Here is a 57,671-nt window from a genome sequence, read left to right as displayed (position 1 = left end):
GATGGAGATGATCGAACCCCAGTCGAACTCGGGCTTGAACGGCATGAGCTGCGGCACGGAGACGATGGCGAGGTCCTGGAAGCCGGAGAAATCGACCTTGCCCATGCAGATGGCCACCACGTAGCCCACCACGAGACCGAACAGCACGGACAGCTGCTTGGCGGTGCCCTTCATGAGCAGCTGGAAGGCCAGGCATGCCACCAGGGAGATGAGGCCGAGCGTGAGGTTCTGCCAGGAGCCGAAGTCCTTCGCCCCGGAGCCGCCGCCGAAGCTCGTGGCGCCAACGTTGAGCAGCGAGAAACCGATGGAGGTCACCACGATGGCGGAGACGATCGGCGGCACGAAGCGACGCCAGTACTTGGCGGTCAGGCCCAGCACCAGCTCCAGCACGCCGCCGACCAGGACCGCGCCCACCACGGCGCCGTAGCCCTTATCCGCGCAGATGGCCACCGCGGCGGCCACGTAGGTGAAGGAGATGCCGGTGACCATCGGGAGTCTGGAGCCGATGCGCCACGCGCCGTACAGCTGCAGGCAGGTGCCGAGGCCCGCCACCAGCAGACCGGCCTGGATCACCGCGGCGGACTGGGCCGGGGTCATCTTGGCGGCGGACGCCACGATGAAGATCGGGGCCAGGTTCGCCACGAACATGGCCATGACGTGCTGCAGGCCGAACGGGATGCCCTTCCAGAAGGAGACGGGCGCGTCCAACGAGCTCAGCGCCTCGAAGGACACCGAGGCGGATTGCTTCTTCTCAGACAATGTTGTTTCCTCTCTTTTTCTCTCTTTGCGAATCGTCGCTGCGAATGGCCGCTATGGACTGCCCGCTCAGTGGCGGAATTCAATCTTGCCGGTCTCGGGATCCATGGACTCCACGATTGCCAACGAATCCACGTCATAGCCCTCGGCGCGCAGGCTGTCGCCGCCGCCCTGGAAGCCCTTCTCCACCGCGATGCCGATGCCCTCGACCGTGGCGCCGGCCTTCCCGCACAGCTCGATGAGGCCGCGCAAGGCCTTGCCGTTGGCCAGGAAATCATCGATGAGCAGCACATGGTCGCCGGGGTTCAGGTACTTCTTGGAGACGATCACCGGGAACTCCTTCTGCTTGGTGAAGGAATAGACGGTGGTGGTGTACTGGTCGCCGTCCAGGTTGATGGACTGGGCCTTCTTGGCGAACACCACCGGCACGTCGCCGAAGTGGCGGGCCGCGCAGCAGGCGATGCCGATGCCGGAGGCCTCGATGGTCAGGATCTTGGTGATGGTCTTGCCCGCGAAATGCTCGGCCCAGGCCGCGCCCATGTGGTCGAACAGACGCACGTCGCACTGGTGGTTCAGGAATGCGTCCACCTTCAGCACGTCACCGGCCTTGACGGTGCCCTCGGCCTGGATTCGCTCCTCGAGTTCCTGCAATGGAATACCTCCTTGACATCGGAATGGCATAGCTACGGTTCGGTAACTATGGGGATATGGCAAACCAGCTTACGCTGACCGGCGCATATGGGCGGCGCGTATGGTAGATATGAATGTCGCATTATGCAGGGGAGCCGAAAAACGGAGGAACATACAGTGTTCGAGGAGCCGGAAGTCATCGCACGCAGCGCCCAGGAACTCGTGGGCGACCTCAACCCCCAGCAGTCCGAGGCCGTGCAGTACCGCGGCCAGGCGCTGCTCATCGGCGCGGGCGCGGGCTCCGGCAAGACCCGCGTGCTCACCCGGCGCATCGCGTGGATCCTGAGCCAGTTCGGCGCATGGCCCAGCCAGGTGCTCGCCATCACCTTCACCAACAAGGCCGCCGCCGAGATGCGCGAACGTCTCGGCTCGCTCATCGGCCCGGTGGCCCAGCGCATGTGGGTTTCCACCTTCCACTCCGCCTGCGTGAGGATCCTCAGGCGCGACGGCAAGTCCATCGGACTGAAGTCCGGCTTCTCCATCTACGATTCCGCCGACTCCGAACGACTCGTCAAGATCATCGCCACCGAATTCAACCTGGACATCAAGCGATACACCCCGCGTTCGATCCTGGGCCACATCTCCGACCTCAAGAACAACCTGACCGGCTGGAAGGAATACCTGGCCCTGCACGCCCCGGACTTCACCCCCGGCCAGCGCGGCTACCAGTTCGGCACCGTGGGCGACCTCGAAGCCATCTACGCGGTGATCTACGCCGAATACGAACACCGCCTCGCGCTCGCCAACGCCGTGGACTTCGACGACCTCATCGGCCGCACCGTGGAACTGCTGAGAAGCGACCCGGCCGTGGCCGAGTACTACCATCACCGCTTCCGCTACATCCTGGTGGACGAGTATCAGGACACGAACCACGCCCAGTATGTGCTCGTGCGTGAGCTGGCGGGCGTGGACGCCGGTGCGCAGGCCGTGCCGGGCGCACCGAACGCCGGCAAGAGCGGCCCGGCTTGGATCACCGTGGTGGGCGACTCCGACCAGTCCATCTACGCTTTCCGCGGCGCCGACATCCGCAACATCCAGGACTTCGAACAGGATTTCCCCGCCGCCAAGACCATCATGCTGGAACAGAACTACCGTTCCACGCAGACCATCCTCGACGCGGCCAACGCCGTGATCAGCCACAACGAGGGCCGCAAACCCAAGAAACTGTGGACCGCGCTCGGCAAGGGCGAGCCGATTGTGGGCTACGCGGCGGACAACGCGCAGCAGGAGGCTCAGTGGGTGGCCGGCGAGATCGCGCGCCTGCACGCCGAGGAAAGCATCGCCTACTCGGACATGGCCATCATGTACCGCGCCAACGCGCAGTCGCGCTCGCTGGAGGAGGCGCTCATCAACGCGGGGCTCCCGTATCAGCTCGTCGGTGGCACCAAGTTCTACGAACGCCGCGAGATCAAGGACGCGCTGGCCTACCTGCAGGCGCTCGTCAACCCGGACGACGACGTGAACCTGAGGCGCATCCTCAACGTGCCCAAGCGCGGACTGGGGGAGCGGGCCGAAGGTGTGCTGCTGGCCTACGCCCGCGAACAGGGCTCGAGCTTCTTCTACGCGCTCATGCACGTGGACGAGATTCCCAACGTACCCACCCGCACCGCCACGCAGCTCAAGGCCTTCCGCGAGCTCATGGGCGCGCTCTCGCAGTTCACACGCTCGCATGACTCCAAGCCCAGCGAGATCGTGGCCGAAGTGCTGGAGAAGACCGGATTGCGTGCCGAACTGGAGAAGTCCGTGGATCCGCAGGACGCCTCCCGTCTGGAGAACCTGTCCCAGCTGCAGTCCACCGCCGCCGAATTCGAGCAGAACACGCCGGACGCCACGCTCTCCGCGTTCCTGGAGACCACCGCGCTCGTGGCCGACTCCGACCAGCTGCCCGGCGAGACCGAGGACTCCGGCAAGGTGACGTTGATGACCCTGCATACCGCCAAGGGCCTCGAATACCCGGTGGTGTTCCTCACGGGCATGGAGCAGGGCACGTTCCCGCACTCGCGTTCCATGGAGGACGTAACCGAGTTGCAGGAGGAACGCCGTCTGGCGTACGTGGGCATCACCCGCGCCAAGCGCCGCCTGTATGTGACGCGCGCCGCCGTACGCTCCCAGTGGGGGCAGGCCGCGGACATGATGCCCAGCCAGTTCCTCGACGAGATCCCGGCCGAACTCATCGACTGGAAACGCCGCGAAGCCGGCGTGGAACGCATGCGAGGCGAGTGGACCGACGGATTCGCCGACGACATGGGCGGTTGGGATGATGACGATTTCGGCGGCACCACGTTCGGTGGGTCGTCCACGTTCGGCTCGCGTGGTTCCGGCTCCTCGTACGGGTCACGATCCCGGTACGGCTCATCGTCCTATGGGTCGGGTTCCTCATACGGTTCGTATGGGTCCCGCTCCGGCTCGACCTACGGCGGATCCGGTTCGACGTACGGTTCGCGATCCCGTTCCGGCTCGTCCTACTATGGCTCACGGTCGGGATCGTCTGACTCCTACGGCCGCACCCGCGGCGGCAAGGTCACGACGCGACGCACTGCGCCCAAGTCGTCCGCATCCGGCGGCAAGGCCGTGCCCAGCTCGTCCCTGACCAAGGACAACGGCCTCAACATCGCGGACTTCGCCGTCGGCGACATGGTCAGCCACGACCAGTACGGCCTCGGCAAGGTCACGGACGCGCAGGACAAGGGCCGCAACTCCGTAATCACGGTCGATTTCGGTTCCGCCGGCGTCAAACGCCTGATGCTGCGCGTGGCTCCTATCGAGAAGCTCTGAGAGTCTCTCAATAGGAGCCCTTCACGGCATGGCCGCTCACTTCGCCTACGGGCAGTCCACTGGACTGTCCGCTTTACGGCTCAGCCATTGAGAAGCTCTGAGAGCCTCTCAATAGTTGAGCCGATATTTCCGGCTCCCCTTTCTGAGGGGAGCTGTCAGTGAAGCCGACTGAGGGGAGCACCCGGTCCAAGCCGTCAATCCTTTCAGCCTCACTTTATTCAGCGGCTTCCTTCAAGGAGAGAGTAGCTGGGAAAAGCCTTGCCGTAGCATAAGAAGCCGGTAAATACAAGACTTGTTTTTCCGATTCCTTCATGGGCATAATGCGGAACGTTGTGTTTGTCGCCCGCAAAGGGCCTACCGGAAGAGACCATGAAGAACAAGCTGTTTGCTTCACTGCCCAACATCGTGCTAGGCGCGCTGACCGCCATCGCACCCCAGACCTTCGCCCACGCCTGCGGCGCCCACGACGGCATGATGCCGGCCTGCCATTATTCGCAGCAGGCCGCCACCGGCATCGGCGTGGTGATCCTCGCGCTCGGCATCGTGGCGCTGTTCGCTGAGCCCAAGGTCCGCGTGGGCCTCAACATCGCGGCCATCGCCGACGTCCTGCTGCTGTTCGCCGTGCCCACCGTACTCATCGGCATCTGCAAGGGCGCGATGATGCACTGCCGCATGGTGATGCTGCCCACCCTCATCGTGCTCGGCGTGCTCACCATCGTGTTCGCAGCCGTGTCCATCTGGCTGGACACCCGTGCCCCCAAGCGTGCCTGACGTGACCGTACGCACATCCCCGCGCACCGCACTGCGCGCACTGGCCGCCCGCAACCTTGCAGGGCGGCCCATGCGTACCGGAGCCCTGCTCGCCGTGGTGACCATCCTGGCGTTGGCCTTCTTCGGCGGCACCATGCTCACCATGAACCTCAACACCGGCATGACCAGCATGGAACGCCGCCTTGGCGCCGACCTCATGGTGGTGCCCCAGAACACGACCCAGAAGGCCGAAGCGCTTCTGACCGACGGCAGCCCCAGCACGTTCTACTTCACCAAGGACATCGCCGCCAAGGTCGAACAGGCGGACGGCATCGAACAGGCCAGCGAGCAGACCTACATAGCCTCGCTCGCCGCCGCCTGCTGCGATGAAAAAATGCAGATCATCGGCTACGACCCCGCCACCGATTTCGTCATCGAGCCATGGGTGGCCTCCCAGTTCGACGGCACGCTGGAAGACGGGCAGATGATCGCCGGCGCGAACGTCAACGTCTCCGTCGACGGCACCGTGGAACTCTACGGCCGCACATGGCCGGTCGTGGCCCAGCTCGCCAACACCGGCACCAGCCTCGACAACTCCGTATTCATCAACCTCGACACCGTGCCCGACATGGTGGATGCCTCGGCCAAAGTCGCCAAGCGAGTCATGCCCGCCGAATACGCGGACAAGGCCGTCTCCACCGTGCTCGTCAAGGTGGCTGAGGGATACGACGCGCAGACCGTAGCCATGAACATCCAGCGTCTCGACCCGACCTTCTCCGATTTGGGCTACGTGTACCCGGGCGGCATCACCGCCACCACCAAAACCGCGCTCAACGCGCTGGTGACCTACCTGGCCGTGTTCGTGGCGGCCATCTGGGTGATGGGCGTGATCGTGCTGCTGGCAGTGTTCGCCTCCTCGGTCAACGAACGCAAGCGCGAATTCGCCTCGCTGCGCATCCTAGGCGCCACGCGCGGCATGCTGGCCGGCATCCTCCTGCGCGAATCGGCGCTGATCGGCCTTGGCGGAGGCATCCTCGGCGTGGGCCTGGCCTCGCTGGCCATCTTCCCCTTCAGCGCGCTGATCGGCCGCCAGCTCCAGCTGCCATACCTGCAGGCCCCGTGGCCGGCTGTGCTCGCCGTCATGGGACTGGCCGTGATCTGCTCGGTGGCGATCGGCGTCATCGGCTCGCTGTCCGTGCTCGCCCGCATCGGCCGTCCCGAAGCGTATCTGACCTTGCGGGAGGGGGAGTGACATGACCGGATCCATCGAAGCCATGAACGGAACCGTGACCGGAGCCATGGATGACGACATGGCCGATTCCGTTGCCGGCGCCGTTGCCCATGAGTCCCGGACCGCAGCCGCGCAACCGGCACCGCTGGTCGAACTCAAGGACCTGACCCGCACCTTCACCCGTCGCGGTGCGCCGTTCGACGCCGTGAGCCATGTGAACCTCGCCGTCGCGCCCGGCGAATTCGTCGCCATCGTGGGCCGATCAGGCAACGGCAAAAGCACGCTCATCAACATGGTCGCCGGCCTCGTACGTCCCACGTCGGGCGTTGCGGTCGTCGACGGGCGAAACGTGGCCGGACTGGGGGACAGGGAACTGTCGCTGCTGCGCAACCGGACCATCGGATTCGTCACCCAAAGCCAGACCCTGCTCGCCAATCTGACGGTGCTGGACAACGTGATGCTGCCGTCCACCCTGTACGGCAACACGCCGTCGGGCTCCGGGGACGTTGCCGCGGAACAGGCGGAACAACGCGCCCGCACGTTGCTCGAACGCCTCGATGTGGCCGACCTTGCGGACAGCTATCCGCGCGAACTGTCCGGCGGCGAAATGCGCCGCGTCTCCATCGCCCGCGCGTTGATGAACACGCCGAAGCTGCTCATCGCGGACGAACCGACGGGCGACCTTGACCAGACCAGCACGGACCTTGTCATGCGCCTGCTGCGCGAACGGGCGGACGCCGGCACCGCGGTGCTCATGGTCACCCACGATCCCGACGCCCTCGCCTGGGCGGACACGGTGTACCGCATGGACGCCGGTGTGCTGTCCATGGCCTGAGTGTAAAATAGCTCGCTGGTGTCTGCCGCATGGCAGAGGCCATCTGGAGCCCTAGCCCATCAACGGGTCGGCGGCAGGCGATCGCAAGGACGCCGGCCGTTCGTGAGCGATCACGAGGAAGCGTTGGAGAGGCCCGGCTCAGCGTCTGGAATCCATTCGGAAACCGGGCGTTCCGTTCAGATAACGACAGAAGGAACAATCCAAATGACGAACGTTCAGCGTTCCCGCCGTCAGGTGCGCCTTTCCCGCGCCCTCGGCATCGCACTGACCCCCAAGGCTCAGCGCATCTTCGAAAAGCGTCCGTACGCTCCTGGTGAGCACGGCCGTACCCGCCGTCGCACCGAGTCCGATTACGCCGTGCGTCTGCGCGAGAAGCAGCGTCTGCGCGCCCAGTACGGCGTGTCCGAGAAGCAGCTGCGTCGCGCCTACGATCAGGCCACCCGCACCGCCGGCCAGACCGGTAACGCCATGCTGGCCGATCTCGAGGTCCGCCTCGACAACCTGGTGCTGCGTTCCGGCTTCGCCCGTACCACCGCCCAGGCCCGCCAGTTCGTGGTGCACCGTCACATCCTCGTTGACGGCAACATCGTGGACCGCCCGTCCTACCGCGTCAAGCCCGGCCAGACCATCCAGGTGAAGGCCAAGAGCCAGACCATGGTTCCGTTCCAGATCGCCGCCGAGGGCGTGCACCGTGACGTGCTGCCCGCGGTTCCCGGCTACCTCGACGTGAACCTTGCCTCCCTGAAGGCCACCCTGACCCGCAAGCCCGAGGTCGAAGAGATCCCGGTGCAGGTCAACATCCAGTACGTGGTCGAATTCTACGCCCGCTGATCCGGGCCCCTCTGGTCAATATACAATTCCAGGACATACCGCTCGAACCCCGCGCTCCCTTCATGGGTCGCGGGGTTCCTGCGTTGTGGAGGCATGAGGCGGTGCAGGGCGCGCAGGCGGCCAACTCCATGTAGCATGGAACGCATGATCCTGCATCTTCATCTGGTCCGCCACGGGCAGACCACATTCAACAAGTACAACCGGCTTCAGGGATGGTGCAACGCGCCGCTGACCGAATCCGGCCTCGCCGACGCGGACAAGGCCGGGCACAAGCTCGAAACATTCGACTTCGCCGCGGCCTACTGCTCGGACACCTCCCGTGCCGAAATCACCGCAAAACGAATCCTCGACATCAATGAAGCCGCGGGGCACCGCCGTCCCGAACTCGTCGCGGACATGCACTTCCGCGAGCAGTGCTACGGCTACTTCGAAGGCCAGGACATGTCCCTGGCTTGGACCGCTGCGGGCGGCCCCCACGGCGCGAAGAACTACAACGACATCGTCGCCAAGTTCGGTCTCGCCGCCACCCGCGATTTCCTCAAGGAAGCCGATCCGTTCCACGATGCGGAATCGGACGCTGAATACTGGACGCGCGTCGAAGGGGCGTTCCGTCTCATCGCATCCAATCCCGCACTCAAGGATGGCGATGATGTGCTCCAGATTTCCCACGGCAATACCCTGCTGAGTCTCGGCCACCGGTTCGGCAATTCCGATCTGGATCTGAGCGAACGACCTGCCAACGGATCGGTGACCGTGATCGACTTCGACACGGACAAGCCGTTCGACCAGGCCGTCACCATCGTCTCCTACGGTCGCTGAGCGGGTCCGCGGCACCGGGGAATTCCCGAGTTTTCTCGGCTGCATAGGCGGGGCAACATGAGAAATAGGCCCGGAGTGCTACCCTTGTCCGAGTAAATGTGACCTCAAGGAGGCAAAATGGGAGTCGGAGAGATCGCTGGCCTGATCGCGGCCATCGCGTTCGCAGTGTTGGCCGGGTTCATGATCTATCCGCTGATCCGGTTGGGCAAGATGTTCGACCAGATCTCGCAGACCGTCAAGGAGTCCGGCGAGCACGCCATCCCCGCGCTGGACGAGGGCGTGACCACCGTCAAGCAGGTCAACAAGTCGCTTGAGGACGTCAACCGCATCTCCGCCGCGGCCTCGACCACCGCCAACAACGTGGGCGCCCTGACCGACCTGTACGGCTCCTTCCTCGGTAAGCCCGTCATCAAGATCGCCTCCGCGGCGTACGCGCTCAAGTCCACCGCCCAGTCCTTCGTCGCCGGCAAGGCGGCGGGTGAGGCGGCCGACGGCGCCGCCAAGAAGGGGGAGTGATGTTCAAACGCATCTTCTGGATCGGTGTCGGCGTGGCCATCGGCGTCGCCGCCGTCACCAAGGCCCAGGCCTACGTCAAGGCCAACACCCCGGACAAGGCGCGGCAGTTCCTGCTCGGCCCGGACCAGGACAACGTGCCTCTGAAAACCCTCGAAGGTCTGGTCAACGAGTTCAACGCCACGCGCCGAGCCCGCGAGGCTGAGCTCAACCGTCAGTACATCGAGCGCGCCAACTGACACGCGCACGGCCCCGCCGCGGGAACCGAAGCGGCGAGGCGAATCGCATCCCATAACAGAACCGGACTTTTCCCGTTTATCTTTCTTTCCATCAGACAGGGGCGTTCCCGCGCCCGAAACACCAACAAGGAGTTCATCCGCCCATGCGCACTGCGGACATCGCCAAGCGATATCTCGACTATTTCGCCAAGCATGACCACCTGGTCGTGCCTTCGGCATCCCTGATTTCCCCGAACCCCACCACGCTGTTCACCATCGCCGGCATGGTGCCGTTCATCCCGTACCTCATGGGCGAGCAGACCCCGCCGAAGCACCGCATGGCCTCCAACCAGAAGTGCGTGCGTACGCTCGACATCGACGAGGTCGGCAAGACCACCCGTCACGGCACCTTCTTCCAGATGCTCGGCAACTTCTCCTTCGGCGACTACTTCAAGGAGGAGGCCATCCACTACGCTTGGGAGCTGCTGACCACCCCGCAGAGCGAGGGCGGCTACGGCTTCGACCCGGAGAAGCTGTGGATGACCACCTTCACCGACGACGATGAGGCCCGTTCCCTGTGGATCAACGAGGGCGTGGATCCCGAGCACATCCAGAAGATGGGCATGGAGGACAACTTCTGGACCACCGGCGGCCCCGGCCCCGGCGGCCCCTGCTCCGAGATCTACGTCGACCGTGGCCCCGAGTTCGGCAAGGAAGGCGGCCCGATCGCCGACGAGAACCGCTACATCGAGATCTGGGACCTCGTGTTCGAGAACTACGAGGTGGACAACGTCAAGTCCAAGACCGACCTGCACATCGTGGGCGAGCTCGAGAACAAGAACATCGATACCGGTGCCGGCCTGGAGCGTCTCGCCTACCTGATGCAGGGCAAGAACAACATCTACGAGACCGATGAGGTCTTCCCGGTCATCGAGGCCGCCGAGAAGCTCTCCGGCCTCAAGTACGGCGAGAACGAGGACGCCGACGTGCGCTTCCGCGTGGTGGCCGACCACGTGCGCTCCGCCCTGATGATCATGTCCGACGGCGTGCGTCCCTCCAACGTGGGCCGCGGCTACGTGCTGCGCCGCCTGCTGCGCCGCACCGTGCGCTCCATGCGCATGCTCGGCGTGACCGATCCGGTGCTGCCCACCCTGTTCCCGACCTCCAAGGCCGCGATGGAGCCCAGCTACCCGGAGCTCAACGACACCTTCCACGAGGTGTCCGAGTCCGCGTACGGCGAGGAGGACGCCTTCCGCCGCACGCTGGAGACCGGCACCACGATCCTCGACGTGGCCGTGAACAAGGCCAAGGCCGATTCCGCCGAGCCCACCGTGACCGGCGAGGACGCCTTCAAGCTGCACGACACCTACGGCTTCCCGATCGAGCTCACTCTCGAGATGGCCGCCGAGCAGGGCGTGAAGGTGGACGAGGCCAAGTTCCGCGAGCTCATGGCCGAGCAGAAGTCCCGCGCCCGCGCCGACGCCCTGAAGAAGCGCCACAACGTGGACCTGTCCGTCTACGACGACTTCAAGAAGACCCTCGCCAAGCCGATCGACTTCCTGGGCTACACGGACATGTCCGCCCGCGCCAAGGTCATCGGCATCATGCAGGAGGGCAAGGGCTCCGTGCCGGCCGTCACCGGCCCGGCCAACATCGAGGTCATCCTCGACCGCACCCCGTTCTACGCGGAGGCCGGCGGCCAGCTCGCCGACCAGGGCGAGATCCTGTCCGACGACGGCGCCGTGCTCGAAGTGGACGACGTGCAGAAGCCCATCAAGGACCTCATCGTCCACCAGTGCCGTCTGACCGAGGGCACGCTGGTCGTCGGCGCCGAGGTCAACGCCAACATCGACCTGAACCGCCGTGGCGCCATCGCCCGCTCCCACACCGCCACGCACATGGTGCACAAGGCGCTGCGCGAGGAGCTCGGCCCGCAGGCCACCCAGCGCGGTTCCGAGGACGCCCCGAACCGTCTGCGCTTCGACTTCCAGTGGTCCAAGGCCCCGGCCAAGTCTGTGATCTCCGCCGTGGAGGAGCGCGTCAACGACAAGCTGCGCGACAACCTGGCCGTGACCACCAAGGAGATGAAGTTCGACGACGCCATCGCCCTGGGTGCCATGCACCTGTTCGGCGAAAAGTACGGCGACATCGTGCGCGTGGTCTCCATCGGCGAGGACGGCTGGAGCCGCGAGCTGTGCGGCGGCACCCACGTTGACCACGTCGGCAAGATCGGCATGGTCAACATCCTGTCCGAGGCCTCCATCGGCCAGGGCGTGCGTCGTGTGGACGCCGTCGTGGGCCAGGGCGCCTACGACTTCAACGCGCGTGAGCACGCGCTGGTCTCCCAGCTGTCCGACAAGCTCAACGCCCGTCCGGACGAGCTCGCCGAGCGCATCAACACGCTGCTCGCCAAGCTCAAGGAATCCGACCGTCGCCTGGCCGCCATGTACGAGAGCCAGCTCGCCGCCACCGTGCCGGCGCTGGTGGCTTCCGCCAAGGACTCCGCCGCCCCGGTCAAGACCGCCGTCAAGAACGTGGGCCACTTCGGCTCCTTCGACGCCCTGCGCAAGACCGTGCTCGACGTGCGCGGCCAGCTCGGCGAGGACGCCCCCGTGGTGGTGGCCCTTGCCGGTGTGTCCGAGGACGACAAGCCGATGGTCGCCGTGGCCACCAACGAGGCCGCCCGCAAGGCCGGCATCAAGGCCGGCGACCTGGTCCGTGGAGCCTCCAAGATCCTCGGCGGTGGTGGCGGCGGCAAGCCGGACTTCGCCCAGGGCGGCGGCGCCGATGCCTCCAAGATCGACGAGGCGCTCGAAGCGCTGAAGCACGAGGCGATCAAGGCCTGAGAGAAGCCCATTGGTTTGGCTAGGCGTTGATTTGGGTAATGCCCGGGTCGGACTCGCATTGTCCGACCCGGAGCTTACCTTCGCACACCCCGCCGGGAACATTCACGTTGCCGGCGACTACTTCTTTGCCATCGACGAAGTACTGGACGTCATCGAGGACGAACAGGTGACCCACATCGTGGTCGGATTGCCGTTGCAGATGGACGGCACCGAAGGCAAAAGCGCCAAGAAGGCGCGTCGATGGGCGGCCAATCTGGAGAAGAGGCTGCTCGCGCAGGCAGAGGATGAGGAAGAAGAGCACCAGATTCCGCAGGTATCATTGGTGGACGAGAGGCTGACGACGGTCAGCGCGCATCGTCAGTTGTTCGAGGCGAATCGCGCATCGAACAGGCATAGGCCGGTGGTTGACCAGCAGTCGGCAGTGGTGATTTTGCAGACGGCGCTCGACCGAGCAAAGGGACAGTGAGGTACCGGTTCCATGTCCGATGATTTCCATGATTTCTTTGACGAGAACACCCACTGGGTCGAACAGGGCGCGGCGGCGCCGGCAGGCAACGCCTCCGAACCGCCCAAGCCGCCGAAGTCACGCAAGGAGATGCGCAAGCGGCGCGCCCAGCGCAGGCGCAAGCGTGTCAGCGGCATCATCGCCGCGCTGGTCGTCATCGCCGTGATCGTCGGGGCCGGGTACTTTGGCGTCACCAAACTGATGTCCTGGCGCGACAGCCGTTCCCAGAACACCGCCGTGGCCGCCGACTATCCGGGTCCCGGTTACGGCGAGGTCGATTTCACGGTGGATGACGGGCAGGGTGCGGCCGAGATCGCGCAGAACCTGGTCGAGGCGGACGTCATCAAATCCGCGGCCGCCTTCACCTCACTGGTCAGCGCCAACGGCACCACGCTCTACCCGGGCACCTTCACGTTGAAGAAGCACATGTCCGCCTCCTCCGTGGTCGATATCCTGTCCGATTCCAAGCAGGCGGCCGGCTTCCTCGAGGTGCGGCCGGGCGAACGTTCCGCTGACGTGATCGAGGCGGCGGCATCGCTCACCGGCATCGACCAGAGCGAGTTCGACGCCATCGTCAAGAACAAGGGCAAGGACATCCTGCCCGCGGAGGCGAACGGCAGTTTCGAAGGCTGGTTCGAGCCGGGCACGTACAACGTCAAATCCATGAAGAGCGCGTCCGCCGTGCTCAAGGCCATGGTCGACAAGCGCATCGCCAAACTGGATGATCTGGGCGTGCCGACCGGCAAGGACCGCGAACGGGTGATGATCATCGCCTCCATCGCCGAGGCGGAGGTCAACAAGTCCAATTACTACGCCAAAGTGACGCGCGTGATCGAGAACCGACTCGAACAGGGCATGAACCTCGGCATGGATTCCACCGTGGCCTACGGCAACAACGTGAAGCCCTCGCAGGTGACCACCGCCATGACGCAGGACGACTCCAACCCGTACAACACGTACCAGATCGCGGGACTGCCGCCCACGCCGATCAGCAACCCCGGCGACACGGCCATCAAGGCCGCCATGAACCCGGAGGAAGGCGACTGGCTGTACTTCTGCACGGTCAACCTCGACACCGGCGAGACCAAATTCGCCACCACCGCCGAGGAACACGACAAGAACGTCGCCCAACTACGCCAGTGGCAGGCCGATAACCAATAAATGACTCGTTGGGCGACAAGGGCCCTGCGACGGCGGAGCCGTCAGCGAAGTTGACCGAGGGGAGCATCGCGGATTGTCGCGGTGCTCCCCTCAGCCGTAATGACGTCGCTTTCCGGGGAGGAGCCAGAGGAACCGTCACCCAAGAGCCGTCAACGCAATCGCGATAATCGCACCCATCAATATCGCCGGCACATACGGCACCTTGCCGGCGTACCCTGTACCGCGTTGCGGATCGAACCTGGTCCACAGCGCGATCCATATCAGCCCGGCGACGCCCATCGCCACCCACCAGACGACCACCGCAACCAAGCCCAGCAGCCCCACGGCCAGTCCCATCGGCACCATGGCCGTCACATCGCCGAATCCCAGCGACTTCGGCACGATCAGCGCCAGCGCGAACTGAACCAGACAGCACAGCACGGTGAACAGCAGCGCCTGCAACAGCGCGAACAGGTCATTGGCGACCACCCCGTACGCGAAATCGGCGATGATCTGCGCCAACGCGCCCACCGCCACCCACGGCAGAGGCACACGACGGCGGCGCACATCCTCGAAGGACAGCGCGAGCCCACATAGCAGACCGGGCAGCGTGAACAGGTATGGCATGGCTTAACATTAACCCCTAGTATCCGAAACGAAGAAACGAGGGAAAGCTATGTTGCGCTGGCAGACGGCAGGGGAGTCGCACGGAGAGGCCCTGGTGGCCATGATCGAGGGACTGCCCGCCGGCATCCGCATCAGCACGGACGACATCGTCTCGGCACTGGCCCGTCGCCGTCTGGGATACGGCCGTGGCGCGCGCATGAAGTTCGAGCAGGACAAGGTGCGTCTGCTCACCGGCGTCCGTCACGGTCTGACGCTCGGCTCCCCGGTGGCCATCGAGATCGCCAACACCGAATGGCCCAAGTGGACCGAAGTGATGAGCGCCGACGCGCTCGACCACGACCTACCGCGCGAAGGCCGTAACGCCCCGCTGTCCCGTCCGCGTCCGGGCCATGCCGACCTGACCGGTATGCGCAAGTACGGTTTCGACGACGCCCGCCCGGTGCTCGAGCGTTCCAGCGCCCGTGAGACCGCATCCCGCGTGGCCCTGGGCGAAGTCGCTCGACAGTTCCTGGAGCAGGTGTTCGGCATCCGCACCGTATCCCATGTGGTGGCGCTCGGCGGCGTGCAGACGAACCCCGACCTGCCGCTGCCCACCCCGGACGACCTTGAGGCGCTGGACGCCTCCCCGGTGCGCACGCTGGACAAGGAAGGCGAGCAGCGCATCATCGAACGCATCGACGAGGCCAAGAAGGCCGCCGACACGCTTGGTGGCGTGGTCGAGGTACTGGCCTACGGCGTGCCCGCCGGCATCGGCACCTACGTGGAATCCGACCGCCGCCTGGACGCGGCGCTGGCCTCCGCCATCATGGGCATCCAGGCGTTCAAGGGTGTGGAGATCGGCGACGGCTTCCTGGAGGCCGCTCGCCCCGGCTCCCAGGCGCATGACGAGATCGTTGTCAACCCTGACGGCCGCATCGACCGTCTGTCCAACCGCGCCGGCGGCATCGAAGGCGGCATGTCCAACGGTCAGGTGATCCGCGTGCGCGGTGCCATGAAGCCGATTCCCTCCATTCCGAAGGCCCTGCGCACGGTGGACGTCCTGACCGGCGAGGCCGCGCAGGCCATCAACCAGCGTTCGGATTCGACCGCCGTGCCCGCCGCCGCCGTGGTGGCCGAGGCCATGGTGCGCCTCACCCTCGCCAAGTATGCGCTGGACAAGTTCGGCGGCGACAGCGTGGAGGAGACCCACCGCAACCTCGAGGCGTACCTCGCCTCCTGGCCGGAGCACATGCGCTGAACATGGCAGCACGTAAGACGACGCATCGCAACCGCCGACCGCACGCCGTCATCATCGGCATGATGGGTGCCGGCAAGACCCGTGTGGGCAAGGAGATCGCCCACATGATCAGGATCCCGTTCGCCGACGCCGACATCGAGATCGAGCGCGAGGTGGGCATGAAGATCCCCGCCTACTTCGAGAAGTACGGCGAACGCGCATTCCGTAAGGTCGAGGCGGAGCTTATCGCCGACTACCTCGAGGACTTCGAAGGCATCTTCTCCCTCGGCGGCGGCGCCCCGATGACGCCCTCCACCCAGGACGCGCTGGCCCGGTACATCGACCAGGGCGGGCGCGTGGTGTATCTGGACGCCGACCCGGCCGAGGCCATGGAACGTGCGAACCGCGGTGGCGGCCGGCCTATGCTCAACGGCGACGGCAACGCCCGCTGGAAGAAACTGTTCAAGGAACGCGACCCCGTATTCCGCAGGGTCGCCAACGTCCATGTGCGCACCCGCGGCCTCACGCCGCAGGGCGCCGCCAAGAAAGTGATTGATATGGTTGCAGAGAGAACGGTCCACGTCACCGGTGCCGCCATCGAACCCTACGATGTGGCCATCGGCGAAGGCGCCATGAACCATCTGGCCGAGGTGCTGGGCAACAAGCCCCACAAGATTGCGCTGATCCACACGCAGTCCGTGCAGCGTCACTCCGACCGTGCCCGCGCGCTGCTGCGCCAGGGCGGCTATGAGGTCTCCGAAATCGTGATTCCGGACGCCGAGGCCGGCAAGACCATCACCGTGGCCAACGGCATCTGGGAACGACTCGGCAACGAGGGCTTCACCCGTTCCGACGCCGTGGTGGGACTGGGCGGCGGCGCGGCCACCGACCTGGCCGGATTCGTGGCCGCCACATGGATGCGCGGCGTGCGCTACGTGAACTGCCCCACCTCGCTGCTGGCCATGGTGGACGCCTCCACCGGCGGCAAGACCGGCATCAACACCCCGCAGGGCAAGAACCTGGTCGGCTCGTTCTACACGCCGGCCGGCGTGCTGGCGGACACCAAGACGCTGGCCACGCTGCCCAACGACATCTTCATCGAGGGCTTGGGCGAAGTGGCGAAGTCCGGCTTCATCGGCGACCCGGAGATTCTGGCGATCCTGGAGTCCCATGCCGACGAACTGCGCGGCTTCGACGGCTCTTCGTTCCTGGGCTCGCCTTTGGAGGACGTGGTCTCCGAACTCATCGAGCGCACGGTCACCGTCAAGGCGCATCACGTTTCCTCCGATTTGAAGGAGAAGGGCCTGCGCGAGTTCCTCAACTACGGGCACACGCTGGGCCACGCCATCGAAAAGCTCGAGCACTTCCGCTGGCGCCACGGCAACGCGGTGGCCGTGGGCATGGTGTACGCGGCCGAACTGGCCCATATCCTGGGCTACATCGATCAGGATCTGGTTGATTACCACCGTTCGCTGCTGTCCTCCCTGGGACTGCCGACCTCGTGGAACGGCGGCTCGTTCGAGGACGTACTGGCGCTCATGCACCGCGACAAGAAGGCTCGAGGCAACCAGCTGCGCTTCGTGGTCCTCGACTCGATCGGCCATGTGGTGCATCTCGACAACCCGCCCGCCGACGCCGTGGAAGAGGCGTTCCGCCGCATCCAGCACTAGTACGAAATCTCATCGGGTAAAGGAGCGATCATGACCAAAGTAATCGTTGTCAACGGACCGAATCTCGGCCGCCTCGGCGTGCGTCAGCCCGACGTCTACGGTCGTCAGGACCTGGAGGAGCTGCGCCGCCTGTGCACTGGATGGGGTGCCGAGCTCGGCCTTGACGTCGAGGTCCGCCAGACCGACGACGAGGCCGAAATGGTGCGTTGGATGCATCAGGCCGCCGACGAGAAGACCCCCGTGGTGATGAACCCGGCCGCGTTCACCCACTACTCGTACGCGCTGGCCGACGCCGCCCACATGGTCGGCGATGCAGGCCTGCCGCTCATGGAGGTCCACATCTCCAACCCCTCCGCGCGTGACGAGTTCCGCAAGCGCTCCGTGATCTCCCCGGTCGCCACCGGCACCATCACCGGCATGGGCTTCTACGGCTACAAGCTGGCCATTGAGGCCGTCGCCCATATCGTCAACGGCTGATAGGTCGTCAGCTGGTACTGCAACGGATTTGTGACTTGACGGTCGGCTTAGAATGGAGCCGACCGTCAAGTCATATGAGGGGGGATTCCGATGAAGCAGTACAAGGCAGTGGTGTTGAATTACGCGCCGAGGGCCACAAGCATGGCCGAGCAGCTGGAGAAGACCGCCAATGAAATGGCGCAGCAGGGATATGAGTTGGTGACCTTCTCCGTCACCAACTCAGCCAAGGCAATCGCCGTGTTCGGCATCGGCAAGGCCGACTGATACCGGTGGGCCGAATACCCGAATATCATCGAACACGCCGCGTCATAGACCGGTGATAGGATGAAATCCCATGGTTAGAAGAACACATGGCAATTCGCAAGAACACGTCACCAAGCATATTTTCGTCACCGGTGGCGTTGTTTCCTCTCTCGGCAAGGGCCTGACCGCCTCGTCTCTGGGCCGTCTGCTGCGTTCGCGTGGCCTGCACGTGCTTCAGCAGAAGCTCGACCCGTACATCAACGTGGACCCGGGCACCATGAACCCGTTCCAGCACGGCGAGGTCTACGTGACCGAGGACGGTGCCGAGACCGATCTCGACATCGGCCACTACGAGCGTTTCCTCGACGTCTTCCTGAGCCAGAAGGCGAACGTCACCACCGGCCAGATCTACCAGGAAGTGCTGCGCAAGGAGCGCGCCGGCGAATACCTCGGCCAGTGCGTGCAGGTCATCCCGCACATCACCAACGAGATCAAGTCCCGTATGCGTGCCCAGGCCTCGGACGACGTCGACGTGATCATCACCGAGATCGGCGGCACCGTGGGCGACATCGAATCCCAGCCGTTCCTGGAGGCGGCCCGTGAGGTGCGACGCGACCTCGGTTCCGACAACTGCATGTTCGTGCACGTCTCCCTGGTGCCGTACATCTCCGCCGCGCACGAGCTCAAGACCAAGCCCACCCAGCACTCCGTGATGATGCTGCGTCAGCTGGGCATCTCCCCGGACGCCCTGGTGCTGCGTTCCGATCGCCCGCTCAACCAGTCCATCAAGGACAAGATCTCCCTGATGTGCGACGTGGATGCCGAGGGCGTGGTCAACTGCGTGGATGCCAACAGCATCTACGACGTGCCGAAGATCCTGTTCAACGAGGGTCTTGACGCCTATGTGGTGCGCGAGCTCGGCCTGCCATTCCATGACGTGGATTGGGACGAGTGGGAGGACCTGCTGGAGCGCGTCCACCACCCGAAGCATGAGGTCAACGTCGCCATCGTCGGCAAGTACATCGACCTGCCGGACGCCTACCTGTCCGTCACCGAGGCCATCAAGGCCGGCGGCTTCGCCAACTGGGCCAAGGTCAACGTCAAGTGGGTCGCGGCCGATCGTTGCGAGACCACCGAAGGCGCGGCCGCCGCGCTCGACAACATCGACGGCATCGTGATCCCCGGCGGTTTCGGCATCCGCGGCATCGAGGGTAAGATCGGTGCCCTGAAGTTCGCCCGTGAGAACGGTCTGCCCGCCCTGGGCCTGTGCCTGGGCCTGCAGTCCATGGTCATCGAGTACGCCCGCCACGTGCTGGGCATCGAGGATGCCAACTCCACCGAGTTCGAGCCGGATTGCGCCAACCCGGTGATCGCCACCATGGAGGAGCAGAAGGACATCGTGGCCGGCCACGGTGACATGGGCCACACCATGCGTCTTGGCTCCTACCCGGCCGAGCTCGAGGAGGGTTCGCTGGTGGCCGAGCTGTACGGCACCACGCATGTCACCGAGCGTCACCGTCACCGTTACGAGGTCAACGTGGCGTACAAGGACCGTCTACGTGAGGGTGGTCTGCGCATCTCCGGCCAGAGCCCGGATGGCGAGCTCACCGAGTTCGTCGAGCTGCCGCAGGACGTGCACCCGTTCTACGTGGCCACCCAGGCCCACCCGGAGTTCAAGTCCCGCCCGACCAAGCCGCACCCGCTGTTCGCCGGCCTCGTCAAGGCCGCGCTGGACCACCAGCAGGAGCGCTCTGGCAAGTGAGCCGATGAGCTGAGGTTCGGAGCGACGGGTTCGCGCTGAACGGCCATCCGTAAAGGGGTGGTGAAGTCTCTCGTCAAGGGAGATTTCACTGCCCCTTTTGGTATGAAAACGGCTTGTTTCCGTCCGTGTCGGAAAATTTTTACCGGGCTGATACAAGTTTGCTAGACTGCAGGGGAGACGCAGACTACGGCAGAAAGTAGAAGCCATGAGCGAGTACAACGACGACCCAACTCAGGCGATGAGCCCGGTGAGCGGCAGCGGTCCGGCCGCGGAGGAGACCCTGATGATGGAGATGGCCGGTGCCTCGGATGCTGCCGCAACCAGTAAAAAACGCATCATCTGGCCATGGGCGGTACTGGCATGTCTGCTGGTGGCGCTTGGCGCCGCGGGAGGCGCGGGCATATGGTTCTTCCAGGATCATGTATTGCCCGGCACGACCCTATGGGGCAATTCCGTGATGGGCAAAACCGAACAGGAGATCGCGGATACCATCAACGATCAGGTGAGGAACACAGCGGTCAAGGCCACATACGAGGGCAAATCCGCGTCCTTCACCCTTGCCGATCTCGGCGTGGATTTGGATGGCGAGGTCATCGCATCCGAAGTGTTCAATGCCAAGCGCGATGACGCCCTCTGGCAGCGGTATGCGTTCTGGATCACCAAGGACGTGTCTCCCGAGCTCGATGCCAGGCTCGCCGACGGCACCGTGGTGGACAAGGCCCTCGGCATCGAGGTCAATGAGCCCGTGGACGCGCAGGTCAAACTCAATGACGCCAAAAACGGTTTCGATGTGGTCGCGGGGGAGAACGGTCAGGGAGCGAACGCCACCGCCATCGCCGAGCAGGCCATCGTCTCGCTGACCTCGCTCGGAGCGTCCCAGCCCAATACGGTTCGCGTCCAGCTGGATGTGACCGAGCCGACAGTGACGGACGAGATCGCCGAAACGGTGAAATCCACGTTGGAAGACATCGTGAGCCAGAAGGTGAGCATCAAGGTGGCGGACAAGGCCATCGCCACCATCGACGCGCCCGCTCTGGCTTCCGCAATGAGCATCAATGCCAACCGGCAGGCCAAGCTCAGGGACACCGAAACCCGCAATGGATATGTGGTCTTCGACGCGGAAAAGCTCCAGAAGCACTACGACGAACAGATCAAGCCAAACCTCAAGCTCGAACGTGAGGACAAGAAGCTCGTGGTGGACAATGCCGGTCAGGTACTCGGCACCGAAACCGAGGGCCATGATGGCATTACCATCACCGAAGGCGCGGACCGGAGCGTGGGCGCCAAGCTCGCCAAGGCCTTCTCCGAAGGTGCGTCCTCCATCACGGTCGACGGCAAGGTGGATCCCAAGCAGGAGGTCAAAGTGACCCATCATGTGGTCATCGACCTGTCCGACCGCAAGCTGTACGCCTACGAGAACGACAAGGTGGTCAACACCCTGAACGTGGTGGTGGCCCAGGGCAACGACAACATCACCGGCGAATGCGTGGGCCTCATGTGCACCCCCACCGGCGACTTCAACATCTGGTACAAGCTGCCCAGCCAGGATATGAGTGGCACATTGAACCTCGCCGACGGCACCGTGGAGAAATGGGACGTCAAGGGTGTGGGCTTCGTGAACTACTTCTCCTCCGGCTGCGCGATCCACCGCATCGCCGGCGGATACGTGGCAGACGCATCCATGCCGTACATCGCCAACGCCTCGCACGGTTGCGTGGGCATCGGCTGGGACGTAGCCGAATGGTTCTACGGCTGGTGCAACATGGGCACCAGCGTGCATATCCAGGTGTGAGCCGGAACACATGCCGGTTTTCCGTCCATACCGCCGTCGGATGAACGAATCCGCATGACCCCTTGCGTTTCGGTGACGGGCGGCGTATGCCTGTAATGAAACGCACAATCATTATTTGCCGTGATTGGTAGTGTTTCCCATGGGTTCTGCTAGGTTTACCTAGGACTATGTCTATGTGCGAAACGAGATGGAAGGCAGGAAGGTGACCGACAACACAGCACCGAACGCCGCCGCTGACGTGGAGATGAGCCAGTACGTGGCCGATCGTTCCCGCGTCAACGAGGATAAGATCAAACAGGATGATGAGATCATCAGCCAGTTCGGCGACTACAGCTATGGCTGGCATGATTCCGACGCGGCCGGCGAGGCGGCCAAGCGAGGCATCGACGAGAACGTCGTGCGTGCCATCAGCGCCGACAAGGGCGAGCCTCAGTGGATGCTGGACATGCGTCTGCGTGGCTTCAAGGCGTTCCTCGACAAGCCCATGCCCAACTGGGGCGTGGATCTTTCCGGCTTCAACGCCGACGACTTCAAGTACTACGTCAAGCCGATCGACAAGCAGGCCAAGAGCTGGGACGAGCTGCCCGACGACATCCGCTCCACCTACGACCGCCTTGGCATCCCCGAAGCGGAGAAGAAGCGTCTGGTCTCCGGCGTGGCCGCCCAGTACGAGTCCGAGGTCATCTACAACTCCATCCAGGAGGACCTGAAGAAGCAGGGCGTGATCTTCGTGGACACGGATACCGCCGTGCGCGAATACCCTGACCTCGTGAAGAAGTACTTCGGCACCGTGGTGCCGCCCGAGGACAACAAGTTCGGCGCCCTGAACACCGCCGCATGGTCCGGCGGCTCCTTCGTGTACGTGCCCAAGGGCGTCCACGTGGACATCCCGCTGCAGGCGTACTTCCGCATCAACACCCCGGCCATGGGCCAGTTCGAACGTACGCTGATCATCGCGGATGAAGGCTCCTACGTACACTACGTGGAGGGTTGCACCGCCCCGATCTGGTCCGAGGATTCGCTGCACGCCGCCATCGTGGAGATCATCGTGGAGAAGCATGCCCGCGTGCGCTACACCACCGTGCAGAACTGGTCGAACAACGTCTACAACCTCGTCACCCAGCGCGCCTACGTGCGCGAGGGCGGCACCATGGAATGGGTGGACGGCAACATCGGATCCAAGGCCACCATGAAGTACCCGGCCTGCATCCTCGCCGAGCCGTACGCCAAGGCTTCCACCATGTCCCTCGGCTTCGCCGGCAAGGGCCAGTACCAGGACACCGGCGCCAAGATGATCCACCTGGCTCCGCACACCAGCTCCACCATCGTGGCCAAGTCCATCTCCCGCGGCGGCGGACGTTCTGCCTACCGCGGACTCGTCAAGATCGTCAAAGGCGCGGAAGGCTCCTCCAACTCCACCGTGTGCGACGCGCTGCTCGTGGACGACTTCTCCCGCTCCGACACGTACCCGCATGTGGACGTGCGCGAGGACAACGTCTCCATGGCCCACGAGGCCACGGTCTCCAAGGTCTCCGAGGACCAGCTCTTCTACCTGATGAGCCGCGGCCTCAACGAGGACGAGGCCATGGGCATGATCGTGCGCGGCTTCGTGGAGCCGATCAGCCGTGAGCTGCCGATGGAATACGCGCTCGAACTCAACCGACTCGTGGAACTGCAGATGGAAGGATCGGTGGGCTGATCCCATGACCAACGAAGCAACCAAGAACGTCAAGGAAATAGCCATTCCGGTCGCGGACCCGAACGATCCGTACGCCATCCCGGCGGCCATGCCGTCCTCCGTGGACCATGCCGCCCGCTCGTTCGACGTGAACGACTTCCCGGCACCGGATCGCAAGCAGGACGAATGGCGCTACACGCCGATCGAACGCATCAACGAGTTCTTCGACGTGTTCAAGCCGTCCGGCGAAACGCAAATCGAAGTCTCGATGATCGACGGTTCGCCGCTGACCGAAGGCGTGAAGCTCAGCCAGGTCAGGCTCGGCGAAGCCCCCTCCGGCACCGTCTCCAAACCGAACGACCGCGTCTCCGCCGTCGAATGGAACTCCGGCGCCACCGCAACGGTCATCGAGCTGAACGGCGAGATCGCCCAGCCGGTGCTCGTCAAGGTGCATGGCGCGGGCGAGGATCTCGACGCCTTCCACCTGGTCATCAAGGCCGCGGACAAGTGCCACGCGGACGTCGTCGTGGAGCATGACGGCGACGCGCGCCTCGCCGAAGGCGTGGAAATCACCACCGGCAAGGACTCGCATGTCTCCGCCACGTTCATCCAGGAATGGGACAAGACCGCCAAGCATGTGGGCAACCACCGCATCCATGTGGGCGAAGGTGCATCCCTGCGCCACTCCGTGGTGACCCTCGGCGGCGACGTGGTCCGCATCCGCATGGATCAGGACTTCGGCGGCCCGGAAGGCGACCTCAACATGCTCGGCATCTACTTCGTGGATCCCGGCGAGCATATCGAGCACCGCACGATGGTGGTGCACAACCACCCCGACTGCAAGTCCCGCGTGGTCTACAAGGGCGCGCTCGACGGCAAGGGCGCGCACTCCACCTGGGTGGGCAACGCGCTCATCCAGCCCACCGCCCCAGGCACCGACTCCTACGAGCTCAACCGCAACCTGGTGCTGACCCCCGGCGCCATCGCCGATTCCGAGCCGAACCTGGAGATTGAGAACGGCAACATCATCGGAGCCGGCCATGCCTCCTCGGTGGGCCGCTTCGACGATGAGGAACTGTTCTACCTCCAGTCCCGTGGCATCCCCGAGACCGAAGCCCGCAAGCTCGTGGTGCGCGGCTTCTTCGGCGAACTTGTGGAGGAGATCGGCATACCCGCCATCTCCGAACACCTCATGGACGTAATCGACCGCCGACTGGCCCGTGGCGAAAGCGACGCCATGGCGCAGGTCCTCGAAGACAAGTAGGCCGGGGACACCGAAGCGGCCCGGCCCAAACAGACATCGCAACATTTTTAGGAGCACACACATGTCAACACTCGAAATCAAGGACCTCCACGTCCACGTCGAAACCAAGGACGGCATCAAGCAGATCCTCAAGGGCGCGACCCTGACCGTCCACTCCGGCGAGACCCACGCCATCATGGGCCCCAACGGCTCCGGCAAGTCCACGCTCGCCTACACGCTTGCCGGCCACCCCAAGTACGTGGTCGACTCCGGCGAAGCCCTGCTCGACGGCCAGGACATCCTCAAGATGACCCCGGACGAGCGCGCCAAGGCCGGCCTGTTCCTGGCCATGCAGTACCCGGTCGAGGTGCCGGGCGTGTCCATGACCAACTTCCTGAGGACCGCCAAGACCGAGATCGACGGCGAGGCCCCCGGCATCCGCCAGTGGACCAAGGACCTGTCCGCCGCCATGAAGCGCCTCAAGATGGACCCGAAGTTCGCCACCCGTTCCGTGAACGAAGGCTTCTCCGGCGGTGAGAAGAAGCGCGCCGAGGTTCTCCAGCTCGAGCTCCTCAAGCCGAAGTTCGCCATCCTCGACGAGACCGACTCCGGCCTCGACGTGGATGCCCTGCGCATCGTGTCCGAGGGCGTGAACCGCGCCAAGGAAGCCAACCAGTTTGGCATCCTCATGGTCACGCATTACACCCGCATCCTCAAGTACATCAAGCCGGACATCGTGCATGTGTTCGCGGACGGCCACTTCGTCAAGACCGGTGGCCCCGAACTGGCCGACGAGCTCGAAGAGAACGGCTACGACGCCTATCTGCCCGAAGGCGCCGATTCCGAATCCGCCCTGGCCTGATCCATCCGCTGATCCAACCGGCTGCAGGCTCCGAACAGAACAGGGGCCGGCAGCCATAACGCAACGTATCGAAGGGGAATATGATGGTTGATTTCAAGGCGATTCGGGATGAATTCCCGATTCTGGACCAGGAGATTCACGGACACCCGCTGGTGTACCTCGATTCCGCGGCCACCTCGCAGAAGCCGCAGTGTGTGATCGACGCCGAGGCGGACTTCTACCGCACGATCAACGCCGGCGTGCATCGCGGCGCCCACGAACTGGCCGCACGCTCCACGCTGGCCTTCGAGGAGGCCCGCGCCAAGGTGGCCAGGCTGGTCGGCGCCAACGCGGCGGAAGGCGAGGAGGAGATCGTCGTCACCGGCGGCGCCACCGCTGGCCTGAACCTGTTGGCCACGGCTTTCGGCAACGCCTCGCTGGGCCGCGGGGGAGAGGAGGCCAAGCGCTTCGCCCTGAAGCCCGGCGACGAGATCGTCGTCTCGCGCGCCGAGCACCATTCCGTGCTGCTGCCGTTCCAGGAGCTTTCCTACCGTACCGGTGCCACGTTCAAGTGGCTTGATCTGACCGAGGACGGCCGTGTGCGCACCGACAACCTGGACGAGGTCATCACCGAACGCACGAAGGTGGTGGCCGTGACCCATGTGGGTAACACCACGGGTGCCATCACGGACATCGCCCCGATCATCCGCCGCGCGCACGCGGTCGGAGCCGTGTTCATCCTCGACGCCTGCCAGTCCGTGCCGCACCTCAAGGTCGATTTCCATGCGCTGGATGTGGACTTCGCCGCCTGGAGCGCGCACAAGATGTACGGTCCCACCGGCGTGGGCTTCCTGTACGGCAAGCGCGAGCTGCTTGAAGCGTTGCCGCCGGCCAACTTCGGTGGTTCGATGGTGGAACTGGCGTACATGGACCACGAGGCCCAGTACATGGCCCCGCCGGCACGATTCGAGGCCGGTACGCAGCCGGTGGCCCAGGTGGTCGCCGCAGGCGTGGCCGCCGAATGGATGATGAACATCGGCCTGGAGAACATCGAGGCCCATGAGAAGACCATCGCCGCCGAACTGCTGAAGCTCGGCGACATCGACGGCATTCGCATTCTGGGACCGCGCGAGAATGTGGGCCGCATCGGAACCGTGGCCTTCGACGTCCAGGGTGTGCACCCGCACGACGTGGGCCAGTTCATCGACGCGCAGGGTATCGCCATCCGTGTGGGCCACCACTGCGCCCAGCCCGTGCATCGTCACTTCGGCCTGTACGCCTCCAACCGTGCCTCGTCCGGCGTCTACAATTCGGTCGAGGACGCGCAGGCGCTGGTCGAGGCGGCCAAGGGCATCCGCAAGTTCTTTGGAGTGGAATAAGGAACAACAGACATATGAGTGATTACGGCATGAGCGGCGACGAACTGGAGCAGATGTACCAGGAGGTCATTCTTGAGGCCTCCAAGCATCCGCATGGCCGGGAGTCCTTCGCTCCCGACGCGGCCGTGGAACAAAGCGCGGACGCAGCTTCGGCGGATACCACCGTGCGCGCCACCCATGAATACTGCACGCCGGGCGAATCGCACCAGTTCAATCCGACCTGCGGCGACGAGGCGACCGTGCACGTCGAGGTGTCCGACAGCGAACCGCACACCATCGAACGACTGGTGTGGGACGGCCACGGCTGCTCGATCTCCCAGGCCAGCCTGTCCGTGATGGTCGATCTCGTGAACGGCAAGACCGTGGACGAGGCCATGCATCTGGAGCAGGTGTTCCACCAGCTCATGGAATCGCGTGGCGCCGGTCTGAACGACGATGCCCTTGAGGACGAGCTCGGCGACGCCGTGGTGTTCCAGGGCGTATCGAAATACCCTATGCGCATCAAGTGCGCTCTGCTAGGCTGGGAGGGTCTGAAGGACTCCGTCGCCAAGGCCCTGGCCGCAAAGAACTGAGGTGGAAATCATGAGCGACAACAATCTGGTCCCCGAACCTACGCCCTCCGTGTTCGACGCCGTCAACGGCGTGCTGCAGGACGAGGAGGCCGCCCGCCGAGTAATGGCCAATCCCGCGCTGGCCAAGGGCTTCCCGAACGGACGTCCCGCGGAAAACACCGTGGCCGGTTCCGGTGATACGTGTGGCTGCGGCAACCACAAGGGTGCCTGTGGATGCTCCGACGAATCGGACGGCAATGAGATTCCGCTCAAGGCCGTGGACGATATCGGCCGTGCCACCGCCGAGGACGTGCGTGAGGCTCTGCACCAGGTCATCGATCCGGAGCTCGGCATCGACGTCATCGACCTGGGCTTGGTGTACGGCATCGAAATCGATGAACTGGGCCGTGCCATCATCACGATGACGCTGACCACGCCGGCCTGCCCGCTTACCGACCTCATCGAGGACGAATGCGCCTCCACGCTGGCCGGACTGGTGGAGGAGTTCCGCATCGACTGGACGTGGAACCCGCGCTGGACCGTCGATCGCATCACGCCTGACGGCCGCGACCAGCTGGCTGCGCTGGGCTTCAACTTCGACAACCTGCCGAAGTACTGAGCCGCAAAGCAGCGCATAAGGACATACAAAAGGCTCTGTTAAACCAAGATCGACATGGCCCTTATTCCTGGCTCCCCTTGTCAGGGGAGCTGTCGGCGAAGCCGACTGAGGGGTAGTCAGACATGGATCCATGTCAATCTTGGTTTAACAGAGTCTTGATTTATGTCAATCTCGGTTTAACAGGACATACGAAAAAGCCTGACAACCACAATGGTTGCCAGGCTTTTTACGTTTGCTACCGAATCAGATCACTCAGTCATCGACGATGGTGTTCTTCGGAACCACGGTGATGCCGTCCGGCGTGACGGTGAAGCCGCGGGCCAAATCGTGCTCGGTGTCGATGCCGACTGTGGAGTTCTCGGTGAGGACCACGTTCTTATCGAGAATCGCCTTGTACACGCGGGCGCGACGGTTGATGACCACGCCGTCGAACAGCACGGAATCGACGATCTGCGCCCAAGAGTGGATGCGCACGTTCGGGGAGAGCACGGAGTGGTGCACCTCACCGCCGGAAACAATCACGCCGGGGGAGACGATGGAGTCCGTGGCGTGGCCCAGGCGATCGCGGCCGGCGTGCACGAACTTGGCCGGCGGCAGGTTGCCGGACATCGTGTAGATCGGCCAATCCTGGTTGTACAGGTTGAACTCCGGCACATAGGCGATCAGATCCATGTGCGCATCGTAGAACTGCTTGATGGTACCCACGTCGCGCCAGTAGGCGTGATCGGTGGCCGTGGAACCCGGAATCTCGTTGGAGTTGAAGTCGTACACGCCGGCCTCGTTACGGGAGGCGAAGTACGGGGCGATGTCGCCGCCCATGTCGTGCTTGGTGTCGGCGGCCTTCTCGTCCAGCGCCAGCGCCTCGAACAGGGCCTTGGTGTTGGCCACATAGTTGCCCATGGAAGCCAGGATCTGGTTCGGGTTGTCCGGCAGGCCGGTGGTGGTGGCCGGCTTCTCCTGGAAGTTCTTGATCATGTTCGGATGCTCGGGATCGACCTCGATCACACCGAACTGGTTCGATTCCTCGATGGGCTGGCGGATGCCGGCCACCGTGAATTCGGCGCCGGACTCGATGTGCTGCTGCACCATCTGCTCGAAGTCCATACGGTAGACGTGATCGGCGCCCACGATCACCACGATGTCAGGCTGGACATCCTCGATGATGTTGATGGTCTGGTAGATGGCGTCGGCGGAGCCCAGGTACCAATGCTTGCCGAGGCGCTGCTGCGCCGGGACGGGGGAGACGTACGAGCCCAGCAGCGGCGAGAAACGCCACACCTGGGAGATGTGACGGTCCAGCGAGTGGGACTTGTACTGGGTGAGCACGACCACCTGGCGGTAACCGGAGTTCACCAGGTTGCTCAGCGGGAAGTCGATCAGGCGATAGACGCCGCCGAACGGTACGGCGGGCTTCGCGCGATCGCGGGTTAACGGCATCAGGCGGGTCCCCTCGCCGCCTGCAAGCACAATCGACAGAATCTTGGGATTCTTGGCCATCGTAACTGTCCTCTCTGTTACCTGAGCGTCTTTCGACACCGCACTGCTCTGCCAAACGCTTCCTTGCATTTGGTTTACATAGTTAATAATTGCAGAAAAAAACGAACATGCAAGGCTTTCGCCCCCGCGTGGCGTGAACTTGGCATGAATAATTCAGTCGTGTGGCGTCCGTTCGGGGCCGGTTCCGGCCGCATAGGGACGGGCGCGGCGATTGGGGAGCACCCGGCATCGTTGCGGCGGGGCCGATTCCCCCGTCGTCGGGGCACCCCTTCGGCGTGTCGGGAGATGGTGGATGCGCCGAATATGAGACGTGCGGAGCCGAATGATGAAGTCATCGCCGTCCGCGTGTCCCGCGTGTCGCAGGTCGGAGCGTCGGCGCCGGCGACACGCGGGACACGACACGCCGGCTCAGCGGGTGGCGTAGAAGGCGACCGCGCTGGATGCGGCCACGTTCAGGGAGTCCACGCCGTGGCTCATCGGGATCTTCACGGTCAGGTCGGCGCGCGCGATGGTGTGACGGGACAGGCCGTCGCCCTCCGTGCCGAAGATCAGCGCCAGCTTGTCGATGCGCGCGGGGTCGCCATCCGGCAGATGGAGTCGGCGGGTGAGCTCGTCCAATGAAATGGAGTCGTCCTCAAGGGCCATGGCCACCGTGGTGAAGCCGAGCGATTTGAGCTCGTCGATGCCCTTGAACGGCCAGTAGTGCTTGTCTTCGGTGCCGTCCTCGTCGTATCCGGTGATGCGGGTCCACGGCACCTGGAAGACCGTGCCCATCGACACGCGGGCGGCGCGCCGGTACAGGGGGTCGCCGCAGGAGGGGGTCACCAGCACCGCGTCCACGTCCAGCGCCGCGGCGGAACGCATGAGCGCGCCCACGTTGGTGTGGTCCACGATGTTCTCCATCACCGCCACGCGGCGTGCGTCACGGCACACCTCGGCCACGGAAGGCAGCGGCCAGCGACGCATGGCGCACAGCGCGCCACGGTGCAGGCGGTACCCGGTCAGACGTTTGAGCTGTTCGGGGGAGGCCACATACACCGGAACCGCCGTGCCCCAGCGCTCGTCGATGAAGGTGAAGGTTTCGGCCATGCCCTCCAGCCATGGTTCCTCGACCAGCAGGGACAACGGCTCGCGTCCGGCCGCCAGCGCGCGGTCGATGACCTTGGGGGATTCGGCGATGAACATGCCCTTGGCCGGCTCCAGGCGATTGCGCAGCTGCATTTCCGTGAGGTTCACATACGCCTCGACGCGCGGGTCGTCGACGGAATCAAGGGTGATGAACTGCATGATGGCCTTTCGATCGAATGGGGCGTGGAGGGGCGGTGGGCGCCCTGTCTGGGAAAACTACCGCGGATACGCAAAAACCCCTTGCAATGCAAGGGGTTTCATCTGTGCCCGAGACGGGACTTGAACCCGTACGCCTGTATAAAATAGGCACTAGCACCTCAAGCTAGCGCGTCTACCATTCCGCCACCCGGGCAGGTGTCGTTTGGACAACGAGTAGATACTTTAGCAGTGATTCCGGAAGATGCAACACGGGGTGTGTCATCGGCGTGTCGCGTGTAGCCTTGAAGGCATGACAGATGCCCTTTTCCTTTTTGATCCGCAGGTTGACGACGTCCCGGTGAACAGCGACGAGCTCCACACCGGATGGAAGCTCACGCTTCCCGCGCACATCAAGCGCCATGCCGTGCAGGCCATGCGCCTGAAGGCGGGGGACAGCCTGCAGCTCTCCGACGGCCACGGTCTGAGGATCCATGCGGTGATGGCCGACCCGGAGGCCGGTCTGGCCGAGGTGTCCGAAGTGGGCCGTGAACCCGAACCCCAGACCCGGCTCGGCCTGATCCAGGCACTGGCCAAAACCGGCCATGACGAGCAGGCCATCGACATGGCCACGCAGATCGGCGTGGACGAAGTGATCCCCTGGCAGGCGGACCGTTCCATCGCCAAATGGAAGAGTGGCCGTACGGACAAGAAATGGGGCGCCGTGCTGGACGCGGCCACCGAACAATCACGCCGCGCCTTCAGGCCGGAACTGGGGGAGTGCGTCTCCAGCAAGCAGATCGTGGCCATCTGCCGTCGCGCATGCGTACACGGGGACATGGTGGTGGTGCTGCACCAGGATGCCACCGACACCTGGGCCGGCGTGGAGGCCAAGGTGAATCAGCTGGTGGAACGCACACTCGAGGACGGCCGTCCGCGCACCGTGTACGTGGTGGTGGGGCCGGAAGGCGGCATCAGCGAGCAGGAGGTGGCCGATTTCACCGCGGCCGGGGCCGTCAGCTGCGTGCTCGGCGGCAACATCCTCAGGGCCGCCACGGCCGGTCCGGTGGCGTTGTCGCTGCTGTCCCGCACGCTGGGCCGCTACGACTGACCGAAACCGGCTTTCGCCTCCCGCGATGGGTAACGCCCCCGCGCTAAGCTGGTCAGTAGTGCAATACCGCCAAACAAGGAGCATGATGAGCGCATCCGACGATTGCCTGTTCTGCAAGATCATCGCAGGCCAGATTCCCAGCACCAAGGTCTATGAGGACGACACCACTTACGCCTTCAAGGACATCAACCCCAAGGCCAAGGTCCATGTGCTGGTGGTGCCTAAGGAGCATTACGCCAACGCGGCCGAACTCGCCGCCAAGGATCCGGCCGAGCTGGCGCATATCGTCTCCGTCGCCCAGCACATCGCGGACGAGGCCTTCCACGGCGCCTACCGACTGATCTTCAACACCGGCCTTGACGCGGGTCAGACGGTGTTCCACGTGCACGCCCACGTGCTGACCGGCGAGAAGCTGGACGAGTAGACAAGGGGACGAGAAGCTTTCGTGGCCACGACTACACGTACCATCACCATCCCGTCCCAGCTCGATCCGGTGGCCGTGCTCGGCCCCGTGGACGAGGTCATCCGAGAGGTGGAACGCGCCTTCCCGGAACTCACCATCATCGTGCGCGGCAATCGGGTGGCCGTCGTCTCCCGGTCCAAGCAGACCGAGTCGCAGGCCGCCCAGGCGGAGGATCTGATCAACACCATCATCCGGGCCGCCTACACCGCGCCCATGGACGCCGACACCGTGCGCCGCATGCTCGACCAGAACGTGCTCAGGAACAGCGTGCGACTGGAGCGTCCGGGACATGGTCCCACCCATGACAAGCTCGTGCAGTCCACCGCGGGAGAGACGCGCGGTCGCATCCACGGGCAGTCCCACGGCCAGGCCGGTCGCGAGACGACCTACCGCAAGCCGACGGTACCCGGCGTCATCACCTTCGCCGCCGGCGTGCCGGTCCGCGCGAAGACCGCAGGACAGGTGGCGTACGTCAACGCCATCGAATCGCATACCATCACCTTCGGCATCGGCCCGGCCGGCACCGGCAAGACCTATCTCGCCGTGGCCAAGGCCGTGCGCGCCTTCCAGGACAAGCAGATCCGACGCATCATCCTGACCCGTCCGGCCGTGGAGGCGGGCGAGAACCTGGGCTTCCTTCCCGGCACCCTCAACGACAAGGTGGATCCGTATCTGCGTCCGCTGTATGACGCCCTGGGCGACATGCTCGGCGCCGACCAGTTGAGGCGCCTCATGGACGACAACACCATCGAGGTTGCGCCGCTCGCCTACATGCGCGGCCGCACGCTCAACGATGCGTTCGTGATCCTTGACGAGGCGCAGAACACCACCGAGCAGCAGATGAAGATGTTCCTGACACGACTCGGCTTCAACACCAAGATGGTGATCACCGGCGATATCTCGCAGGTCGATCTGGCCGTGCCGCGTTCCGGTCTGGCCACCATCGAGCAGATCCTAGGTGATATCGAGGGCATCTCCTTCGTTCATCTCGACACCGAGGACGTGGTACGTCACCAGCTTGTGGGCCGCATCGTGGCCGCGTACGACCGTCATGCCGCCATCGCCGGTGACCACCGTTCCATCGAACGGCATGGACGGCGGCGCGGACGCGCGGCGGAAGACGGCACTGCGGGCTCCGCACGATCCGGCGGCACAGGTAACGCCGCGGAGCCGATGACCGAGCACGCACCCGCCGATACACCCGCAGACACCCAGACGGAACTTCCGATGCAACGAAACGAGGCAACAGATGAGCGTTGACGTGACGAACGAGACCCAATGGGTCATCGACCCCAAGGTCTTCTCCGATCTGGGCGTGTGGGTGCTCGACCAGATGCGCGTGAGCACCCAGTCCGATCTGACCATCATGTTCGTGGACCCCGATCCCATCGCCGAACTGCACATGCGTTGGATGAACCTGGAGGGGCCGACCGACGTGATGAGCTTCCCGATGGACGAACTGCGCCCCGGCGACGGCAAGACCGTCATGGAGGGCGTGCTCGGCGACATCGTGATCTGCCCGTGGGTGGCCGCCCAGCAGGCCGCCGCCGCGGGACACAGCACCATGCAGGAGATGCTGCTGCTGACCATCCACGGCATTCTCCATCTGCTCGGCTACGACCATGTGACGCCCGAACAGGAGCGTCAGATGTTCGGCCTGCAGCGCCAGCTCCTGCTCACGTTCTTCGCCCTGCGCCACGATTCCGGCGTACAGGCCACCCTGCCCGCAGGCACGCCCGACGCGCTGGCCATCTACGACGCCGCGCACGGCGCCGGACGCGATCTAGACGCCAAGTAACCGGCAGCAGGCCGTACCTGTAAACCTGCACGTTCCCGCAATTTCCGCAATCCCATAACCCCGCAAGGACAGCAAACTCCATGGAGTATCTCAGTACCACCCTGATCGCCATCACCGTCGTGCTTGTGCTGGTGGCCGCCCTCTTCGTCTGGTTCTCGCTGACCATGGCCGCCTCCGAAGGCGCCGTGGCGCGAGTGACCCGCGCCAGCCTGAACAACCTCATCCTCGAGGTGCAGACCGACTCCGAGGCAAGCCAGTTCCTCAAGATGAAGAAGATCGACAAGATCCATCGCGTGCAGCGGCTCATCTCCGACCGGTACGCCACGGCGGGCAGCTGCGCGTTCTTCCGCATCGCCTGCAACGTGCTCGACGGCGTGCTGGTGGCCTCCATCGCGGCGTTGTGGGGCGCCGAACTGTGGGTGGAACTGCTGGCGGGCTTCCTGTTCGCCATCATCGTAGCCGTGGTCTCCGTGCTGGTCCGTCCGCGCACCGCGGGCATGGCCAAGCCGGTGGACATCATGATCGCGCACTCGCGCATCGTCTCCCTGGCCTGCAAGGTGACGCCGTTCGCCCGCATCGGCTCGGACAAGAACGGCGCCAAAAGCGCGGGTCGCCGCGGCAAGAACTCCGACCTGTCCGACGACGAGGAACTGGAGAAGATCCAGCTCGAACAGGGCAAGGCCGCCATCGACCGCCTGGTGGAGTCCAACGACTTCGACCCCGAAGTCTCGGAGATGCTGCGCAACGTGCTCACCCTGTCCGACACGCTGACCCGCGAGATCATGGTGCCGCGCACCGACATGATCTGCATGGAACGCGACACCACGCTCGTCTCCGCGCTGAAGCTGTTCTCCCGTTCCGGCTTCTCCCGCGTGCCGGTGATCGGCGAGGATGTGGACGACCTCATCGGCGTGGCCTATCTCAAGGACGCCGTGCGCGCCACCGCCTTCAACCAGGCCGCCCTCAGCCGCAAGGTGGAGACCATCGTGCGCCAGCCGCTGCTCGTGCCCGAATCCAAGCCGGTGGACGACCTCTTCCATGAGATGCAGCGTTCCCGCCAGCATGTGGCCGTGGTGGTGGACGAGTACGGCGGCATCGCCGGCATGGTGACCATCGAGGACACCATCGAGCAGATCGTGGGCGAGCTGGAGGACGAACACGACCGCACCCAGCGCAGCGAACCGGAGAAGATCGGCGAGAACAAGTGGAAGATGCCGGCCCGCACGCCGATCGCCGACCTGGAGGAGATCTTCGAGATCGACATCGACGAGGATGACGTGGACACGGTCTACGGCCTGCTGACCAAGATCCTCGGCCGGGTGCCGATCGTGGGCGCCTCTGCCGTGACGCGAGGCCTCAAACTCACGGCGGTCGACTCCGCCGGACGCCGCAAGAAGGTGTCCACCATCGTGGTCGAGCCCGCGCACGTCGAGGGCGACGAGGAAGATGGCAAGACCCAGGACGAATCCGGCGAACACGCCGACGACGATGACCAGAATGCCGACAAGGAGTGAGATGAGCGAGCAAGAAGTGACGACGAACAACCAGACCGAGACCGCACCCGAAACCACGGAGGACGTGCCGTACCGTTCCGGCTTCGTGGCTGTGGTGGGACGCCCGAACGTGGGTAAGTCCACGCTGATCAACGCCCTCATCGGCAAGCAGATCGCCATCGCGTCGTCCCGTCCGGAGACCACGCGAAAGGCCATCCGCGGCATCCTGACCACCGAGCACGCACAGCTCGTGCTGGTGGACACGCCCGGCATCCACCGTCCGCGCACGCTGCTCGGCCAGCGCCTCAACGACGTGGTGGAGGAGTCCCTGTCCGATGTGGACGTGGTGGCCTTCCTGCTGCCCGCCGACCAGGAGATCGGCCCCGGCGACCGCCGCATCCTGTCCCGCCTGCGCTCCGACTTCGCCACCAAGCGCGAGGACGGCACGTTCGCGTGGAAGGTGCCGCTGATCGCCATCGTGACCAAGATCGACGAACTCGGCCGTCAGCAGCTCATCAACAAGCTCATCGAGATCAACGAATTCGCCGACTTCTCGGACATCGTGCCGGTCAGCGCCCTCAAGCACGACAACCTGGCCGAGGTGCGCAACGTGCTCATCGAGCACACGCCGGAAGGCCCGCAGATGTATCCGGACGACCAGATCAGCGAGGAGCGTCCCGAGGACACCATCGCGGAGCTCATCCGCGGCGCGTTCCTGGAGACGCTGGACGACGAGCTGCCGCACTCCCTGGCCGTGGTGGTCGATTCCATCGACTATCCCGAGGACAACGAGACCGGGGCCGCCTACGACGGCAAGGCGCAGGTCAACGTGTCCATCTACGTGGAGCGTGATTCGCAGAAGCCGATCATCATCGGCAAGGGCGCCTCGAACCTCACCTACGTCAAGAAGAAGCTGCGCACCCCGGTCAACCGCATCGTTGGCCAGAAAGCCCGCCTCGACCTCCACGTCAAGGTCGCCAAGGGCTGGCAGTCCGATCCTAAGCAGTTGGAAAAGCTAGGCTTCTGATTTTATCTTGATATGAAAAAAGCGGCTCTCAAGGAGCCGCTTTTTTCATATTCAGGAAGCCTACTTCTTGCGGGCCACGTACATCTGGGTGTTGAGAAGGGTGGTGTAGCGCTTGATGACCTTCGGACGGATCACCTTCATGGAGGCGGTCATCAGGCCGTTCTCCTGGCTGAACTCCTCGGGCAGCAGGATGAACTTACGCACTGATTCGGCGCGGGAGACGCCCTCGTTGGCCTGATCGACCCACTTCTGCACTTCGGCGCGCACCGCGGCGTTCTGCGTGGCGTCCTCCATGGACATGTTCTCGTCGAGTCCCTTGGCGGCGAGCCACGGACGCAGCGCCTCCTCATCCAGCGTGATGAGTGCGGAGATGAACGGGCGCTTGTCGCCCAGCACCAGCGCCTGCGAGACGATCTCGCAACGCTGGATGACCTCCTCGATCGGACCGGGGGAGACGTTCTTGCCGCCTGCGGTGATGATGAGGTCCTTCTTGCGGCCGGTGATGTACAGGAAACCGTCGTTGTCGATGCGGCCCAGATCACCGGTGGCGTACCAGCCGTCCTCGGTGAAGGACAGTTCGGTGGCCTCGTCGTTCTTGTGATAGCGCGGGAACACGGCACGGCCCTTGACCTGAATCTCGCCGTCCTCGGCGATGCGCAGGGAGAAGCCCGGGAAGGCGATGCCCACGGAACCGGCATGGAACGGGGTGCCCAGCGGGTTGAAGGCGCACGGTGCGGTGGTCTCGGTCAGGCCGTAGCCCTCGTAGACCGGCACGCCGGCACCGCGGAAGAAGGCCAGCAGTTCGGGGTCGAGCGGGGCGCCGCCGGCCACGATCCACTTGGCGCGGCCTCCCAGCACCTCGCGCAGCGAGGAGTAGACCACCGGGTCGAACGCGGCGCGCCTGGCACGGGCCAGCGCACCGGCCTTGCCGTTGGCGGAGATCTCCTTCATGTAGTTCTGCGCGGCCACCACGGCGGAGGCGAACACCACGCCCTTGGGACCATGGCCGGCCTTCTGGGAGGCGGCGTTGTACACCTTCTCCAGCACACGGGGCACCACGATCATGATGGACGGCTTGGCGACCTGCAGGTCGGCGATGAGCGTCTTGATGCCGGTGGCGATGTAGATGCGGATGTCGGAGGCCACCACGATGTAGTTGATGGCGCGGGCGAAGGAGTGCGCCTGCGGCAGGAACAGCAGCACCGAGTTCTTCTTGTTGTGCAGCAGCTCCGGCATGTAGTCGGGCAGGTTCAGCGCGGTCTGGCAGTAGTGCTCGTGGGTCATCTCCACACCCTTCGGAGCGGAGGTGGAGCCGGACGTGTACACGATGGAGCACAGGTCGGTCTTCTTGATGGAGTCGATGCGCTCGTCCAGCTCGGCGTCGGACACGCCGGCGCCGTAGGCCTTGATCTCGTCCAGGCCGCCGGTCTCGATGCACACGATGTGCTCCAGGGAGGGGCATTCCTCCACGGCGCCGTCCGCCTTGTCGCGCATGGCGGTGTCCTGCACGATGAGCAGGCGGGCGTCCGAATTGTTCACGATGTTGCGGATCTGCTCGGCGGAGTCCGTGTCGTAGATGGTGGCGAGCACGCCGCCGCAGGCCATGATGGCCGCATCGGTCAGGTCCCATTCGTAGGAGGTGCGGCACATGAAGGCCACGCCGTCGCCCTTCTTGAGGCCGTAGTGCAGCAGGCCCTTGGCCACGGCGCGCACGTCCGCCAGGAACTCGTTGGCCGTCACCGTGACCCATTCGTCGCCGGACTTGTAGGTGTACAGCGGTTCGTCGCCCATGCGCGCGGCACGATCCGCATACAGGTCGTAGATGGACATGCCCTCGTCCAGCGGCGGATTGCCTTCGGTGGAGGTGGTGAGCAGGCCCGTGGCCGGGTCGATGTCGGTGACGGTCAGGTGGCCGTCGTCCCAGTCGTTGCTGTTGGGCAGAGCGATGTCGGATTCGGCCGGAACGTCGGCGTTGGACAGGTAGTCCGGCTCGTCCGGGGTGTCGTCGTGGACCGGGTGGATGAAGTCGGGGGCGAGCCTCAGCGCCTTGCGGGTGAGGTCGATGGTGTGTTGCGTGAAGGAATTGATAACCGACAACTCGTGCTCCTGTAAACCTTTCGGTGCCGTCCGGCCGTGGATATCCGCACGCACGCGCGTGATCCATCGGACGACATGCTTCTCAAAGGCAGAAGTGTAATCGTGGATGCCGAACTCGTCACCTTACGCAACCGTAGGAAAACCCTACGCAACCGTAGGGTTTGGGCATTCGCGGGGGTGATGTCCGGCGGCGAGGGACGGCACCGGACATCACGGTGGCGTGGTCGGCCGGCGCGGGCGCTCCCGGGCACCCGAAGGACCGGCGGCGATGGCGCGAATGTCCAGAAACGGCGGGGTTGCGGGCCTTTTCTTCACCTTTTGACTACACTTGACCCCGGATAGTTACATCCACGTTATATCCGACTGGATAACCATGTCCGAAGTGAAAGATTAAGAAAGGGCTCTCATGGCGAATAACCAAGAAGCCACCGTGGTGTTCGGCGTCCTGAACGAGACGTCGGAAACGGAATCCCGCGTCGCGCTGACGCCGGATATCGTCACCCGGCTGAAGAGGAGCGGAGTCTCCTGTTTGATTGAGTCGGGTGCCGGCATTGCCGCCGAATACACCGACGAGGATTACGAGAAGGCCGGAGCGAAGGTGACCGGCCGCGACGAGGTACTGGCCGGCGCCGACGCGCTCGGCTTCGTCGACCGCCCGTCCGCCGAGACCGTGGGCAAGCTCAAGGCCGGCCAGTGGGTGATCGGCATGCTCGGCTCCTTCACGGACGCCGACTACGTGGCCGCACTCCAGAAGGCCGGCCTGGTGGGCGTGGCCATCGAGAAGCTACCGCGCAAGCTCTCCAGCGCCCAGTCCATGGACGAGATGACCTCGCAGAACTCCGTGATGGGCTACAAGGCCGCCATCGCCGCCGCCGACGCCTACGGCTCATTCCTGCCGATGATGACCACCGCCGCCGGCACCATCCGTCCGGCCAAGGCGCTCGTGCTCGGCGCCGGCATCGCCGGTCTGCAGGCCATCGGCACGCTGCGTCGACTCGGCGCGGTCGTCACCGCCTACGACGTGCGCCCCGCCTCCAAGGGCGAGGTGGAATCCCTCGGCGCCAAGTTCCTCGATCTGGGACTCGACTTCTCCGCCGGTCAGGGCGAAGGCGGCTACGCGCGCGCCCTGACGGCCGAGGAACAGGCCGCCCAACAGGCCGCGGTCGACGAGAAGGCCGCCGGCTTCGACATCATCATCACCACCGCCAAGGTGCCCGGCCGCAAGCCCCCGGTGCTGCTCACCGCGGCCGGCGTCAAGGGACTGCACCGCGGTGCGGTGATCGTGGACTGCGCCGCCTCCGACCTCGGCGGCAACGTGGAGGGCTCCGCGATCGGCGAACAGGTGACCGACGGCGGCGTCAAGATCATCGGCGCCCCGTACCTGGCCTCCGGCGTGGCCACCACCGCATCCAACCTGCTTTCGCGCAACGTGGCCGACATCCTCGTGCACTTCATCCGAGACGGCAAGCTCGGCCAGGACCTGTCCGAGGAGCTCGACGACGCCCTCGTGGTCGCCGGCCGCGCCGAGAAGCCCGCCGAGACGACGGCCGAGAAGTCCGAGTAAGGAGGAAGGAACATCATGCCTACTCTCGTCGTATCCATCACCCTCTTCGTCCTCGCGCTGCTCATCGGCATCGAGGTCATCGGCAAGGTGCCCGCCACCCTGCACACCCCGCTCATGTCCGGCGCCAACTCCATCCACGGCATCGTGATCGTCGGCGTGGTGATCGTGGCCGCCGAGGCCAACAGCCCGCTCGCCTACGTGTTCATCTTCCTGGCCGCCGTGCTCGGCACCATGAACGTGGTCGGCGGCTACGTGGTCACCGACCGCATGCTGGAGATGTTCAAGTCCAACAAGAACGAGAAGAAGGGGGAGTCGAAGTAATGGCCTCCGCAACCGTGGGAACCATCGACATCGTCGCGTGGTTCGTCTATCTGTTCTCGGCCGTCATGTTCGTGGTCGGCCTGCACTTCATGAACTCCCCGAAGACCGCGCGCAAGGGCAACCAGATCTCCGCGTTCGGCATGATCGTGGCCGTGCTCATGGCCTTCATCGTGCTCTTCGCCAAGGGATTCGTGAACGTCGTGGCCGTGGCCGTGCTGGTCGTCGGCATCCTGATCGGCGCGGTGGCCGGCGTGGTCTCCGCCAAGAAGGTCAAGATGACGGACATGCCGCAGCTGGTCTCCGTGTTCAACACCGTGGGTGGCGGCGCCGCCGCGCTTGTGGCCCTGAACGACATCCTCACCAAGGACGGCACGCCGGACATCGTGGTGCTCATCACCGCGGGCCTGGGCATCCTGATCGGCTCCGTGACCTTCACCGGCTCGCTCATCGCCGCTGGCAAGCTGCAGGGCATCAAGTGGGTCAAGAAGCTGGCCCTGCCGGGCAAGGGCGTGTGGAACATCCTGTTCGCCGTCCTGTCCATCGCCTCGCTGGTCATGCTGTGCGTCCAGCCCGAGCAGCGACTGCTGTGGTCCGTCCTGACCACCGTGTTCGCCCTGTGCTACGGCCTGGTCTTCGTGATCCCGATCGGCGGCGCCGACATGCCCGTCGTGATCTCCGTGCTCAACGCCTGCACCGGTACGGCCGTGGCCATGTCCGGTCTGGCCATCGACAACGTGGCCCTGATCGTGGCCGGCGCCTTGGTCGGCTCGGCCGGCGTGACCCTGTCCATCCTCATGGCCCAGGCCATGAACCGTCCGCTGATTTCCGTGCTCGCCGGCGGCTTCGGCGGTGGTTCCGGTGCCGCCGCGGCCGGCGACGGCCCGGAGGGCACCATGAAGGAGACCACCCCGGACGATCTGGCCGTCCAGCTCGTCTACGCCGAGAAGGTCATCTTCGTCCCCGGCTTCGGTCTGGCCCAGGCCCAGGCCCAGCGCGAGCTCGCCGATCTGGGCGAGCTGCTCAAGGCCCACGGCGTCGAGGTCTCCTACGCCATTCACCCGGTCGCCGGCCGTATGCCCGGCCACATGAACGTGCTGCTGGCCGAGGCCAACGTGCCCTACGAGGAGCTCGTGGATCTCGACGAGATCAACCCGCAGTTCCCGCAGGCCAATGTGGCCCTCGTCGTCGGCGCCAACGATGTGACCAACCCGGCCGCCCGTCGTCCCGGCACCCCGGTCTCCGGCATGCCGATTCTCGACGTGGACAAGGCCCAGAACGTGGTCGTCATGAAGCGCGGCCGCGGCATGGGCTACGCCGGCATCCAGAACGAGCTCTACTTCGAGGACAACACGCAGATGCTGTTCGGCGACGCGAAGAAGAGTTTGCAAGCCGTCATCAACGCTGTCAAGGAATTGCTGGCGTAATGGTGCGTCTTCGTCGTTGCTCCTCAGTCGCGGTACCCTGTGTACCGCTTCCTTCGGTGCGCCTAGAAGCCGCACGCATTACGCAAGCAATTACATTGCCGGACTGATGGAGCGTCGATAGATGCTCGGGCTCCCCTCGGTGAGGGGAGCCTTTTTGCTATTTACAGCCCGAATACGCGGGTGACGAAGGCAGTGGCGCGCTTCCAGTAGCGTACTGGGTCGGTGCTGGCGCTCAGGGCGTGCGCGGCACCCGGAATCAGCAACTGTTCACGGTCAATGCTGGCACAGGCCGCAACGTTGCGGTCCAGAAAAGCCGGATCCACGAACGTGTCGTCCGCGCCGTGAATGAACAGCATCGGAATCGTCGCACGGCGCAGCGAATCCACACTGGACGCCTCGCGGAACCCATAACCGGCGACCCGCTTCGAGATCTTGCTCATGGCGGCCACCACCGGCACGGCCATCCAGCGGCGGGGTAGATGGTACATGCCCTTGGCGTTGTACAGGAACTGGTCCCAGACCGAGGAGTAGCCGCAGTCCTCGATGGCCGCCACGACGTTGCGCGGCAGATCCGGTTCGCCGACCGTCATCATCACGGTCGCCGCACCCATCGAAATGCCGTCCAGCAGGATGCGGGCGTCCGGATCGCTCTCCACGATCAGCCGGATCCAGCACATCAGATCGCGCCGCTCCAGCCAGCCCATACCGACGAACCGACCCTCGCTCAGCTCATGGGCGCGCTGGGCCGGCACCAGCACGGTGAAGCCCAAACGTGCGAGCCGATGCGCGTACTTGGCCATCTCGGCGGGCATGCCGGTGTATCCGTGCATGCAGATGGCGTACAGATGCGGCGCGGGGGAGACCTTGTCCGCATCGAACAGCCAGCCATGCAGTTTCAGGCCATCCTCGCTGGTCGCCGTGACCGGCTGCTTAGCTTCTTCGAACCAATGCGCGGCCTCGCGCTCCTCGTCGGCGTCGGCGTGCGGCGTCTGCAGGTAATCGGCGGTGGCCCCGCCCGCCATCAGCTTCTCCATCCATCCCGCGCAACGCTTATCGAGCGAGAGATGGAACATGAAGTCCGCCAGAGCGAAGGTCCCGGCGCCGAACGCCGCGGTCGTGGCCCCCGTTGCGATGATGAGATTCCTGGTGATGCGCTTCATTGCGGCCCTCGATTCCCCCGTCTTTGTCTTCCCTTTTCATTGTAGTCTCGCGCTGATCTCATATCTTGTCCTGGTGATGCGTACAATGGAACATTGTTGCTTTGGCGAGGGAAGAGCACCGCAAAGGTTCGTTTCTTCCGTAATCGACTCGGCGTGAGATTCACCTCCTTGGGTGCGTTCTGCGGCGCGTCGTGGCGTCAAACAGACAGAACGACAAGTAACACCGATTAACAAGGAGTGCCAATCATGGCTACCACTATCAAGCTTGAGGGCGAGGCCCGTTCCGAGTTCGGCAAGGGCGTAGCCCGTCGCCTGCGCGTTGCCAAGAAGATCCCGGCGACCATCTACGCCGGTGGCGAGCAGCCGGCCTTCGTGACCCTGCCGATGCGCGAGACCACCCTGGCCCTGCGCCACACCAACGCCCTGTTCTCCATCGCCTTCAACGGCGAGACCAAGATGGCCGTCGTCAAGGACGTGCAGAAGAACCCGGTCAAGCGCATCATCGAGCACATCGACTTCCTCGAGGTCAAGGCCGGCGAGAAGATCGACGTCGAGGTGCCGGTGTTCGTCGAGGGTACCCCGAAGGGCGCCGCCGTGGCCTTCGTGGACATCCAGGAGCTCAAGGTCCGCGCCGACGTCGCCAACCTGCCGGAGAAGATCGTCGTGAACGTCGACGGCCTGACCGACGGCACCAAGGTCTTCGCCAAGGACGTCGTCCTGCCTGAGGGCGTCGAGCTCGACGTCGAGGATCCGGAGGAGTCCGTCGTCACCGTCGAGGTGCCGGAGGATGCCGCTGAGTCCACCGAGGCTGCCGCCCCGGCCGCCGACGCCGCTGCCGCTCCGGCCGCCGACGCCAAGTGAGTCGTGCGCTCAGCCTGAATCGGAACTGAGCAGTACGCGGCGCACGCGCGTCGCGTGAACGAAGCCCAGAAGCCCGTGACCGTACCAACGGCGCGGGCTTCCTTCGTTGATGGCCCGCATTCGTGCGTTTGCGGGCGCCTCCACGGACTTTCACCATGTGAACGCTCCCGCACCCGGCGCGCCGCGATGTGCGAAAGTATCCATCAGAACTTGCGCCACAAGCGCGAAGTACCTACCCCATCGGCGGCTCCCATCCGCCAAGTCAAGAAGAAGTAGCAAGCAATGACTGAAAACACGCACCACGATCCGGCAGCGCTCGACAAGCTCACCGAACCGTTCACCGTACTGCCGAACGAAAACCCCGCATCCGATGAGAAGCGCCAGTCACTCATCGACAAGCCGGCTTTCGGCCAGGTGTTCTCCGACAACATGGCCCACATGACCTGGACCAAGGGCGAAGGCTGGGGCGATCGCCGCATCGAGCCGTACGCGCCGCTCAAGATGGATCCGGGTGCATCTGTGCTGCACTACGCTCAGGAATGCTTCGAAGGCCTCAAGGCTTACCGTCACGCCGACGGCTCCACCTGGCTGTTCCGCCCGGACGCGAACGCCGAGCGCTTCCAGAACTCCGCCAAGCGTCTGTACCTGCCGGAACTGCCGATCGACGACTTCATCGGCTCCGTGGCCGCACTCGTCAAGCGCGACGCCAACTGGGTTCCGTCCCGTCGCGAGTACACGCTGTACATGCGTCCGTTCATGTTCGCCTCCGAGCCGTTCCTTGGCGTGCGCGCCCCGCAGGAGGTCGATTACTGCGTGATCGCCTCTCCGTCCGGCCCGTACTTCCCGGGCGGCGTCAAGCCGGTGAGCATCTGGGTTGAGGACAAGTGGTTCCGCACCGGCCCCGGTGGCACCGGCTTCGCCAAGTGCGGTGGCAACTACGCCGCCTCCCTGCTTGGCGAGTACACCGGCATCGCCAACGGCTGCGAGCAGGTCTGCTTCGTCGACGCCGCCACCAAGACCTACCTTGAGGAGCTTGGCGGCATGAATATGATGGTCGTGCACAAGGACGGCCACGTCGAGACCCCGTCCCTGACCGGCAACATCCTGCCGGGCGTGACCCGTCGCTCCCTCATCCAGCTGCTGCAGGACGACGGCCACGATGTGGTCGAGACGATGATCGCCCTTGAGCAGCTGCTCGAGGACATCAAGTCCGGCGAGGTCACCGAGGTGTTCGCCTGCGGCACCGCCGCCATCATCACCCCGATCGGCCGCTTCAAGTCCGAGAAGTTCGACGTGACCGTCGCCGACGGCGGCTCCGGCGAGCTGACCGTGGCCCTGCGCAACCAGCTGCTCGGCATCCAGCTCGGCGAGATCGAGGATCCGCACAACTGGATGTGGAAGGTTTGCTGAGAGGCTTCGAACATCCGTTCGCCGGGGGTGTCGTGAGGCCAATGATTCCAACGGTTTTCAGGTACCCCGATTAGAGGCGGAAATGGGTGGGAAAGCTCGGTTAGCAACATGTAGCAACAAACCTGCGTTTTGAGGTTCCGGGCCAAGCCCGCGACACGCCCTGCATCGATGCGTTCGGTGCGGGGCGTGTCGCGTTTTCTGAACAGGTGTTCGAGCGATTGGCTTCGACGGTGAGGTTGGCGGGAATGGAGTTAAGCGTGTCACTAATGATTCCAAGGTGACTTTCCATATTTAACACAGATATTGCGAGATAAACTCAATTGGACTTGCCATGTCGACATAGTTGGAAAGTCTGATCTGCCGCAAACTAGTGGCATGGCAAAAGTGATAGTTGACGTCATCCGCGGACTCATCGATGATGAAGCGTCTATCCCAGACGCAGGTGGGACATCATAGACAAGTCGCAATCCTATGCATCTCTCCGCATCAAGGAAGTGTTTCCTTAGAGCACCGACGAGATAGAAAAACTTGCGAGGTTCCTCGGGCATTTCAGCGGTTTCGTTTTGGCCGATATGTTTCGCGCAATCGAACACACAACATAGCCGATAGAATGACTGAGTAATGCCTGAAGAGAGCGAAGGAGCTTCCAATGAGCAACCAGCAACCGCAGAACATTCCTCCGCGAATGCCGGCGAAACCGACTCCAAAGACAAACCCGATGACTCAAAACGTATCATTGCAGCTGTGGGTAGTGCTAGTGATCGCAGCCGCGGCACTCATTGTCGGATTGGTTGGCGGTCTGGGCGGCATGTTCTTGTATGCGACACCAGTGATAAGCAAGGCGAAAACGGATTACGCCAATGAAGTCACTTACTCGCAGAAGCTTGAGAAACAGGTACAGGATTCTCAGGCGAGCATCGACTCGTTGACGCAGGAAAACGCCGACCTCAGCCAGCAATTGGAGGAATTGCAGCCAACAGCCAATGATGGCACGACCGGACTGACCATCATGGAACGGAACGTGGTCAACAGCGGTAGCACCATTCTGATTGAGTACGTGGTTCGCAACGACACGAACAAGACCGCCGATGAAATATCGATGGATTTCCGGTTTCTCGATGCCCAAGGAAACACCGTCAGTAGTGGCGCATGGACGAACAACGCCAGCGTCGAACCTGGCAAGACCGGAATCGTGACCGCATACGGAGGATTCCAGCGCGACGATCATCCAAGCATAGTGGGCGTGCAGGCAGAAAAGGCTTATATAACCATCAACGGGGAGGAATACTCCGTTGACTTGCCTGATAATGAGCCGGTGGTCAACTTCTGAGATATCTAAATGACGGATTCTCTTATGGGCTATAAGAGAATCCGTACCGTTGTGCGGTATCCACGCCTATCCGTTTAGATCTATTGAGTGGGGCATTTTAGAGAGCAGGGAGAAAACCATGAGTGACCTGCGAGACAAGGTAAGCTTTATGCAAATAACGAGAGACAAAAGTCGAATCGCTGGTCGAATTATATGTGGACTAGTAACCGCTATGATGATGACCACCGTCCTTTCAGCGTGTAGTTCAGAGTCGAGAACGGAAGAAAAAGGCTCTGATTTGCCGACGTTGGCAACCATCGCCCGTGAATGCGATATTCACTTCTTCTACAAAGAGCAAGGGAAATGGTCGTTGAACGCCGTCACCGGTGACGAGTTTGATTGCGTGGTCGAAAGGGGTCTTCCAACCAAGGTCGCCGATTCCATCACCGAAGCGCAGGCGTCAGGTGATAAAACTAGCGGCAACGCCAAACTCGACGGCAGATCATACCAGTGGTCGATAAGCGGCATCGAACCGCGTATAACCATCAACGAAATGTGATCCAAACCAGATGTTCTGTTCCCCTGTTTTAGGGGAGCAGAACCACTTAATATGGAGGTAGCCTATCCGTCTAGTCCGAGGAAGGGTTTCCTGTCTCCCACGGGGTTCTTGTCTTCTACTTGATTCAATTCGGGTCGAGCCTGTCGCCGTGGTCTCCGTCCTCGACATCAATTTTTCCATCGGAACATTGTGATAACGTTCGTCCACCTCTATCAGGGAATGGCCGACAATACGTTGATGATGTCAGAATTCACGCGCATGCTGAGCCGGGGTGATACCTTGCTGTTTACCGCACTCGTGCACTTAACGGTGTTCTAGGTCAGGTCTCTGCCTTTCTCATCAGATTCCTGGGCATCTTGCGATCGTCGTTGGCGTTGATAGGAAACCCTTCCCTGCGGTAGAACATACAGACCATGAAGGTTGGGCGTCCTGCGTTGCTTCCAGATACCGGTGTATGAATACCTATTTGTGGTATTCGCCTCTATGTGATTTTAGTGGTGTCAACATGAACCGCTTATACAAGTGGATCATGTTGTATTCTACCGGGTTGAGCCGCCGTGCTTGCGAGTACATCGATGATTTGGTTTTGCCGTACGGGTAATCGCAATGAAGTCAGACAGGCCGCGCCCGTGATCCCGGTTCAATTCCTCCGACTTCCAGCTCGCCGTATATATGTACCTGCCCATATGCCGATATTGAACTCGCATAGCTTCAAATCATCTAATGCCGCGCCAAGCATCTTGCTCTATCTCATGCCGGCTACAGAATGCGCCGCCATTCACGCACGCCGATTGTTATGTCGTCATGTAATGCTTTGAAACATGGCTCTCGTTTGCTCTGTGTTTATGCGTAACGATTTCGCGGTCCGCTTCGCCTGTCAGTGGAAGCATTCGAACAAAAGTCCATTCCGCAATATTCCGCAACAAACTTGATTTTTGGTTGCGGAATGACACGCCGACAGCCCCGTACCGGTCATGAGCCAGGCGGGGTTGTTGTGCTCTTGGTTCCCTTGGCTGAAGCTGAATATGAGTCCTAATTCCTAGCGGCTTCGATGGCGATGTCAGCCAGAACTGCTTTTTGCAATATCCATTTCTAATTTGCGGTATGTGGCTCTGTATCGTACCCCCGCAGGCGATTTTGAGTATTGATTTGGCTGGCGGGGCATGGGGTTGCGCCACGGGAGCTGTCTTATGGGCGTTTTCCGGTTACGGGGGCACATAGCCCTGAGCCAAGAACCGCATGATTCCGCCATTTACGCTGAACAGCACGATTCGGCCCGGAATGTGGGCTTGCCCCTATAAGCTGCTTTTGTGTGATTCACGGCTGCGGGGGCAGCCTTGGTCAGGCGGTAGAAAGCCGATAGACAATACAGTCGTATTCCGTATGCGATCTATTGAGACAGTGATCGTGAGAAAGGGAAGGAGACGTCCAAAGCCTTTGCAACGACTGCTGTGCTGGGTCGATGCAGGTATAGTGGGATAGCGTTGGAGCACCATCGTTGAATAAGAACCAAGGGAACCGGTCATGAGCGAAGCTGGGGTTGGCGCGAGTCGTCATGATGCGCAATATCACTTGCCGGAAGGGTTCGAGCACTGCTCGAAGCTGAAACCGGTGGAGGAAGCGGCGACGGCGCTGGACCGGGTCAAGGCCGTGGTGGATGTGCTGTATTCGCCGGGCGGATGCCCATGGGATGGGAAGCAGACGAACGAGTCGCTGCTCAAGAATCTGCTTGAGGAGACCTACGAATATATCGACGCCGTGGAAACCCATGATCGTAACAACATGCGTGAAGAGCTCGGCGACGTATTGCTACAGTCCGTGTTCCAGGCGCGCGTCTGCGAATCTGACGCCGAGGATCCGTTCGATATCGATGAGGTTGCCGATCGACTGGTGAACAAGCTCATCACTCGGCATCCGCATGTGTTTGCGGCTGATGATTCCGCCGGCGCTACCGATACCGGCAGGATCGACGGGGAAGAAGCCTCCGATTCCGAATCCCCGGAAGCCGTGCTGGCGCTATGGGAAAAGATGAAGCAGCAGGAAAAGCATCGCAAATCCGTGTTGGAGGGCATTTCCCGAGCGCAGGGCGCGTTGCCTCGGGCGGCCAAGGTCGTTTCCCGCATCTCCAAATCGCCGAACGCCGCTGTATTGTTCAAGGCATTTGATGAGTCGGAGCGGCGTGATGGTCAATCTGACGATGGTCGGCAGTCAAGCACGGAGCAAAACGGATTCGGAGCGCCTTCCACCGGTTCCGAAGGTGCCTCCGCAGCTTCGAAGGCCGACGCCTATGCCGATGAAATCCTAGGCATCGTACGCAGGGCCCGCATTGATGGCATCGATATCGAGTCCGCATTGCGCAACCGTCTCCGTGATGTCGAATCTCGCGTTGCGGCCATCGAATCCGAAACCATCTACGGTGGAGACGTTTGCATATCCCGCGATTCGCGTTGAACCTCAAGCTCATCAGGCAAGGCTTGAGGTAGGCTCGGGTACGGTAATCATCGCCGGATCGTGCCAAGCGGGGCGGGCACAGGCGAACCGGAAGCGGTACGGGAGGGAAGCTACTCATGCAGCAGGTGGCGTTGGAGAGCAATGCGGTGTTCGTGAGTATCGAATATCTCGCCATCCTGTGCTGGGGCCTGTCCGGAGGCCTTTCGGCGATCAAGAAGGGCTATGACGACATCTTCTCCATCATGCTGTGCGGCTGGGTGACGGCTCTCGGCGGCGGTCTCTTCCGTGACGTGATGCTCGGCGATCTGCCGCCCGTGGGCATCACGGACAAGGGCTATGTACTCACCACATTGCTTTCCGGCGTGATCGCGGTGTTCGCGCACCCCGAAATCAAAAAACTCAAATGGACGATGACCCTCATCGACGCCCTGGGACTGGGCCTGTTCGCCGTCAGCGGCACGGAGAAGGCCCTGGCATTCGGCACTTCCGGCATGACCGCCATATTCCTGGGCATGTTCACGGCCATTGCGGGTGGTCTGGTCCGCGACCTCTTCCTCGGTGATGTGCCGATGATCATCCGTGACCGTCACCTGTACGCCGTCCCCTCGTTTGTCGGATGCATCCTGACCGTATTGGTCTGGCGTGGCGCCGAGCATGGCATGTTCGACCTGCGCTCCGAAATGATGTTGGATGTGCTGATCGTCGTCGTGGTGGTGCTGATTCGGGTGCTGTCGGTGGCGTTCAATGTGACGATGCCCGGCGCCCTGCATCGCACCCATGTGTATCTGCCGGAGCGCCGGTACCTGAAGCGTCCGGTCATTCATCCCCATGTCGATGAGGATGAAGCCGATGAGGAGGAAGCCGATGACGATGACAACGAGAACGGTCGGGGACGGCAATAAAAAAATCCCGCGAATCACGAGGACTCGCGGGATTTTTCAAACCTTAGCGGTATTCAGCTCACAGAGCGTTGATCGCGTTGGCCAGGCCGGACTTGCGGTTGGCGGCCTGGTTCTTGTGGATCACACCGGCGCCAGCAGCCTTGTCCAGCTTCTGGGCGGCGACCTTGTAGGCGGCCTCGGCGGCGGCCTTGTCACCGGCGGCGATGGCTTCGCGGGTGGCGCGGATGGCGGTCTTCAGGCCGGACTTCACAGCCACGTTGCGAAGGTGCGCCTTCTCATTGGTGAGCACGCGCTTCTTCTGCGACTTAATGTTTGCCACGTTTACTCCAAACGATGTGTATTACAAGGACATACAAAAGTATGAGGATAGCACGAACCCCGGAAAAACCCGCGCGAAGCCACGCCGCATACAGCCCCTCGGCTAGAATAGGACAAGTTTGAGTAATTCCAAGAGGAGGAATGTAGTTGGTCGTCCAACACAATCAGCCGGGTTCCACCGATCAGTCAGTGATTCGCAACTTCTGCATCATCGCGCATATCGACCATGGCAAGTCCACCGTGGCCGACCGCATCCTGCAGCTGAGCGGCATTGTGCCGGAGCGTGAGATGCGCGACCGCTTCCTCGACCGCATGGACATCGAGCAGGAGCGCGGCATCACCATCAAGTCCCAGGCCGTGCGCGTGCCGTGGACGTTCGACGGCACCGAATACACGCTGGGCATGATCGACACCCCGGGCCACGTGGACTTCACCTACGAGGTCTCCCGCGCGCTGGCCGCATGTGAAGGCGCGGTGCTGCTCGTGGACGCCACCCAGGGCATCGAGGCGCAGACCCTGTCCAACCTGTACATGGCCATCGACCATGACCTGACCATCATCCCGGTGCTCAACAAGATCGACCTGCCCTCCGCCGAACCGGACAAGCACGCCGAGGAGATCGCCGGCCTGATCGGCTGCGAGCCGAGCGACGTGCTGCGCGTGTCCGGCAAGACCGGCGAGGGCGTGGCCGAACTGCTCGACCGCATCGTGCTGGAGGTGCCCGCACCCCACGGCAACCCGGACGCCCCCGCCCGCGCGCTCATCTTCGACTCCGTGTACGACTCGTACCGCGGCATCGTCACGTACATCCGTATGGAGGACGGCGAGCTGCACGACCGCGAGAAGGTGCACATGATGGGCATCGGCATGACGCACGACCCCATCGAGATCGGCGTGATCAGCCCGGACATGACCCGCACCAAGGCGCTCGGCGCCGGCGAGGTCGGCTACATCATCACCGGCGCGAAGGACGTGAGCCAGTCCAAGGTGGGCGACACCCTGACCTCCGCCGTCCGCCCCGCCACTGAACCGTTGCCCGGCTACCGCGACCCCAAGCCGATGGTGTACGCCGGCCTGTTCCCGATCGACAATGCCCAGTTCCCCGAACTGCGCGACGCGCTCGACAAGCTCAAGCTCAACGACGCCGCCCTCATCTACACGCCGGAGACGTCCGTGGCGCTGGGCTTCGGCTTCCGTTGCGGCTTCCTGGGCCTGCTGCACATGGAGATCGTCAACGAGCGACTCTCGCGCGAGTTCGGCCTCGACCTCATTCAGACCGCCCCGAACGTCACTTACGACGTGACCGCCGAGGACGGCTCCGAGCACCATGTGACCAATCCGAGCGAGTTCCCGGACGGCAAGATCAAGAAGATCGTCGAGCCGATGGTCGCCGCGGACATCATCACCCCCAAGGAGTTCATCGGCGCGGTCATGGACCTGTGCCAGGACCACCGCGGCCAGATGGGCACGATGGAATACATCTCCACCGACCGTGTGGAGATGCACTACCGCATCCCGCTGGCCGAGATCGTGTTCGACTTCTTCGACCAGCTGAAGTCCCGCACCAAGGGTTATGCCTCGCTTGACTACCACGAGGACGGCGAGCAGACCGCCGACCTCGTCAAGGTGGACATCCTCATCCAGGGCGAGAAGGTGGACGCCTTCAGCGCCATCGTGCACCGCGACAAGGCGTATGCGTACGGCGTGATGATGACCAAGAAGCTACGCGAGCTCATCCCGCGCCAGCAGTTCGAGATTCCGATCCAGGCCGCGATCGGCTCGCGCATCATCGCACGCGAGAACATCCGCGCCCTGCGTAAGGACGTGCTTGCCAAGTGCTACGGCGGCGACATCACCCGTAAGCGCAAGCTGCTCGAAAAGCAGAAGGCCGGTAAGAAGCGCATGAAGATGCTCGGCCATGTGGAGGTGCCGCAGGAGGCGTTCATCGCCGCCCTGTCCACCGGCGAGGACTCCAACGACCGCGACACCAAGGACAAGATCCGCGCCGCGCAGAAGACGGAAGGCTGAGCCGTTAAGCGGATAGTCCTGTGGACTGTCCGTAGGCTCAGCCTGAGTGAGACGATAGTCGAGCGAAGGTCGGATTGGGGCCGAGTGTAGCGAGGTCCTTTCTTGCAGGGCCGGAGGAGATGCCGTTAAGCGGATAGTCCTGTGGACTGTCCGTAGGCTCAGCCTGAGTGAGACGATAGTCGAGCGAAGGCAGCATTGGGTCCTCGCGTAGCGAGGTCCGTAATTGCAGGACCAGAGGGGAGCCAGTTTTTACGAACAGGCTCCCCTCAGTCTCACTTCGTTCGACAGCTCCCCTCGGAGAGGGGAGCTTTGACTGGATTGGCTCCCCTCTCCGAGGGGAGCTGTCAGCGTAGCTGACTGAGGGGAGTCATGTATGACCTTCGAGGTCTACATCCACGTGCCGTTCTGCATGCGGCGCTGCGGATATTGTGATTTCAACACGTATACGGCCACGGATCTCGGTGCGGGGGCTTCGCGGGGCAACTACGCCAACATGGTCATCCGCGAGATGGAATTGACCAAACAATGGCAGGTCGACCACGGCATCGAGGAGCCAGCGGCCGCTACGGTGTTCTTCGGTGGCGGCACTCCCACCATCCTTGCGGCGGACGACCTCGTGGCCATGCTGGACTCCATCCGCCGCATCTGGGGCATCGCGCCGAACGCGGAGATCACCACCGAAGCCAACCCGGACACCGTCAACGAGTACTACATCAACCGTCTCGCCGAAGGCGGCTTCACGCGCATCTCCTTCGGCATGCAGTCCGCCGTGCCGCACGTGCTCAAGACCCTCGACCGTACGCATACGCCCGAGAACGTCGCCGCCGGCGTGCATGCCGCCAACAAAGCCGGCCTGCGCTCCAGTGTGGACCTTATCTACGGAGCGCCAGGGGAGAGTCTCGACGATTGGCGCACCTCCGTCAAGACTGCCCTTGACCTCGGCGTCAACCACATCTCCGCATATGCGCTGACCGTGGAACCCACCACCAAGATGGGCCGTCAGATCGCGGCCGGCACCCTGCCCAAGCCGAACGACGACGACGAAGCCGCCAAATACGAGATCGCCGACGACCTGTTCACGGCAGCCGGCCTCGAATGGTACGAGGTATCCAACTGGGCGTGGCCGGGCTATGAGAGCCAGCATAACTTGGGTTATTGGCGCAATGTGGACTGGGCCGGACTCGGTCCGGGGGCACACAGCCATTACAATGTTGTGGCGAACGATGATGACCGTCCCAGGCCGGCCGCACCGGTAACTCCTGTCAGCGGAGATGTCGATGGTCGTGTCGACGATGACGAAAACCGATTGAATGGTGCTCGAGCAATGGGAGCCCATGCCCTGCGTGCCTGGGACATCGCCCATCCGCGGCTGTGGGGCACCGCCATCAACGAGCACCGCATACCGTGGGGCGGCAGCGAGGGAATCACCCCGACCGAAAACCTCGAGGAGCTCATCATGCTCGGCCTGCGCATCCGCGAGGGCCTCGATCTCGCTCGCATCAATGACGCCATCGCCGCGATGGGGGAGTCGTCTGCTATGGCCGGTGCCGGAGAGGCGTTGAAACCCATCGAAGTGGTCCAACTGCAGCCGATGGTCGAGGAAGGCCTCATCTCCATCACGCCCGATGCCGATGGGCATAACCGCGTCATCCCCACGCGCAAGGGCCGTCTCCTCAACGACGCCGTCATCGAAACGTTCTTCGACCTCGCCGGTATCTAGGATCATGCGATCCGGGCTGGTGCCTGCTCAATCCGGACCGGTGGCCGCTATTCCGTGGTTTCCACGCCACGCAGCAAGGTATGCGTGTAATCATGCAGTTGCACGCGACTGAGCGCGTGCCCGCGCAGATACGCCCAATCGAGCACGAGCATCACCGTGTTCGCGTAATGGTCGGCGATCAGGTCCGCCGGTAGCGTGAACCGGTCGCGGTCGATGCAGCTGCGGATGATCTCACGTGCCTGACGCTCGATGAAGCCGTGCAGGCTGGAGAACAGCGGTCCCTCGGGTGGGTTGTTCCCGAGGATCGCATGCAGCAGCTCGGTGTTGGATTCCAGCAGATCCGCCATGGCGTCGAGCGCCGTGTCCACGCGATGCTCGGGCGCGGCCGATGCGAGGTCGGCAAGATCGGCCTGTTTGGACAGTGCGGTCCAGCAGTAGGTGAGCAGGTCGTCGCGGTCCTCGAAGTAGTTATAGAACGTGGCGCGCGGATAGCCGGCGCGTTCGCATAGTTCGTTGACGCTGATGTCGGCGAACGGTTTTTCGGCGAGCAATGCCGTGATTGCCTCGAAGAATGCATCGAGCGTGCGTTGCGTGCCGCGTGTGATCTTGCCGTTGAGGTCTTTCTTCATGACTCTTCAGCATATCCTATCGTCCAGAATTTTGCACTTGTCTAAATCTGTGTTATATTGACAACTGTAAAAATATGGACGATTGGAAAGTTGGATATCATGACGAACGACACGACCGTAACGCCGCCGCTGGTCGCCAAGCCGCTGACCCTGCCCTGCGGCGTGACGGTCAAGAACCGGTTCTACAAGTCCGCGATGAACGAGGCGCTCGCGGGTCGCGACTGCGCGCCGACCGAAGCGCACGTGCGTCTGTACCGCACTTGGGCAAACGGCGGCGCGGGCGTGCTCGTCACCGGTAATGTGATGGTCGATCGCATGCAGCTGGGGGAGCCCGGCAACGTCGCCGTCGAAGGCGAACGCGACCTCGCCATGCTGCGCCGATGGGCTGCCGCCGGCACCGAGCACGGCACGCACTGCTGGATGCAGATCAATCATCCTGGCCGTCAGTCGCCTATCACCATCAATCGTCATCCCCTCGCCCCGAGCGGCGGCAAGGTTGATGGCGACTACGGCCGGTTCTTCGCCGAACCCACCGAACTGACGAGCGATCAGATCCACGACATCATCCGTCGGTTCGCCAACACCGCGCGCATCGCCAAGAAGGCCGGCTTCACCGGCGTGGAGATCCACGCGGCGCACGGCTACCTCATCAACCAGTTCCTTTCGCCGCTCGATAACCGTCGCACCGACGAATATGGCGGCAGCCTTGAAAACCGTGCCCGCTTCCTGTTTGACGTGTTCGACGCGGTGCGCGAGGCGGTCGGTCCGCACTTCCCGGTCGCGGTGAAGCTCAACTCGTCCGACGTGCCGATCGCCGTCAAGATCAACGAGCGGAACGGTGCGCCGGGCGGATTCAACGAAGAGGAATCCATCTGGGTCATGAAGCAGCTCGAAGCCCGTGGCGTCGACCTCATCGACATCTCCGGCGGCACGTACTCCAAGCCGGTCATCCAGACCAACGACGGCGCGGCCGAGGACCGCCGTCGCGGCGTCTACTTCACCGACTTTGCCCGCCGCGTCAAAGGCGAGCTGACCGTGCCGGTCGCCCTGACCGGCGGCTTTCGTTGCGCGGCCGACATGGAACGCGCGCTTGGCGAGGGCATCACGCAGATGATCGGTTTCGCGCGTCCTCTGGCGATCGTGCCCGACATGCCGAACCGCATCATCCGTGACGGCTGGCGAAGCACTGTGGCGTTGCCGAGGATAACGACCGGCATTAAGGCGCTTGATAAGGCGTTCGGCGGCATCCTGGTCATCAGCTGGTTCGAACTGCAGATGAACCGCATCGGCCGCGGGCGACGCCCCGACCCACGCATCGGCGGTATGCGTGCGTTGCTCTTCGTCGTCAGACAGCACGGTCCCGCCGCGCTCACCCCGCGCCGCCGCAAAGGGCACCAGTGATGCCCCGAGGACGCCAACGGCCGACTGGAACGGGCCATCGTATGCATCGAAACGGTGCACGCGGAAATGCAGGAAAGGACAGTGTAATGGACATCGCCATCATCACCGGCGCATCATCCGGTCTTGGCCGCGAATTCGCGCGGCATATCGCCGGCCGATATCAGCGGATCGATGAGATCTGGCTGATCGCGCGCAGGCGCGAACGCCTCGAAGCGCTTGCGTCGGAACTTGCCTCATCGACGCACGCGGCCCTGCGCGTCGTACCGCTCGACCTTGCCGATTCCTCCAGCTACGGCAGACTCGGCAAACTGCTGGCCGGCACCAAGCCGGTGATACGTGTGCTCGTCAACAACGCCGGTTACGAGCGCGAGGGCCTGCTGCGTGACATGAAACCGACCGACATGCTCGCGATGATTGATCTCAACGTCAAAGGGGTGACGATGGTCAACCGTGTATGTCTGCCGTACATGAGCCGGGGAAGTTTCGAGATCGTCACCGGCTCGGTGTCCGCATTCGCGCCGATGCCGTGGCAGGCGGTCTATGGGGCCAGCAAGGCATACGTGCGCTCGCTCGTGTTCGCGATTCGCGAGGAGGAGCGCCCTCGCGGCGTGAACATCATGCTGCTCAGTCCCGGCAACATGGACACCGAAATGAACGTGCGCGGTTCAGGCGGCGGCAAAATCGGCATGCTGCCGTATCTGGACCTTGCCGGGACTATCAAACGGTCGTTGAGTCTCGCGGAGCGCGGCTGCGGCGAATACACGCCGATGACGTTCTATAAGGCGTACCGTTTGGCGGCCAAGATTGTTCCCGCAACGCTTATGGCGCAGCTTACTCGCCTGAACTCGGGCGGCACGA

General features: G+C 63.3%; 51 protein-coding genes and 1 tRNA gene (2 of these 52 cut by a window edge). 42 read left to right on the top strand and 10 right to left on the bottom strand.

The window, feature by feature from the left end:
* On the bottom strand, nucleotides 1-759 hold the 5' portion of the coding sequence (locus JS536_RS04560) for a nucleobase:cation symporter-2 family protein (RefSeq protein WP_214355949.1). The gene continues 594 nt to the left of window position 1, outside the view; the window shows 759 of its 1,353 coding nt (coding positions 1-759); it begins with the start codon at nucleotides 757-759; the stop codon falls past the left edge of the window.
* A 66-nt stretch (nucleotides 760-825) separates the two neighbouring features.
* Nucleotides 826-1,407, bottom strand: coding sequence for a xanthine phosphoribosyltransferase (locus JS536_RS04555; protein WP_214304879.1), 582 nt, complete (start codon nucleotides 1,405-1,407; stop codon nucleotides 826-828).
* A 156-nt stretch (nucleotides 1,408-1,563) separates the two neighbouring features.
* Between JS536_RS04555 and JS536_RS04550 the strand changes: the two genes are divergently transcribed.
* The 11 genes from JS536_RS04550 to mltG all read left to right on the top strand — a co-directional run bounded on the left by JS536_RS04550 (nucleotide 1,564) and on the right by mltG (nucleotide 13,930).
* On the top strand, nucleotides 1,564-4,221 hold the full coding sequence (locus JS536_RS04550) for a UvrD-helicase domain-containing protein (protein ID WP_214355948.1): 2,658 nt from the start codon (nucleotides 1,564-1,566) through the stop codon (nucleotides 4,219-4,221).
* Nucleotides 4,222-4,590: 369 nt separating this feature from the next.
* Nucleotides 4,591-4,992, top strand: coding sequence for a DUF4418 family protein (locus JS536_RS04545; protein ID WP_214355947.1), 402 nt, complete (start codon nucleotides 4,591-4,593; stop codon nucleotides 4,990-4,992).
* Nucleotides 4,993-5,062: 70 nt separating this feature from the next.
* Nucleotides 5,063-6,223: an FtsX-like permease family protein gene (locus JS536_RS04540; RefSeq protein ID WP_214356012.1), complete on the top strand. Its 1,161-nt coding sequence runs from the start codon at nucleotides 5,063-5,065 to the stop codon at nucleotides 6,221-6,223.
* A gap of 58 nt (nucleotides 6,224-6,281) precedes the next feature.
* Nucleotides 6,282-7,037 (top strand): ABC transporter ATP-binding protein, encoded by a 756-nt coding sequence (locus JS536_RS04535; protein WP_240544262.1) that lies wholly within the window; start codon nucleotides 6,282-6,284, stop codon nucleotides 7,035-7,037.
* A gap of 204 nt (nucleotides 7,038-7,241) precedes the next feature.
* Nucleotides 7,242-7,868, top strand: a complete 627-nt coding sequence (rpsD, locus tag JS536_RS04530) for a 30S ribosomal protein S4 (protein ID WP_109056451.1) — start codon at nucleotides 7,242-7,244, stop codon at nucleotides 7,866-7,868.
* A gap of 144 nt (nucleotides 7,869-8,012) precedes the next feature.
* On the top strand, nucleotides 8,013-8,687 hold the full coding sequence (locus JS536_RS04525) for a histidine phosphatase family protein (protein WP_214355945.1): 675 nt from the start codon (nucleotides 8,013-8,015) through the stop codon (nucleotides 8,685-8,687).
* Between the two features lie 117 nt (nucleotides 8,688-8,804).
* The gene (locus JS536_RS04520; protein ID WP_214304874.1) at nucleotides 8,805-9,203 is read left to right on the top strand and encodes a DUF948 domain-containing protein; all 399 of its coding nucleotides are present in this window, start codon (nucleotides 8,805-8,807) and stop codon (nucleotides 9,201-9,203) included.
* Nucleotides 9,203-9,439 (top strand): hypothetical protein, encoded by a 237-nt coding sequence (locus tag JS536_RS04515; protein ID WP_109056454.1) that lies wholly within the window; start codon nucleotides 9,203-9,205, stop codon nucleotides 9,437-9,439. Before JS536_RS04520 ends, JS536_RS04515 begins: the two co-directional genes overlap by 1 nt.
* Before the next feature lie 143 nt (nucleotides 9,440-9,582).
* Complete coding sequence (gene alaS / locus JS536_RS04510; protein ID WP_214304873.1) at nucleotides 9,583-12,264, top strand: alanine--tRNA ligase; 2,682 nt, start codon at nucleotides 9,583-9,585, stop codon at nucleotides 12,262-12,264.
* Between the two features lie 10 nt (nucleotides 12,265-12,274).
* The gene (ruvX, locus tag JS536_RS04505) at nucleotides 12,275-12,730 is read left to right on the top strand and encodes a Holliday junction resolvase RuvX (protein ID WP_109056456.1); all 456 of its coding nucleotides are present in this window, start codon (nucleotides 12,275-12,277) and stop codon (nucleotides 12,728-12,730) included.
* A gap of 12 nt (nucleotides 12,731-12,742) precedes the next feature.
* Nucleotides 12,743-13,930, top strand: coding sequence for an endolytic transglycosylase MltG (gene mltG, locus JS536_RS04500; protein ID WP_214355944.1), 1,188 nt, complete (start codon nucleotides 12,743-12,745; stop codon nucleotides 13,928-13,930).
* A gap of 135 nt (nucleotides 13,931-14,065) precedes the next feature.
* Here mltG and JS536_RS04495 read toward each other — a convergent pair whose 3' ends face one another.
* Nucleotides 14,066-14,536, bottom strand: a complete 471-nt coding sequence (locus tag JS536_RS04495) for a prepilin peptidase (RefSeq protein WP_214355943.1) — start codon at nucleotides 14,534-14,536, stop codon at nucleotides 14,066-14,068.
* Nucleotides 14,537-14,585: 49 nt separating this feature from the next.
* Here JS536_RS04495 and aroC point away from each other — a divergent pair, with 49 nt between their 5' ends.
* The 12 genes from aroC (at nucleotide 14,586) to JS536_RS04435 (ending at nucleotide 28,007) form a co-directional block, all read left to right on the top strand.
* The gene (gene aroC / locus JS536_RS04490; protein ID WP_214355942.1) at nucleotides 14,586-15,773 is read left to right on the top strand and encodes a chorismate synthase; all 1,188 of its coding nucleotides are present in this window, start codon (nucleotides 14,586-14,588) and stop codon (nucleotides 15,771-15,773) included.
* A 2-nt stretch (nucleotides 15,774-15,775) separates the two neighbouring features.
* On the top strand, nucleotides 15,776-17,422 hold the full coding sequence (locus JS536_RS04485; RefSeq protein WP_214355941.1) for a bifunctional shikimate kinase/3-dehydroquinate synthase: 1,647 nt from the start codon (nucleotides 15,776-15,778) through the stop codon (nucleotides 17,420-17,422).
* A 30-nt stretch (nucleotides 17,423-17,452) separates the two neighbouring features.
* Nucleotides 17,453-17,899, top strand: a complete 447-nt coding sequence (locus tag JS536_RS04480) for a type II 3-dehydroquinate dehydratase (protein WP_214304868.1) — start codon at nucleotides 17,453-17,455, stop codon at nucleotides 17,897-17,899.
* Nucleotides 17,900-17,989: 90 nt separating this feature from the next.
* Nucleotides 17,990-18,163 (top strand): hypothetical protein, encoded by a 174-nt coding sequence (locus JS536_RS04475; protein WP_214355940.1) that lies wholly within the window; start codon nucleotides 17,990-17,992, stop codon nucleotides 18,161-18,163.
* A 70-nt stretch (nucleotides 18,164-18,233) separates the two neighbouring features.
* Nucleotides 18,234-19,904, top strand: coding sequence for a CTP synthase (locus JS536_RS04470; RefSeq protein ID WP_109056462.1), 1,671 nt, complete (start codon nucleotides 18,234-18,236; stop codon nucleotides 19,902-19,904).
* A gap of 205 nt (nucleotides 19,905-20,109) precedes the next feature.
* A complete protein-coding gene (locus JS536_RS04465) occupies nucleotides 20,110-21,696 on the top strand; it encodes a L,D-transpeptidase (RefSeq protein ID WP_214355939.1) in 1,587 nt (528 codons plus the stop codon).
* 187 nt (nucleotides 21,697-21,883) lie between these two features.
* Nucleotides 21,884-23,395 carry a Fe-S cluster assembly protein SufB gene (sufB, locus tag JS536_RS04460; RefSeq protein WP_274608215.1) on the top strand — a complete coding sequence of 504 codons (1,512 nt, stop codon included), beginning with the start codon at nucleotides 21,884-21,886 and terminating at the stop codon, nucleotides 23,393-23,395.
* 4 nt (nucleotides 23,396-23,399) lie between these two features.
* Nucleotides 23,400-24,638, top strand: coding sequence for a Fe-S cluster assembly protein SufD (sufD, locus tag JS536_RS04455; RefSeq protein ID WP_214355938.1), 1,239 nt, complete (start codon nucleotides 23,400-23,402; stop codon nucleotides 24,636-24,638).
* A gap of 61 nt (nucleotides 24,639-24,699) precedes the next feature.
* Entirely contained in the window at nucleotides 24,700-25,479 is a 780-nt protein-coding gene (sufC, locus tag JS536_RS04450) for a Fe-S cluster assembly ATPase SufC (protein WP_214304859.1), read from the top strand.
* 83 nt (nucleotides 25,480-25,562) lie between these two features.
* A complete protein-coding gene (locus JS536_RS04445; RefSeq protein WP_214356011.1) occupies nucleotides 25,563-26,837 on the top strand; it encodes a cysteine desulfurase in 1,275 nt (424 codons plus the stop codon).
* 14 nt (nucleotides 26,838-26,851) lie between these two features.
* Nucleotides 26,852-27,409, top strand: coding sequence for a Fe-S cluster assembly sulfur transfer protein SufU (gene sufU, locus JS536_RS04440; protein WP_214355937.1), 558 nt, complete (start codon nucleotides 26,852-26,854; stop codon nucleotides 27,407-27,409).
* 10 nt (nucleotides 27,410-27,419) lie between these two features.
* Nucleotides 27,420-28,007 (top strand): metal-sulfur cluster assembly factor, encoded by a 588-nt coding sequence (locus JS536_RS04435; protein WP_214355936.1) that lies wholly within the window; start codon nucleotides 27,420-27,422, stop codon nucleotides 28,005-28,007.
* A gap of 252 nt (nucleotides 28,008-28,259) precedes the next feature.
* On the opposite strand, the gene glgC is transcribed toward JS536_RS04435, so the two are convergent.
* The 3 genes from glgC to JS536_RS04420 form a co-directional block, all read right to left on the bottom strand.
* A complete protein-coding gene (glgC, locus tag JS536_RS04430; RefSeq protein ID WP_109056468.1) occupies nucleotides 28,260-29,504 on the bottom strand; it encodes a glucose-1-phosphate adenylyltransferase in 1,245 nt (414 codons plus the stop codon).
* Between the two features lie 408 nt (nucleotides 29,505-29,912).
* Entirely contained in the window at nucleotides 29,913-30,791 is an 879-nt protein-coding gene (locus JS536_RS04425) for an RNA methyltransferase (protein WP_214355935.1), read from the bottom strand.
* Nucleotides 30,792-30,896: 105 nt separating this feature from the next.
* Nucleotides 30,897-30,984, bottom strand: a tRNA-Leu gene (locus tag JS536_RS04420).
* A 96-nt stretch (nucleotides 30,985-31,080) separates the two neighbouring features.
* Here JS536_RS04420 and JS536_RS04415 point away from each other — a divergent pair.
* The 6 genes from JS536_RS04415 (at nucleotide 31,081) to era (ending at nucleotide 36,659) form a co-directional block, all read left to right on the top strand.
* Nucleotides 31,081-31,878 carry a 16S rRNA (uracil(1498)-N(3))-methyltransferase gene (locus JS536_RS04415; protein ID WP_214355934.1) on the top strand — a complete coding sequence of 266 codons (798 nt, stop codon included), beginning with the start codon at nucleotides 31,081-31,083 and terminating at the stop codon, nucleotides 31,876-31,878.
* 85 nt (nucleotides 31,879-31,963) lie between these two features.
* Entirely contained in the window at nucleotides 31,964-32,302 is a 339-nt protein-coding gene (locus tag JS536_RS04410; RefSeq protein WP_214304854.1) for a histidine triad nucleotide-binding protein, read from the top strand.
* A gap of 21 nt (nucleotides 32,303-32,323) precedes the next feature.
* Nucleotides 32,324-33,601, top strand: coding sequence for a PhoH family protein (locus tag JS536_RS04405; protein WP_214355933.1), 1,278 nt, complete (start codon nucleotides 32,324-32,326; stop codon nucleotides 33,599-33,601).
* Entirely contained in the window at nucleotides 33,591-34,139 is a 549-nt protein-coding gene (gene ybeY, locus JS536_RS04400; protein WP_214304852.1) for an rRNA maturation RNase YbeY, read from the top strand. Before JS536_RS04405 ends, ybeY begins: the two co-directional genes overlap by 11 nt.
* Nucleotides 34,140-34,219: 80 nt before the next feature.
* On the top strand, nucleotides 34,220-35,653 hold the full coding sequence (locus tag JS536_RS04395; RefSeq protein ID WP_214355932.1) for a hemolysin family protein: 1,434 nt from the start codon (nucleotides 34,220-34,222) through the stop codon (nucleotides 35,651-35,653).
* Nucleotide 35,654: 1 nt separating this feature from the next.
* On the top strand, nucleotides 35,655-36,659 hold the full coding sequence (gene era / locus JS536_RS04390) for a GTPase Era (RefSeq protein WP_217625109.1): 1,005 nt from the start codon (nucleotides 35,655-35,657) through the stop codon (nucleotides 36,657-36,659).
* A 60-nt stretch (nucleotides 36,660-36,719) separates the two neighbouring features.
* Here era and JS536_RS04385 read toward each other — a convergent pair whose 3' ends face one another.
* Nucleotides 36,720-38,756, bottom strand: coding sequence for an AMP-dependent synthetase/ligase (locus JS536_RS04385; RefSeq protein WP_214355931.1), 2,037 nt, complete (start codon nucleotides 38,754-38,756; stop codon nucleotides 36,720-36,722).
* A 406-nt stretch (nucleotides 38,757-39,162) separates the two neighbouring features.
* Here JS536_RS04385 and JS536_RS04380 point away from each other — a divergent pair, with 406 nt between their 5' ends.
* The 3 genes from JS536_RS04380 to JS536_RS04370 are packed head-to-tail and all read left to right on the top strand — an operon-like array spanning nucleotide 39,163 to nucleotide 42,065.
* Nucleotides 39,163-40,320, top strand: a complete 1,158-nt coding sequence (locus JS536_RS04380; RefSeq protein WP_214304848.1) for an NAD(P) transhydrogenase subunit alpha — start codon at nucleotides 39,163-39,165, stop codon at nucleotides 40,318-40,320.
* A 15-nt stretch (nucleotides 40,321-40,335) separates the two neighbouring features.
* Nucleotides 40,336-40,641, top strand: coding sequence for an NAD(P) transhydrogenase subunit alpha (locus tag JS536_RS04375; protein ID WP_033890970.1), 306 nt, complete (start codon nucleotides 40,336-40,338; stop codon nucleotides 40,639-40,641).
* The gene (locus tag JS536_RS04370) at nucleotides 40,641-42,065 is read left to right on the top strand and encodes an NAD(P)(+) transhydrogenase (Re/Si-specific) subunit beta (RefSeq protein WP_214355930.1); all 1,425 of its coding nucleotides are present in this window, start codon (nucleotides 40,641-40,643) and stop codon (nucleotides 42,063-42,065) included. Before JS536_RS04375 ends, JS536_RS04370 begins: the two co-directional genes overlap by 1 nt.
* Nucleotides 42,066-42,226: 161 nt before the next feature.
* On the opposite strand, the gene JS536_RS04365 is transcribed toward JS536_RS04370, so the two are convergent.
* Complete coding sequence (locus tag JS536_RS04365; protein ID WP_214355929.1) at nucleotides 42,227-43,225, bottom strand: alpha/beta hydrolase; 999 nt, start codon at nucleotides 43,223-43,225, stop codon at nucleotides 42,227-42,229.
* Nucleotides 43,226-43,471: 246 nt separating this feature from the next.
* On the opposite strand from JS536_RS04365, the gene JS536_RS04360 reads away from it, so the two are divergent.
* From JS536_RS04360 to JS536_RS04335, 6 genes are all read left to right on the top strand, one after another.
* Nucleotides 43,472-44,086, top strand: a complete 615-nt coding sequence (locus tag JS536_RS04360) for a 50S ribosomal protein L25/general stress protein Ctc (protein ID WP_214304845.1) — start codon at nucleotides 43,472-43,474, stop codon at nucleotides 44,084-44,086.
* A gap of 282 nt (nucleotides 44,087-44,368) precedes the next feature.
* A complete protein-coding gene (locus JS536_RS04355; protein WP_214355928.1) occupies nucleotides 44,369-45,496 on the top strand; it encodes a branched-chain amino acid aminotransferase in 1,128 nt (375 codons plus the stop codon).
* A 649-nt stretch (nucleotides 45,497-46,145) separates the two neighbouring features.
* Entirely contained in the window at nucleotides 46,146-46,826 is a 681-nt protein-coding gene (locus JS536_RS04350; protein ID WP_214355927.1) for an FxLYD domain-containing protein, read from the top strand.
* Between the two features lie 118 nt (nucleotides 46,827-46,944).
* Entirely contained in the window at nucleotides 46,945-47,364 is a 420-nt protein-coding gene (locus JS536_RS04345) for a hypothetical protein (protein WP_214355926.1), read from the top strand.
* Between the two features lie 1,524 nt (nucleotides 47,365-48,888).
* Nucleotides 48,889-49,815 carry a MazG family protein gene (locus JS536_RS04340; RefSeq protein ID WP_214355925.1) on the top strand — a complete coding sequence of 309 codons (927 nt, stop codon included), beginning with the start codon at nucleotides 48,889-48,891 and terminating at the stop codon, nucleotides 49,813-49,815.
* A 116-nt stretch (nucleotides 49,816-49,931) separates the two neighbouring features.
* Nucleotides 49,932-50,717 (top strand): TRIC cation channel family protein, encoded by a 786-nt coding sequence (locus JS536_RS04335; protein WP_214355924.1) that lies wholly within the window; start codon nucleotides 49,932-49,934, stop codon nucleotides 50,715-50,717.
* A 58-nt stretch (nucleotides 50,718-50,775) separates the two neighbouring features.
* On the opposite strand, the gene rpsT is transcribed toward JS536_RS04335, so the two are convergent.
* Nucleotides 50,776-51,036, bottom strand: a complete 261-nt coding sequence (gene rpsT / locus JS536_RS04330) for a 30S ribosomal protein S20 (RefSeq protein WP_214304841.1) — start codon at nucleotides 51,034-51,036, stop codon at nucleotides 50,776-50,778.
* 146 nt (nucleotides 51,037-51,182) lie between these two features.
* On the opposite strand from rpsT, the gene lepA reads away from it, so the two are divergent.
* Both lepA and hemW read left to right on the top strand, forming a co-directional pair.
* Nucleotides 51,183-53,063, top strand: coding sequence for a translation elongation factor 4 (gene lepA / locus JS536_RS04325; protein WP_214304840.1), 1,881 nt, complete (start codon nucleotides 51,183-51,185; stop codon nucleotides 53,061-53,063).
* A 373-nt stretch (nucleotides 53,064-53,436) separates the two neighbouring features.
* Nucleotides 53,437-54,783 carry a radical SAM family heme chaperone HemW gene (hemW, locus tag JS536_RS04320; protein ID WP_214355923.1) on the top strand — a complete coding sequence of 449 codons (1,347 nt, stop codon included), beginning with the start codon at nucleotides 53,437-53,439 and terminating at the stop codon, nucleotides 54,781-54,783.
* 47 nt (nucleotides 54,784-54,830) lie between these two features.
* On the opposite strand, the gene JS536_RS04315 is transcribed toward hemW, so the two are convergent.
* Nucleotides 54,831-55,412, bottom strand: a complete 582-nt coding sequence (locus JS536_RS04315) for a TetR/AcrR family transcriptional regulator (protein ID WP_214355922.1) — start codon at nucleotides 55,410-55,412, stop codon at nucleotides 54,831-54,833.
* Between the two features lie 99 nt (nucleotides 55,413-55,511).
* On the opposite strand from JS536_RS04315, the gene JS536_RS04310 reads away from it, so the two are divergent.
* Complete coding sequence (locus JS536_RS04310) at nucleotides 55,512-56,813, top strand: NADH:flavin oxidoreductase/NADH oxidase family protein (RefSeq protein WP_214355921.1); 1,302 nt, start codon at nucleotides 55,512-55,514, stop codon at nucleotides 56,811-56,813.
* An 86-nt stretch (nucleotides 56,814-56,899) separates the two neighbouring features.
* A protein-coding gene (locus JS536_RS04305) for an SDR family NAD(P)-dependent oxidoreductase (protein WP_214355920.1) crosses the window boundary here: on the top strand, nucleotides 56,900-57,671 show its 5' portion. Its footprint extends 17 nt past the window's final position; only the first 772 of its 789 coding nucleotides appear in the window; its start codon is at nucleotides 56,900-56,902; its stop codon lies beyond the right edge, outside the window.

Source organism: Bifidobacterium sp. SO4 (genome assembly GCF_018555355.1).
Classification (GTDB): Bacteria; Actinomycetota; Actinomycetes; order Actinomycetales; family Bifidobacteriaceae; genus Bifidobacterium; species Bifidobacterium miconisargentati.
This window is presented reverse-complemented; position numbering and strand designations above follow the sequence as displayed.

What these genes read in the sequence shown, in the direction of transcription:
- JS536_RS04545 (WP_214355947.1), top strand. Translation starts at nt 4,591, where the DNA reads ATGAAGAACAAGCTGTTTGCTTCACTGCCCAACATCGTGCTAGGCGCG.
- JS536_RS04540 (WP_214356012.1), top strand. Translation starts at nt 5,063, where the DNA reads ATGCGTACCGGAGCCCTGCTCGCCGTGGTGACCATCCTGGCGTTGGCC.
- JS536_RS04535 (WP_240544262.1), top strand. Translation starts at nt 6,282, where the DNA reads ATGGCCGATTCCGTTGCCGGCGCCGTTGCCCATGAGTCCCGGACCGCA.
- rpsD (WP_109056451.1), top strand. Translation starts at nt 7,242, where the DNA reads ATGACGAACGTTCAGCGTTCCCGCCGTCAGGTGCGCCTTTCCCGCGCC.
- JS536_RS04525 (WP_214355945.1), top strand. Translation starts at nt 8,013, where the DNA reads ATGATCCTGCATCTTCATCTGGTCCGCCACGGGCAGACCACATTCAAC.
- JS536_RS04520 (WP_214304874.1), top strand. Translation starts at nt 8,805, where the DNA reads ATGGGAGTCGGAGAGATCGCTGGCCTGATCGCGGCCATCGCGTTCGCA.
- JS536_RS04515 (WP_109056454.1), top strand. Translation starts at nt 9,203, where the DNA reads ATGTTCAAACGCATCTTCTGGATCGGTGTCGGCGTGGCCATCGGCGTC.
- alaS (WP_214304873.1), top strand. Translation starts at nt 9,583, where the DNA reads ATGCGCACTGCGGACATCGCCAAGCGATATCTCGACTATTTCGCCAAG.
- mltG (WP_214355944.1), top strand. Translation starts at nt 12,743, where the DNA reads ATGTCCGATGATTTCCATGATTTCTTTGACGAGAACACCCACTGGGTC.
- JS536_RS04495 (WP_214355943.1), bottom strand. Translation starts at nt 14,536, where the DNA reads ATGCCATACCTGTTCACGCTGCCCGGTCTGCTATGTGGGCTCGCGCTG.
- aroC (WP_214355942.1), top strand. Translation starts at nt 14,586, where the DNA reads ATGTTGCGCTGGCAGACGGCAGGGGAGTCGCACGGAGAGGCCCTGGTG.
- JS536_RS04485 (WP_214355941.1), top strand. Translation starts at nt 15,776, where the DNA reads ATGGCAGCACGTAAGACGACGCATCGCAACCGCCGACCGCACGCCGTC.
- JS536_RS04480 (WP_214304868.1), top strand. Translation starts at nt 17,453, where the DNA reads ATGACCAAAGTAATCGTTGTCAACGGACCGAATCTCGGCCGCCTCGGC.
- JS536_RS04475 (WP_214355940.1), top strand. Translation starts at nt 17,990, where the DNA reads ATGAAGCAGTACAAGGCAGTGGTGTTGAATTACGCGCCGAGGGCCACA.
- JS536_RS04470 (WP_109056462.1), top strand. Translation starts at nt 18,234, where the DNA reads ATGGTTAGAAGAACACATGGCAATTCGCAAGAACACGTCACCAAGCAT.
- JS536_RS04465 (WP_214355939.1), top strand. Translation starts at nt 20,110, where the DNA reads ATGAGCGAGTACAACGACGACCCAACTCAGGCGATGAGCCCGGTGAGC.
- sufB (WP_274608215.1), top strand. Translation starts at nt 21,884, where the DNA reads ATGGAAGGCAGGAAGGTGACCGACAACACAGCACCGAACGCCGCCGCT.
- sufD (WP_214355938.1), top strand. Translation starts at nt 23,400, where the DNA reads ATGACCAACGAAGCAACCAAGAACGTCAAGGAAATAGCCATTCCGGTC.
- sufC (WP_214304859.1), top strand. Translation starts at nt 24,700, where the DNA reads ATGTCAACACTCGAAATCAAGGACCTCCACGTCCACGTCGAAACCAAG.
- JS536_RS04445 (WP_214356011.1), top strand. Translation starts at nt 25,563, where the DNA reads ATGGTTGATTTCAAGGCGATTCGGGATGAATTCCCGATTCTGGACCAG.
- sufU (WP_214355937.1), top strand. Translation starts at nt 26,852, where the DNA reads ATGAGTGATTACGGCATGAGCGGCGACGAACTGGAGCAGATGTACCAG.
- JS536_RS04435 (WP_214355936.1), top strand. Translation starts at nt 27,420, where the DNA reads ATGAGCGACAACAATCTGGTCCCCGAACCTACGCCCTCCGTGTTCGAC.
- glgC (WP_109056468.1), bottom strand. Translation starts at nt 29,504, where the DNA reads ATGGCCAAGAATCCCAAGATTCTGTCGATTGTGCTTGCAGGCGGCGAG.
- JS536_RS04425 (WP_214355935.1), bottom strand. Translation starts at nt 30,791, where the DNA reads ATGCAGTTCATCACCCTTGATTCCGTCGACGACCCGCGCGTCGAGGCG.
- JS536_RS04415 (WP_214355934.1), top strand. Translation starts at nt 31,081, where the DNA reads ATGACAGATGCCCTTTTCCTTTTTGATCCGCAGGTTGACGACGTCCCG.
- JS536_RS04410 (WP_214304854.1), top strand. Translation starts at nt 31,964, where the DNA reads ATGAGCGCATCCGACGATTGCCTGTTCTGCAAGATCATCGCAGGCCAG.
- ybeY (WP_214304852.1), top strand. Translation starts at nt 33,591, where the DNA reads ATGAGCGTTGACGTGACGAACGAGACCCAATGGGTCATCGACCCCAAG.
- JS536_RS04395 (WP_214355932.1), top strand. Translation starts at nt 34,220, where the DNA reads ATGGAGTATCTCAGTACCACCCTGATCGCCATCACCGTCGTGCTTGTG.
- era (WP_217625109.1), top strand. Translation starts at nt 35,655, where the DNA reads ATGAGCGAGCAAGAAGTGACGACGAACAACCAGACCGAGACCGCACCC.
- JS536_RS04380 (WP_214304848.1), top strand. Translation starts at nt 39,163, where the DNA reads ATGGCGAATAACCAAGAAGCCACCGTGGTGTTCGGCGTCCTGAACGAG.
- JS536_RS04375 (WP_033890970.1), top strand. Translation starts at nt 40,336, where the DNA reads ATGCCTACTCTCGTCGTATCCATCACCCTCTTCGTCCTCGCGCTGCTC.
- JS536_RS04370 (WP_214355930.1), top strand. Translation starts at nt 40,641, where the DNA reads ATGGCCTCCGCAACCGTGGGAACCATCGACATCGTCGCGTGGTTCGTC.
- JS536_RS04365 (WP_214355929.1), bottom strand. Translation starts at nt 43,225, where the DNA reads ATGAAGCGCATCACCAGGAATCTCATCATCGCAACGGGGGCCACGACC.
- JS536_RS04360 (WP_214304845.1), top strand. Translation starts at nt 43,472, where the DNA reads ATGGCTACCACTATCAAGCTTGAGGGCGAGGCCCGTTCCGAGTTCGGC.
- JS536_RS04355 (WP_214355928.1), top strand. Translation starts at nt 44,369, where the DNA reads ATGACTGAAAACACGCACCACGATCCGGCAGCGCTCGACAAGCTCACC.
- JS536_RS04350 (WP_214355927.1), top strand. Translation starts at nt 46,146, where the DNA reads ATGAGCAACCAGCAACCGCAGAACATTCCTCCGCGAATGCCGGCGAAA.
- JS536_RS04345 (WP_214355926.1), top strand. Translation starts at nt 46,945, where the DNA reads ATGAGTGACCTGCGAGACAAGGTAAGCTTTATGCAAATAACGAGAGAC.
- JS536_RS04340 (WP_214355925.1), top strand. Translation starts at nt 48,889, where the DNA reads ATGAGCGAAGCTGGGGTTGGCGCGAGTCGTCATGATGCGCAATATCAC.
- JS536_RS04335 (WP_214355924.1), top strand. Translation starts at nt 49,932, where the DNA reads ATGCAGCAGGTGGCGTTGGAGAGCAATGCGGTGTTCGTGAGTATCGAA.
- hemW (WP_214355923.1), top strand. Translation starts at nt 53,437, where the DNA reads ATGACCTTCGAGGTCTACATCCACGTGCCGTTCTGCATGCGGCGCTGC.
- JS536_RS04315 (WP_214355922.1), bottom strand. Translation starts at nt 55,412, where the DNA reads ATGAAGAAAGACCTCAACGGCAAGATCACACGCGGCACGCAACGCACG.
- JS536_RS04310 (WP_214355921.1), top strand. Translation starts at nt 55,512, where the DNA reads ATGACGAACGACACGACCGTAACGCCGCCGCTGGTCGCCAAGCCGCTG.